The 57,431-nt window shown below is 36.2% G+C and carries 67 protein-coding genes and 1 riboswitch (2 of these 68 only partly in view); of the genes, 53 read left to right on the top strand and 14 right to left on the bottom strand.

From position 1 onward, the window contains the following. The 41 genes from IPI15_RS12620 to IPI15_RS12420 form a co-directional block, all read left to right on the top strand. Positions 1-3,200 carry the 3' end of an Ig-like domain-containing protein gene (locus tag IPI15_RS12620; RefSeq protein WP_287420532.1) on the top strand. It extends 5,230 nt beyond the left edge of the window, so 3,200 of the gene's 8,430 nt are visible here — the last part of the coding sequence; the start codon falls outside the window, past its left edge; its stop codon occupies positions 3,198-3,200. Positions 3,201-3,639: 439 nt separating this feature from the next. Then, positions 3,640-4,311, top strand: a complete 672-nt coding sequence (locus tag IPI15_RS12615) for a hypothetical protein (RefSeq protein WP_287403585.1) — start codon at positions 3,640-3,642, stop codon at positions 4,309-4,311. Positions 4,312-4,621: 310 nt separating this feature from the next. Continuing rightward, positions 4,622-5,155 carry a Riean_0653 family protein gene (locus IPI15_RS12610; RefSeq protein WP_287403587.1) on the top strand — a complete coding sequence of 178 codons (534 nt, stop codon included), beginning with the start codon at positions 4,622-4,624 and terminating at the stop codon, positions 5,153-5,155. A 523-nt stretch (positions 5,156-5,678) separates the two neighbouring features. Next, the gene (gene rpsJ / locus IPI15_RS12605; protein WP_287403588.1) at positions 5,679-5,987 is read left to right on the top strand and encodes a 30S ribosomal protein S10; all 309 of its coding nucleotides are present in this window, start codon (positions 5,679-5,681) and stop codon (positions 5,985-5,987) included. 77 nt (positions 5,988-6,064) lie between these two features. Next, positions 6,065-6,694 (top strand): 50S ribosomal protein L3, encoded by a 630-nt coding sequence (rplC, locus tag IPI15_RS12600; RefSeq protein ID WP_287403589.1) that lies wholly within the window; start codon positions 6,065-6,067, stop codon positions 6,692-6,694. Then, positions 6,691-7,314 carry a 50S ribosomal protein L4 gene (rplD, locus tag IPI15_RS12595; RefSeq protein ID WP_287403591.1) on the top strand — a complete coding sequence of 208 codons (624 nt, stop codon included), beginning with the start codon at positions 6,691-6,693 and terminating at the stop codon, positions 7,312-7,314. Before rplC ends, rplD begins: the two co-directional genes overlap by 4 nt. A gap of 19 nt (positions 7,315-7,333) precedes the next feature. After that, positions 7,334-7,633: a 50S ribosomal protein L23 gene (gene rplW / locus IPI15_RS12590; protein ID WP_287403592.1), complete on the top strand. Its 300-nt coding sequence runs from the start codon at positions 7,334-7,336 to the stop codon at positions 7,631-7,633. Positions 7,634-7,672: 39 nt separating this feature from the next. Next, a complete protein-coding gene (gene rplB / locus IPI15_RS12585) occupies positions 7,673-8,500 on the top strand; it encodes a 50S ribosomal protein L2 (protein WP_287403594.1) in 828 nt (275 codons plus the stop codon). 26 nt (positions 8,501-8,526) lie between these two features. Continuing rightward, positions 8,527-8,793: a 30S ribosomal protein S19 gene (rpsS, locus tag IPI15_RS12580; protein WP_287403595.1), complete on the top strand. Its 267-nt coding sequence runs from the start codon at positions 8,527-8,529 to the stop codon at positions 8,791-8,793. A gap of 38 nt (positions 8,794-8,831) precedes the next feature. Then, positions 8,832-9,191, top strand: a complete 360-nt coding sequence (rplV, locus tag IPI15_RS12575) for a 50S ribosomal protein L22 (protein ID WP_287403597.1) — start codon at positions 8,832-8,834, stop codon at positions 9,189-9,191. A 30-nt stretch (positions 9,192-9,221) separates the two neighbouring features. Then, on the top strand, positions 9,222-10,010 hold the full coding sequence (rpsC, locus tag IPI15_RS12570) for a 30S ribosomal protein S3 (RefSeq protein WP_287403599.1): 789 nt from the start codon (positions 9,222-9,224) through the stop codon (positions 10,008-10,010). A gap of 95 nt (positions 10,011-10,105) precedes the next feature. Next, a complete protein-coding gene (gene rplP / locus IPI15_RS12565) occupies positions 10,106-10,528 on the top strand; it encodes a 50S ribosomal protein L16 (RefSeq protein WP_287403601.1) in 423 nt (140 codons plus the stop codon). 21 nt (positions 10,529-10,549) lie between these two features. Beyond that, positions 10,550-10,807: a 50S ribosomal protein L29 gene (gene rpmC, locus IPI15_RS12560; RefSeq protein WP_287403603.1), complete on the top strand. Its 258-nt coding sequence runs from the start codon at positions 10,550-10,552 to the stop codon at positions 10,805-10,807. A 42-nt stretch (positions 10,808-10,849) separates the two neighbouring features. Further along, positions 10,850-11,113, top strand: coding sequence for a 30S ribosomal protein S17 (gene rpsQ, locus IPI15_RS12555; RefSeq protein ID WP_287403605.1), 264 nt, complete (start codon positions 10,850-10,852; stop codon positions 11,111-11,113). 30 nt (positions 11,114-11,143) lie between these two features. Further along, positions 11,144-11,509 (top strand): 50S ribosomal protein L14, encoded by a 366-nt coding sequence (rplN, locus tag IPI15_RS12550; RefSeq protein WP_287403607.1) that lies wholly within the window; start codon positions 11,144-11,146, stop codon positions 11,507-11,509. A 10-nt stretch (positions 11,510-11,519) separates the two neighbouring features. Next, a complete protein-coding gene (rplX, locus tag IPI15_RS12545) occupies positions 11,520-11,870 on the top strand; it encodes a 50S ribosomal protein L24 (RefSeq protein ID WP_353738762.1) in 351 nt (116 codons plus the stop codon). Beyond that, a complete protein-coding gene (rplE, locus tag IPI15_RS12540) occupies positions 11,870-12,418 on the top strand; it encodes a 50S ribosomal protein L5 (RefSeq protein WP_287403609.1) in 549 nt (182 codons plus the stop codon). The genes rplX and rplE overlap by 1 nt, the downstream gene beginning before the upstream one ends. Before the next feature lie 24 nt (positions 12,419-12,442). Beyond that, on the top strand, positions 12,443-12,712 hold the full coding sequence (gene rpsN, locus IPI15_RS12535) for a 30S ribosomal protein S14 (RefSeq protein ID WP_287403611.1): 270 nt from the start codon (positions 12,443-12,445) through the stop codon (positions 12,710-12,712). 46 nt (positions 12,713-12,758) lie between these two features. Then, complete coding sequence (gene rpsH, locus IPI15_RS12530; protein ID WP_287403613.1) at positions 12,759-13,163, top strand: 30S ribosomal protein S8; 405 nt, start codon at positions 12,759-12,761, stop codon at positions 13,161-13,163. Positions 13,164-13,193: 30 nt separating this feature from the next. Beyond that, entirely contained in the window at positions 13,194-13,751 is a 558-nt protein-coding gene (gene rplF, locus IPI15_RS12525) for a 50S ribosomal protein L6 (RefSeq protein WP_287403616.1), read from the top strand. Between the two features lie 31 nt (positions 13,752-13,782). After that, the gene (rplR, locus tag IPI15_RS12520) at positions 13,783-14,136 is read left to right on the top strand and encodes a 50S ribosomal protein L18 (protein ID WP_287403618.1); all 354 of its coding nucleotides are present in this window, start codon (positions 13,783-13,785) and stop codon (positions 14,134-14,136) included. A gap of 20 nt (positions 14,137-14,156) precedes the next feature. Next, the gene (rpsE, locus tag IPI15_RS12515; RefSeq protein ID WP_287403621.1) at positions 14,157-14,687 is read left to right on the top strand and encodes a 30S ribosomal protein S5; all 531 of its coding nucleotides are present in this window, start codon (positions 14,157-14,159) and stop codon (positions 14,685-14,687) included. Between the two features lie 8 nt (positions 14,688-14,695). After that, positions 14,696-14,878 carry a 50S ribosomal protein L30 gene (gene rpmD, locus IPI15_RS12510; protein WP_287403623.1) on the top strand — a complete coding sequence of 61 codons (183 nt, stop codon included), beginning with the start codon at positions 14,696-14,698 and terminating at the stop codon, positions 14,876-14,878. 24 nt (positions 14,879-14,902) lie between these two features. Continuing rightward, complete coding sequence (gene rplO / locus IPI15_RS12505; protein WP_287403626.1) at positions 14,903-15,349, top strand: 50S ribosomal protein L15; 447 nt, start codon at positions 14,903-14,905, stop codon at positions 15,347-15,349. A 54-nt stretch (positions 15,350-15,403) separates the two neighbouring features. Continuing rightward, positions 15,404-16,771, top strand: coding sequence for a preprotein translocase subunit SecY (gene secY, locus IPI15_RS12500; RefSeq protein ID WP_287403629.1), 1,368 nt, complete (start codon positions 15,404-15,406; stop codon positions 16,769-16,771). Between the two features lie 79 nt (positions 16,772-16,850). Further along, positions 16,851-17,672, top strand: a complete 822-nt coding sequence (gene map, locus IPI15_RS12495; RefSeq protein ID WP_287420530.1) for a type I methionyl aminopeptidase — start codon at positions 16,851-16,853, stop codon at positions 17,670-17,672. 27 nt (positions 17,673-17,699) lie between these two features. Next, positions 17,700-17,918 (top strand): translation initiation factor IF-1, encoded by a 219-nt coding sequence (infA, locus tag IPI15_RS12490; protein WP_287403634.1) that lies wholly within the window; start codon positions 17,700-17,702, stop codon positions 17,916-17,918. Positions 17,919-17,935: 17 nt separating this feature from the next. Beyond that, positions 17,936-18,052 (top strand): 50S ribosomal protein L36, encoded by a 117-nt coding sequence (rpmJ, locus tag IPI15_RS12485; RefSeq protein ID WP_083852679.1) that lies wholly within the window; start codon positions 17,936-17,938, stop codon positions 18,050-18,052. 29 nt (positions 18,053-18,081) lie between these two features. Further along, on the top strand, positions 18,082-18,459 hold the full coding sequence (rpsM, locus tag IPI15_RS12480; protein ID WP_287403638.1) for a 30S ribosomal protein S13: 378 nt from the start codon (positions 18,082-18,084) through the stop codon (positions 18,457-18,459). Between the two features lie 34 nt (positions 18,460-18,493). Beyond that, positions 18,494-18,883 carry a 30S ribosomal protein S11 gene (rpsK, locus tag IPI15_RS12475; RefSeq protein ID WP_287403640.1) on the top strand — a complete coding sequence of 130 codons (390 nt, stop codon included), beginning with the start codon at positions 18,494-18,496 and terminating at the stop codon, positions 18,881-18,883. A gap of 33 nt (positions 18,884-18,916) precedes the next feature. After that, a complete protein-coding gene (gene rpsD / locus IPI15_RS12470) occupies positions 18,917-19,528 on the top strand; it encodes a 30S ribosomal protein S4 (protein WP_287403642.1) in 612 nt (203 codons plus the stop codon). A gap of 58 nt (positions 19,529-19,586) precedes the next feature. After that, a complete protein-coding gene (locus IPI15_RS12465; RefSeq protein ID WP_287403644.1) occupies positions 19,587-20,585 on the top strand; it encodes a DNA-directed RNA polymerase subunit alpha in 999 nt (332 codons plus the stop codon). 97 nt (positions 20,586-20,682) lie between these two features. Beyond that, positions 20,683-21,342: a 50S ribosomal protein L17 gene (gene rplQ / locus IPI15_RS12460; protein WP_287403647.1), complete on the top strand. Its 660-nt coding sequence runs from the start codon at positions 20,683-20,685 to the stop codon at positions 21,340-21,342. 191 nt (positions 21,343-21,533) lie between these two features. Next, positions 21,534-22,166: a response regulator gene (locus IPI15_RS12455; RefSeq protein ID WP_287403649.1), complete on the top strand. Its 633-nt coding sequence runs from the start codon at positions 21,534-21,536 to the stop codon at positions 22,164-22,166. A gap of 359 nt (positions 22,167-22,525) precedes the next feature. Then, positions 22,526-24,667: a prolyl oligopeptidase family serine peptidase gene (locus IPI15_RS12450; RefSeq protein WP_287403650.1), complete on the top strand. Its 2,142-nt coding sequence runs from the start codon at positions 22,526-22,528 to the stop codon at positions 24,665-24,667. An 80-nt stretch (positions 24,668-24,747) separates the two neighbouring features. Beyond that, positions 24,748-26,649, top strand: coding sequence for an ATP-binding protein (locus IPI15_RS12445; protein ID WP_287403651.1), 1,902 nt, complete (start codon positions 24,748-24,750; stop codon positions 26,647-26,649). Positions 26,650-27,354: 705 nt separating this feature from the next. Continuing rightward, the gene (locus tag IPI15_RS12440; RefSeq protein WP_287403653.1) at positions 27,355-28,020 is read left to right on the top strand and encodes a hypothetical protein; all 666 of its coding nucleotides are present in this window, start codon (positions 27,355-27,357) and stop codon (positions 28,018-28,020) included. Between the two features lie 138 nt (positions 28,021-28,158). After that, positions 28,159-28,443: a hypothetical protein gene (locus IPI15_RS12435; RefSeq protein WP_287420528.1), complete on the top strand. Its 285-nt coding sequence runs from the start codon at positions 28,159-28,161 to the stop codon at positions 28,441-28,443. Next, on the top strand, positions 28,404-28,739 hold the full coding sequence (locus IPI15_RS12430; protein WP_287403657.1) for a hypothetical protein: 336 nt from the start codon (positions 28,404-28,406) through the stop codon (positions 28,737-28,739). Before IPI15_RS12435 ends, IPI15_RS12430 begins: the two co-directional genes overlap by 40 nt. Positions 28,740-29,061: 322 nt before the next feature. Then, positions 29,062-29,679 (top strand): hypothetical protein, encoded by a 618-nt coding sequence (locus tag IPI15_RS12425; protein WP_287420526.1) that lies wholly within the window; start codon positions 29,062-29,064, stop codon positions 29,677-29,679. Positions 29,680-29,813: 134 nt separating this feature from the next. Further along, positions 29,814-30,635: a UDP-2,3-diacylglucosamine diphosphatase gene (locus IPI15_RS12420; protein ID WP_287403660.1), complete on the top strand. Its 822-nt coding sequence runs from the start codon at positions 29,814-29,816 to the stop codon at positions 30,633-30,635. 11 nt (positions 30,636-30,646) lie between these two features. Here the strand turns inward: IPI15_RS12420 and IPI15_RS12415 are convergent, their stop codons facing one another. Both IPI15_RS12415 and IPI15_RS12410 read right to left on the bottom strand, forming a co-directional pair. Beyond that, positions 30,647-31,579, bottom strand: coding sequence for a M14 family metallopeptidase (locus tag IPI15_RS12415; protein ID WP_287403662.1), 933 nt, complete (start codon positions 31,577-31,579; stop codon positions 30,647-30,649). A 45-nt stretch (positions 31,580-31,624) separates the two neighbouring features. After that, positions 31,625-32,275: a DNA-3-methyladenine glycosylase family protein gene (locus tag IPI15_RS12410; RefSeq protein ID WP_287403663.1), complete on the bottom strand. Its 651-nt coding sequence runs from the start codon at positions 32,273-32,275 to the stop codon at positions 31,625-31,627. A 238-nt stretch (positions 32,276-32,513) separates the two neighbouring features. On the opposite strand from IPI15_RS12410, the gene IPI15_RS12405 reads away from it, so the two are divergent. Continuing rightward, the gene (locus IPI15_RS12405) at positions 32,514-34,094 is read left to right on the top strand and encodes a S8/S53 family peptidase (protein ID WP_287420524.1); all 1,581 of its coding nucleotides are present in this window, start codon (positions 32,514-32,516) and stop codon (positions 34,092-34,094) included. Here the strand turns inward: IPI15_RS12405 and IPI15_RS12400 are convergent. Then, positions 34,091-34,744, bottom strand: a complete 654-nt coding sequence (locus IPI15_RS12400; RefSeq protein WP_287403667.1) for a polysaccharide deacetylase family protein — start codon at positions 34,742-34,744, stop codon at positions 34,091-34,093. The two genes, IPI15_RS12405 and IPI15_RS12400, sit on opposite strands and share 4 nt — an antisense overlap. A gap of 513 nt (positions 34,745-35,257) precedes the next feature. Between IPI15_RS12400 and IPI15_RS12395 the strand changes: the two genes are divergently transcribed. Both IPI15_RS12395 and IPI15_RS12390 read left to right on the top strand, forming a co-directional pair. Continuing rightward, entirely contained in the window at positions 35,258-35,668 is a 411-nt protein-coding gene (locus IPI15_RS12395; protein ID WP_287403669.1) for a DoxX family protein, read from the top strand. Positions 35,669-35,711: 43 nt separating this feature from the next. After that, entirely contained in the window at positions 35,712-36,608 is an 897-nt protein-coding gene (locus IPI15_RS12390; RefSeq protein WP_287403671.1) for a lytic transglycosylase domain-containing protein, read from the top strand. An 85-nt stretch (positions 36,609-36,693) separates the two neighbouring features. Here IPI15_RS12390 and IPI15_RS12385 read toward each other — a convergent pair whose 3' ends face one another. Then, entirely contained in the window at positions 36,694-37,674 is a 981-nt protein-coding gene (locus IPI15_RS12385; RefSeq protein WP_287420523.1) for a DUF8428 domain-containing protein, read from the bottom strand. 171 nt (positions 37,675-37,845) lie between these two features. On the opposite strand from IPI15_RS12385, the gene IPI15_RS12380 reads away from it, so the two are divergent. Beyond that, positions 37,846-38,580, top strand: a complete 735-nt coding sequence (locus tag IPI15_RS12380; protein WP_287420522.1) for a ribonuclease H-like domain-containing protein — start codon at positions 37,846-37,848, stop codon at positions 38,578-38,580. A gap of 309 nt (positions 38,581-38,889) precedes the next feature. Here the strand turns inward: IPI15_RS12380 and IPI15_RS12375 are convergent, their stop codons facing one another. Together IPI15_RS12375 and IPI15_RS12370 are read right to left on the bottom strand one after the other, a co-directional pair. Further along, positions 38,890-39,672 (bottom strand): MBL fold metallo-hydrolase, encoded by a 783-nt coding sequence (locus IPI15_RS12375; RefSeq protein ID WP_287403676.1) that lies wholly within the window; start codon positions 39,670-39,672, stop codon positions 38,890-38,892. Then, positions 39,673-39,918 carry a hypothetical protein gene (locus tag IPI15_RS12370; protein ID WP_287403678.1) on the bottom strand — a complete coding sequence of 82 codons (246 nt, stop codon included), beginning with the start codon at positions 39,916-39,918 and terminating at the stop codon, positions 39,673-39,675. Positions 39,919-40,318: 400 nt separating this feature from the next. On the opposite strand from IPI15_RS12370, the gene IPI15_RS12365 reads away from it, so the two are divergent. Continuing rightward, entirely contained in the window at positions 40,319-40,936 is a 618-nt protein-coding gene (locus tag IPI15_RS12365; protein WP_287403680.1) for an outer membrane beta-barrel protein, read from the top strand. A gap of 725 nt (positions 40,937-41,661) precedes the next feature. Then, positions 41,662-42,588 carry a Ppx/GppA phosphatase family protein gene (locus tag IPI15_RS12360; protein ID WP_287403682.1) on the top strand — a complete coding sequence of 309 codons (927 nt, stop codon included), beginning with the start codon at positions 41,662-41,664 and terminating at the stop codon, positions 42,586-42,588. On the opposite strand, the gene IPI15_RS12355 is transcribed toward IPI15_RS12360, so the two are convergent. Continuing rightward, positions 42,581-43,156, bottom strand: a complete 576-nt coding sequence (locus IPI15_RS12355; RefSeq protein WP_287403684.1) for a C40 family peptidase — start codon at positions 43,154-43,156, stop codon at positions 42,581-42,583. The two genes, IPI15_RS12360 and IPI15_RS12355, sit on opposite strands and share 8 nt — an antisense overlap. 98 nt (positions 43,157-43,254) lie before the next feature. Beyond that, positions 43,255-43,455: riboswitch (cobalamin riboswitch) on the top strand. 177 nt (positions 43,456-43,632) lie between these two features. Here IPI15_RS12355 and IPI15_RS12350 point away from each other — a divergent pair. Continuing rightward, positions 43,633-44,688 carry a YncE family protein gene (locus IPI15_RS12350; protein ID WP_287403685.1) on the top strand — a complete coding sequence of 352 codons (1,056 nt, stop codon included), beginning with the start codon at positions 43,633-43,635 and terminating at the stop codon, positions 44,686-44,688. 381 nt (positions 44,689-45,069) lie between these two features. On the opposite strand, the gene IPI15_RS12345 is transcribed toward IPI15_RS12350, so the two are convergent. From IPI15_RS12345 to IPI15_RS12335, 3 genes are all read right to left on the bottom strand, one after another. Next, positions 45,070-45,273: a helix-turn-helix transcriptional regulator gene (locus IPI15_RS12345; protein ID WP_287403687.1), complete on the bottom strand. Its 204-nt coding sequence runs from the start codon at positions 45,271-45,273 to the stop codon at positions 45,070-45,072. Next, on the bottom strand, positions 45,263-45,739 hold the full coding sequence (locus IPI15_RS12340; RefSeq protein WP_287403688.1) for a hypothetical protein: 477 nt from the start codon (positions 45,737-45,739) through the stop codon (positions 45,263-45,265). Before IPI15_RS12340 ends, IPI15_RS12345 begins: the two co-directional genes overlap by 11 nt. A gap of 428 nt (positions 45,740-46,167) precedes the next feature. Then, positions 46,168-46,698, bottom strand: coding sequence for a hypothetical protein (locus IPI15_RS12335; protein WP_287403690.1), 531 nt, complete (start codon positions 46,696-46,698; stop codon positions 46,168-46,170). 155 nt (positions 46,699-46,853) lie between these two features. Between IPI15_RS12335 and IPI15_RS12330 the strand changes: the two genes are divergently transcribed. Next, the gene (locus IPI15_RS12330) at positions 46,854-48,821 is read left to right on the top strand and encodes a CBS domain-containing protein (RefSeq protein WP_287403691.1); all 1,968 of its coding nucleotides are present in this window, start codon (positions 46,854-46,856) and stop codon (positions 48,819-48,821) included. Here IPI15_RS12330 and IPI15_RS12325 read toward each other — a convergent pair. Then, a complete protein-coding gene (locus IPI15_RS12325; protein WP_287403693.1) occupies positions 48,818-49,624 on the bottom strand; it encodes a UDP-2,3-diacylglucosamine diphosphatase in 807 nt (268 codons plus the stop codon). The two genes, IPI15_RS12330 and IPI15_RS12325, sit on opposite strands and share 4 nt — an antisense overlap. Continuing rightward, positions 49,617-51,686 carry a methylmalonyl-CoA mutase gene (gene scpA, locus IPI15_RS12320; protein ID WP_287420520.1) on the bottom strand — a complete coding sequence of 690 codons (2,070 nt, stop codon included), beginning with the start codon at positions 51,684-51,686 and terminating at the stop codon, positions 49,617-49,619. The genes IPI15_RS12325 and scpA overlap by 8 nt, the downstream gene beginning before the upstream one ends. Before the next feature lie 158 nt (positions 51,687-51,844). Between scpA and IPI15_RS12315 the strand changes: the two genes are divergently transcribed. Next, positions 51,845-52,846: a chorismate synthase gene (locus tag IPI15_RS12315; protein WP_287403696.1), complete on the top strand. Its 1,002-nt coding sequence runs from the start codon at positions 51,845-51,847 to the stop codon at positions 52,844-52,846. Positions 52,847-53,061: 215 nt separating this feature from the next. Here IPI15_RS12315 and IPI15_RS12310 read toward each other — a convergent pair whose 3' ends face one another. Both IPI15_RS12310 and IPI15_RS12305 read right to left on the bottom strand, forming a co-directional pair. After that, positions 53,062-53,628 (bottom strand): hypothetical protein, encoded by a 567-nt coding sequence (locus IPI15_RS12310; RefSeq protein WP_287403698.1) that lies wholly within the window; start codon positions 53,626-53,628, stop codon positions 53,062-53,064. Between the two features lie 249 nt (positions 53,629-53,877). Beyond that, positions 53,878-54,609, bottom strand: a complete 732-nt coding sequence (locus IPI15_RS12305; protein WP_287403700.1) for an esterase family protein — start codon at positions 54,607-54,609, stop codon at positions 53,878-53,880. A gap of 286 nt (positions 54,610-54,895) precedes the next feature. Here IPI15_RS12305 and IPI15_RS12300 point away from each other — a divergent pair, with 286 nt between their 5' ends. The 3 genes in view from IPI15_RS12300 to IPI15_RS12290 are tightly spaced (at most 40 nt apart) and all read left to right on the top strand, a layout consistent with a single transcriptional unit that may run on beyond the window. After that, a complete protein-coding gene (locus tag IPI15_RS12300) occupies positions 54,896-55,288 on the top strand; it encodes a hypothetical protein (RefSeq protein WP_287403702.1) in 393 nt (130 codons plus the stop codon). 20 nt (positions 55,289-55,308) lie between these two features. Beyond that, entirely contained in the window at positions 55,309-56,760 is a 1,452-nt protein-coding gene (locus tag IPI15_RS12295) for a GWxTD domain-containing protein (protein ID WP_287420519.1), read from the top strand. 40 nt (positions 56,761-56,800) lie between these two features. Then, a protein-coding gene (locus IPI15_RS12290) for a glutaminyl-peptide cyclotransferase (RefSeq protein WP_287420517.1) crosses the window boundary here: on the top strand, positions 56,801-57,431 show its 5' portion. It continues 191 nt past the right edge of the window; the window shows 631 of its 822 coding nt (coding positions 1-631); the start codon lies at positions 56,801-56,803; its stop codon lies beyond the right edge, outside the window.

Below are 57,431 nucleotides of genomic sequence, written 5' to 3'. Positions count from 1 at the left end.
GCGGAACTATTGAAAATCCTGCTAATCCAACTACACTTGTTACTGATCTTGGCATTGGCGAAAATACTTTTGTCTGGACTATTACACCAATAAATGGTTGTTCAGAGTCAAGTGATAGTGTTATCATTACCATTGGTCTTCCAGCACCTGAAATCACCTCCAATGCCCCACTTTGTGAAGGTTCAACATTAATCTTAGAAACAGTAAATCCATCTCCTTACACGTTATTCAGCTGGTTTGACCCAAATAATAACCTTGTTGGCACGACCTCTACTTTGGAAATTTCAAACGTCACATCTTCCATGTCAGGATTGTATACTCTTGCTTCTATAGATATATATGGATGTGAAAAATCTACCAGCATAGACATTGAAATACAAGTTGCTTATTTTGCAAATGCAGGAGATGACCAGTTGGTTTGCAATACTACAACCATTGTCCTAAGTGCTGAGATTCCTCCTAATGGAGTAGGGACCTGGACTTTAACGCAAGGCACCGGCACGATTATAGATGTAAATGATGCGAATTCAGTAGTCACGGGTCTAAGTCCTGGACAAAACTCATTCCTGTGGACGATTGATCCTGAAAATACTTGTACTTCAAGTAGTGATGAAGTGATAATAACCGTTGGACTACCGAACATTTCAATTGCTTCAAATGCACCAATATGTCAAGGGAATGAACTTGTGTTGACCGGGCAAGGCAATAATTTCTTATCATATATATGGAGTGGACCTTCAGGCTTTATTGGTGCCGGACAGCAAATAACGATCACTCAGACGCTTCCTGAGATCAGCGGTACTTATCAACTTACGGCAACTGACATTTACGGATGTAGCGCAGTGACTACAATTGAAGTAATAATTGAGCCAAATCCTATTGCCAATGCGGGCACTGATCAATTTGCCTGTTCGAGTACTGATATCACATTAAATGCTAATTTGCCTTCAGGCACCACCGGACAATGGAATATAATTCAAGGAAGCGGAATGATATCTGACATCTCAAATCCATCCAGTTTATTTACGAATCAGGCACCCTTCGATAATGTTATGCTTACGTGGACATTGACATCAGTAACAGGTTGTATTGGTATAGATACCATCTTGCTCAATTACACGGAGCAAAGTCCTCCGGCATTTGCGGGAGATGATTTTACTGCATGCCAGTCCGAGACTTTGCTTAGTTTAAATGCTGCCGCACCGGGCAATGGTGAGGGAACATGGAGCATTCTTGATGGATCTGCTGATTTTTCAGATGTAAATGATCCGAACACCACGATTACTAATTTTTCTCCAGGCATTTTCGGTACATTGGTTTTGAAATGGCAAATATCTGATCAATGCCACTCTGGTTTGCCTACTGCAGAAGACATTTTAACTATTAATATCAATCAAACTTCAGGCCCGGCTATTATCTTAACGGAAGACGTGAACCTATGTCAAAATACTGAATTGGCTGTTGCCGCAGATAATAATTATATAGGTCAGGGCATGTGGTCAATAGTGAATGGCTCAGGAACGATAATTAACCCTCAATCACCGGCCACAATGATTATTGATCTTGGAGTTGGAGCGACTACAATAGTTCAATGGACGGTAACCAATGGTGTTTGTCCTGCTGTGTCCTCATTTATTGAAATACACGTAGATCCTATGCCCGATGCGGCAATTGCCGGTCCTGATCAACAGTTTTGTAATGAAACAAGTTTTGTGCTTAATGCATCTCCGGTGATAAATGGTCAGGGTTCATGGAACATTATCAATGGATCTGGAAATATCCAAAACTCAAATGACCCTGCATCTTTGATCAATGGTTTAGTCCCCGGCTCAGATGTTGATCTTATCTGGAAAGTAACTTCAGGAGTTTGTCCGGAAAGAGTAGATACCTTAAAGATCATAAATGATGCGTTACCCTCTGTTAGTATAGCAGGAGAAGACCATTTGCTGTGTAATGCAGATGTCATAAATATCTCTGCGAATGAGGCAATAACGGGAATCGGAATGTGGAATATCATAGAAGGCACTGCTTCCATTAATTCACCAAATGAGACAAATACTTTGCTGCAATTAGGGACTCAAGACAGTTTGACCAAGGTAGCATGGACCATTTCCAATGGAGTTTGTCCGGCATCTTCTGACACTTTGCAAATAATAAATTATCAACTTCCCAATGAGGCAATTGTAAGTGATGATATTATGGCATGTTTAGATTCATTGGAATTATTCGCACAACCAATAACAATAGGGTCCGGCATTTGGCAAATAGAGCAGGGTAGCGGCCAGATTGCAGATGTCAATGCCAGTCAAACAACCATATCAGGTCTGCCAAATAATGAATCTGTCATTCTTACCTGGACAGTTTCTAATGGAGTTTGCCCTGAAAATAGAGATACATTGATCATTACGACTGCTCAAAACTTTTTGGTAGCCAATGCCGGGGTAGATTTATCTCCATGCAGTGCAGAAAGTATTTTGTTAAATGCGGAAGCTGCTCCTGGAGATGCTTTCGGCTTTTGGACGATCATCTCCGGACCTGGAGTGCTTAGGGATGCAGAAATAGCCTCCTCCTGGATCGATGATCTCATCTCAGGACAACAAACTACTGTAGTATGGACTTTGAGCGAAGGTACCTGTCCGGAATTGGTTGATACGATGCACATTAATAATTTGAATGGCGCAGACATCAGTGCTAATTTTCTTATAAATAAATCCGCCTGTCTTGGAGAAAGCCTTGCTATAATTGATGTCAGTAACTTACCTAAAACCACAGACATCATCTACAACTGGACCAGCAATGGAGCAATCGTCTCACATGATCGGGATCCTATATTATCATTCGTCGAATCCGGGTTTAAGGATATTCAGTTGGAAATTCGTTTGGGCGATTGCACGAGCATTTCTCCGGTAAAAGAGGTGTATATATTTGATTGTTTGAGTGGAGCGCAGGATTCTACGGTGATATTTAATAATGTCTCTGCATTCCCAAATCCCACCACCGGAAAAGTTCGCATCGAAATAGAACAAACAGATCAGCAATCATTATTACTATTATATAATGCCTCCGGAAAGTTGATCTTTGAGGAAAAAGTCGTAGGAAATAGGATCTCGAAAGACCTTTATCTAAACGAACCGGGCCTTTATTTTATAAAAATCATCAATCCCAAATTCGAAAAAAACATAAAAATCTTGAAGCTGTAATTCTTGTTTTCGAAAGTAATTCTTACCAAGGAACCACAGGAGAACCATTTAAAACCAAGTATAGTCGTAACTACCTCTATTGAGCTAGAGTTTATACACATCTTTTTTGTATATTTGAAAGTAAACTTTGGTGACACACCGACGTAGTTTAAACTACGCCGAGCCTCACGATCATAACTTTGATTTTAAATTATTGTACATCATTCGCTATGAAGTGCTGAGCGTAGGTTAACCTACGTTTGGGTGCGTGCAAAATTTATTTTGCTTATATTTATCTAATAATCAATTAATTATATTATTATTTTAAAAATGACCCTTTTTGGAAAAATACATATTTATAAACCCTATCCTCATGAGGGGCGGCCAAACGACGGTTTGTTAAACATTAATAATTATTTTTGTAACTTTACAATATCTCCAACCCAAATATCACAACATTATGAACTCAAATATCATTTTCTCAAAGTTGTTCTTCTTTTTCTTCCTTTCACTTGTTGCCACCATATCATATCCAACATACAGTCAAAATACTTACGTATCAGACCACCCCATAAAAGCAATATATGGAATCGGTGGTTATCCCTATGCATTTCACGAAGAGTTTTTACCCATATATGGCGGTGCGGGAGTTGTTTTTAAATCCAATTTTGGATTTGAGTTAATATATACGAGTCAATATTTTGAGGCAAATAATCTTCCTAATGATTATGAAGGTGGGTTGTGTCTATTTAAGCCTTGTGTGCCTCGAATATTAAATAGTTGGTCCTTACCCATAACTAAAAGCTTTACTTCTCCAAATGATCTATGCAGATTAAAATTTGGGATTGGACCTGCTCTATTCATGTATCAGGAACCAAATTATACAAAGGCCACACCATCAGGAGGTATTTTTAATTTTTCTTCAAATTATGATATAAATTATAAAAAGAAGAATCTACCCGGTTTATATGGTCAGTTTAGAGCAGAATTCTTACCTGCATTATTCCTTGGATTAGGTTTGGGATTATCTGTTAAGATAAATTCTGAAATTACTTATTTAAGTTTCGATACTTCAATTATGCTTGGGTATTTACGTCCTTCTTTAAAAAAATTGCAGGCTAACGAGAAATAAAATTTCCCCGCTGACACCATAACGTCTTAAATCCCCACCAACTCATTTACCATATCCTTCCAATAAATTATCCACTAAATATAAATATATAGGTAACTATCTAGCTTGAACGTTGGCTCCAGTATCTGACTGGTGACCTTTAGAAGCCTCAACTCGGGGGATACACTTTGAAACAAACAAAAAAGAGGTTTATAAGCACTCGAACGCTTGAGGGACTAAAGGGGAGCCCTTTTTATTAAAACATTTATTTGACATACCAATGCAATTATCTTATCTTCACATCATTCATCACCCAAAATATCACACCATTATGAAACAAAATATCAATTTCTCAAAGTTATTATTCCTCCTCTTCCTTGCTTTTACTATTTCCTCTTGCCACAAAGATGAGCCAGAACCTGATTTAGTGCCAATTACAATGACTGGTGAAAATACAATGGGATTTTATGTAGATGGTGTACCTCATAATATTCGTGGTGTGAGTAATTGGAGTACGCATGGAGTTAGTGGAGGTATTACGCAAGAAGGTGTGGTAAGAATATCTGGTTGGGGAAAAGACCCTAAAATCTCTATAGCAATAAGATTTATAAGAGATGAGAGTCACAAATTAAAGGAATATAGTCTAAATGGATCGAGCTTTCAATCTAATTGGGTCGATGTCATTGATAATGCCCCATTGGGTGGAAATATTTATAATTGCGATAGCGCTCATACAGGTAAAATCAAATTAATTAATTTGGAAAAAAACCAGGCTGCCGGCACATTCGAATTTACCGCAATAAATGAAGAGTCTGGCAAGATAATTCATGTTACTGATGGCCGATTTGATATTAAATTCTTTTAAAAAACCAAAAACTCAAAATTATTAATCCCAGCTGGCGACATAACAACATCAATTCCTTTCAACCCATTCCCCAATTCCAATTATCCTCTAAATATAAATATAACCATAACCATCTCGTTTGCACGCTGGCGCCATTCTCTGACTGGTGACATTTCTAAGCCTCAATCTCATTCTCATTTCAAAACTGTACAGGTTCAGAATACCACCTGCTTAACATTGAGTTTTCTAACTAGAACCAATAGTAAAGAAAGCAACCTAAATTTCCGCTGACTAAAGGTTGCAACTTTTCCCCAATTGGAACAGAACCACTATTTAACAAGGTTAGCCCGAGTTTGCAACGTGTGTCGAAAAGAAATCAAATCATTATAAACTCCTGTAAGTAATGGGTTTACAGCTCCTATTCCTCCCCAAAAATATTTTTATAAAAAAAATTAAAATAAATTGCGAGAATCAAAATGTTTATTTACCTTTGCGCCACTTTAAGAGGGAAAGATATTTGATCCCTAATTAATTTAAACAGGATATGAATCAGAAAATTAGAATTAAACTTCGTTCGTACGACCACAATTTAGTGGATGTTTCAACGGAGAAAATAGTTAAGACAGTTCGCTCTAGCGGTGCTGTAGTAACGGGTCCGATTCCGCTGCCTACCGAGAAAAAAATGTTTACAGTGCTGCGCTCGCCGCACGTTAACAAGAAATCCCGGGAGCAGTTCTCAATGCGTACCCACAAAAGATTGATTGAAATATATACTCCTACGCAGAAGACAGTTGACGCTCTATCGAGATTAGAATTGCCAAGTGGGGTAGATATCCAGGTCAAACTGACTTAAGGTTTTTCATTTTTATTAAATAAATCGGTGGCACAAGCGGACTGAGGTCTATTGGTGTCTTATTAAATAATATTGTCGTGAACGGAATTATCGGAAAGAAATTGGGCATGACCAGTGTATATGACTCGAATGGTAACTATGTTGCCTGCACAGTCATCGAAGCTGGACCTTGTGTAGTTACACAAGTAAAAAATGTCGAAACAGACGGTTACACTTCTTTACAAATCGCTTTTGGCGATGTTAAAGCAAAGAATGTTTCAAAACAGTTGACTGGACACTTTGCTAAAGCTAGCACTGAACCACTAAAAACTGTCATAGAATTTAGAGATTCTGACTTGTCTAAAGCATTGGGTGATACCATTGAAATTGCAGACGTTATTAACGAAGGAGATAAAGTCGACATCGTTGGTGTAAGCAAAGGAAAAGGTTTTCAAGGTGTTGTGAAACGTCATGGCTTTGCAGGTGTAGGCCAGGCAACTCACGGTCAGCACAACAGATTGAGAGCTCCGGGTTCAGTGGGTGCTTCATCTTATCCTTCGAAAGTATTCAAAGGAATGAGAATGGGTGGTCACATGGGACACGTCAATATCAAAATGAGAAACCTTGAGGTTTTAAAAATATTTTCTGAACAGAATCTTGTTCTAGTGAAGGGTGCTATCCCTGGACACAAAGGATCTGTTGTCATCATTGAAAGCATTAAGAAATGAAACTTGATATATTAACTAAAGGAGGAGAATCTACCGGACGCTCATTTGAGTTTTCTGCAGATTTAATGGGCGAAAAGCCTAATGAACACACTGTGTATCTAGCAGTGAAAGCATATCTTGCCAACCAACGTCAAGGAACACATAAAGCTAAAGAAAGAGGTGAACTTAGCGGTTCTACTCGTAAGCTTGTGAAGCAAAAGGGAACAGGTGGTGCTCGTAAAGGTAGTATCAAGTCAGGTGTACTTAGAGGTGGTTACAGAATTTTTGGCCCAAGACCGAGAAACTATAGCCAAGATCTTAACAAGAAAGTGAGAAGAGTTGCTAAAAGATCTGTTCTACTTGATAAGTTGATGAGAAACAAAGTAGTTATCGTTGAAGATTTCTCTTTTGAAACACCAAAAACAACTGAATTGGTTACCATCCTTGGTGCATTAGGTGCTCAAAGAAAACCATTGGTAGTTACTGGTGAATTGAATAAAAATGTCTATTTGTCAGGAAGAAACATACCTAAAGCAGGTGTTACTTACACAGATGAATTGAACGTGTATGAATTGCTTAATTCTGATTCAATAATCTTGTTCGAAGGCGCAATGGAAAAGTTGATTAAATCTATCGCTTAATTAATAATAAAGTAGAATCATGATACATAATATATTAGTAAAACCGGTGATCAGCGAAAAAGCAAATGAGCTTTCAGCACTCGGTAAATATACTTTCGTAGTTGCTAAAAAAGCAAACAAGATCGAAATAGGAAAAGCAATAGAGAAGATGTACAACGTGAATGTTGCAGCTGTCAATACTTTTGTAATGCCTGTGAAAGTGGTTACCAGAAGTGGTCGTTCAGGTGTGATGAAAGGTGTTAAGCCTGCCTATAAGAAAGCGGTAGTAACGCTTGTATCAGGTGAGACTATTGATATATTCCAAAACAACGAGGATTAATCCTCACTTTTAGTAAAAAAAATTAAACTGTAAGCAGCTATGCCAGTTAAGAAGTATAATCCGATAACGCCGGGAACCAGATACAGAGTAGGTAATGCCTTTACTGAGGTAACTACTGATACTCCTGAGAAGTCTTTGATGTCAGAGATCAAACGTACCGGTGGTAGAAACCACGATGGTAAGATGACTGTGCGTCAAAGAGGTGGTGGACATAAGAGAAAATACCGTATCATCGACTTCAAAAGGAACAAAGATGGCATACCTGCCAAAGTTGCTTCTATTGAATATGATCCGAACAGATCAGCGTTTATCGCATTGTTGAATTATGCTGACGGAGAGAAAAGATACATGATCGCAGCGAAAGGGCTTCAAGTTGGAGCTACAGTTCAAAGTGGTACAGGATCTCCAATCGAGCCGGGAAATACTTTGGTATTAAAAGACATTCCTCTAGGTTCTGAGATCTATGCCATTGAAATGCAACCTAATAAAGGTGCTGCAATTGCTAGAAGTGCCGGTACTTATGCTGTACTTGTAGGAAAAGAAGAAAAATATGCTGCCATTAAATTGCCTTCAGGCGAAGTAAGAAGGATCTTAATGACATGCAAAGCTACCATTGGTATAGCATCAAACCCTGACCATTCATTATTAGTACTTGGTAAAGCAGGTCGTTCAGTATGGCTAGGTCGCAGACCAAGAGTAAGAGGTGTAGCGATGAACCCGGTAGATCACCCGATGGGTGGTGGTGAAGGTAGAGCATCTGGAGGACATCCGATCTCAAGAACCGGAATCATGGCTAAAGGTCAGAAAACAAGAAATGTGAATAAGAAAAGTTCTGCTTTGATTATCTCAAGACGTAAATCTAAATAATAACCGAAATCTGAAATAGTAGCATTATGGCTAGATCATTAAAGAAAGGTCCATATATTCATTACAGCTTACTTGCTAAAATAGCAAAAGCTAAAGAATCGACTAAAAAAACAGTAATTAAAACTTGGTCTCGTGCATCGATGATCATCCCGGACATGGTTGGGGAGACTATCGCAGTGCATAATGGTAAAACATTCGTACCGGTATTTGTGACTGAAAACATGGTAGGACACAAGTTGGGAGAATTCTCTCCAACACGTAACTTCAGAGGTCACGGGGGTAAAAAGAAATAATCGTTAATAGAAACCAGGCTTTTCTAAAATAAATTGAAATGGAAGCATTAGCTAAATTTAAGAATATCAAAGGATCAGAACGTAAAATGCGTCTGGTAGTTGATACCATCAGAGGCAAAAATGTAGGAGCAGCTTTGACTATCCTAAAGTTTACTCAAAAACATGCTGCACATCCGGTATACAAAACACTTTTGTCTGCAGTTTCTAACTGGGAACAATTATCAGGTGTAGAATCTGGAGCTGATAGTCATGGTTTGTTTGTCAAAACAGCTTTTGTTGACGGTGCAGGTATGTTGAAAAGATTTCAACCAGCTCCACACGGTAGAGCACACAGGATCAGAAAGCGTTCTTGCCACCTGACCATTGTGGTTGATAACAAACTACCTTTAGAAAATTAATACCTTTATTTAAAATAAATAACCTTATTCATGGGTCAAAAGACAAGTCCAGTAGGTAATAGATTAGGAATCATCCGCGGATGGGATTCTAACTGGTTCGGCGGAAAAGATATGGCTGCCAAAGTTGTAGAAGATGAGCAGATCAGAACTTATATGAGAGCTCGTATTCCAAAAGGAGGCATAGCTAAAATCGGTATCGAAAGAACTCTTAAAAGAATCACTGTTACTATTCACACTTCACGTCCCGGTATTATCATTGGTAAAGGTGGACAGGAAGTTGATCGTATCAGAGAGGAATTGAAAAAACTTACCAGCAAGGACGTTCAAATTAATATCCACGAGATCCGCAAACCTGAATTGGATGCAGCTATCGTTGGAGAAACAATTGCTAAACAAATTGAATCCCGTATCAACTACAGAAGAGCTACTAAAATGGCTATCCAATCTACGATGCGTGCAGGTGCTGAAGGTATTAAAGTGCGCTTGTCAGGAAGATTGAATGGTGCTGAGATGGCTAGATCAGAAGAATATAAAGAAGGAAGAACTCCATTACATACTTTCCGTGCAGATATCGATTATATTGTATCTACAGCACAAACAGTTTACGGATTAATAGGTATTAAGGTTTGGATCTGTAAAGGTGAAGTATTCGGTAAGAGAGAAATCATGCCACTTCAATCAGAAGAGAAAAAAGCAAATCAAGGTGGTATGGGCGACCGTAGAAATGATAGAGGTGGAGATAGAAGAAATGACCGTGGTGGTGAAAGAGGTGGAGATAGAAAGCCAGGTGGAAACAGAAATTTTAAATCTAAAAGGTAGTAGATAATAAAGATATTATATGTATCTTTGCACCTCCTTAGAGAAAAGCAGATACAAATAGCTTTTAATCAGCGAATTATAAAGAAAGACGTACCATGTTACAACCAAAAAGAACAAAATTCAGAAAGCAGCATAAAATGAACCCTAAGGGTTGTGCTCATAAAGGTAGTACCATATCTTTCGGTTCTGTGGCTCTTAAGTCCATAACCGGTGGAAGATTGACAGCTCGTCAAATAGAATCTGCAAGGATTGCAATGACGCGTTACATGAAAAGAGAAGGAAAAGTGTGGATCAGAATTTTCCCTGATAAACCGATTACTAAAAAGCCTCTTGAAGTACGTATGGGTAAGGGTAAAGGTCCTGTAGATCACTACGTAGCAGTTATTAAACCGGGTAGAATCTTGTTCGAAATGGACGGAGTATCAGTGGAAATAGCAAAAGAGGCCTTCAGATTGGCAGCACAAAAGCTTCCAGTTATGACAAAAACAATTTTGAGAACAGATATCAGACTAGATTAATTTTTAAACCATATTAGAATCATGGCAAACAAACATTATAAAGAAGTGCAGATCTTGGCAGACAGCGAATTGGTTGAAAAATTAGCTGAAACTCAATTAGACTTGACTAAAACCAGATTTGATCAAACAATTTCAGGTAATGTCACTCCTAAAGAGATCAGAGATGCGAAGAAAAATATCGCAAGGATCAATACAGAGATCAGAAGCAGAGAAGTAGCTCAGATGACTGAAGGCGAATTAGCTAAGAGATCAAAGATCAGATACAGAAGAAGCAAATAATCGAATCTCCGTCATAAATAAAATTTAAAGTATCCAGGCAATATGGAACAATTAGTTAGACAGTTCAGAAAGGAAAGAGTTGGTAAAGTTACCAGCAACAAAATGGAAAAATCCATTTCGGTCATGGTGGAGCGCAAGATCAAGCATCCACTATATGGAAAGTATGTGAAGAAATCCAATTCCTTTATGGCTCACGATGAGAAAAACGAATGTCAAATTGGTGACATAGTTAAAATAATGGAAACGAGACCGTTATCTAAGAATAAGAGATGGCGTTTAATCGAAATCCTAGAAAAAGCGAAGTAATTAAATAATCAGGTATAATCCTTATTTGTAATGATACAGACAGAGTCCAGACTAAGAGTAGCAGACAATAGTGGAGCCAAAGAGGTTCTATGCATACATGTCCTTGGTGGTTCAACCAGACGTTACGCGTCGATCGGCGATAGAATAGTTGTTTCAGTGAAACAAGCTTCTCCCGGAGGTATTAAAAAAGGTACTGTTTCAAAAGCAGTTATCGTAAGAACTAAAAAAGAAATTAGACGTAACGACGGATCTTATATCCGTTTTGACGACAATGCTGTTGTTCTGTTGAACAATCAGGATGAGCCGAGAGGTACACGTATTTTTGGCCCTGTTGCCAGAGAATTGCGCGAAAAGGATTACATGAGAATTGTTTCATTAGCTCCTGAGGTGCTTTAAAAAATAAGTCATGAGTAGTAAAAAGACAAACTCCAAACAAAAGCGTTTCGCTCCGAAACTGCATATCAAAAAAGGTGATGAAGTAATGATCATAGCCGGAAGTGAAAAAGGAAATAAAGGTATAGTTTCTGCTATCCTTGTTGGGCAGAATAGAGCAGTGGTTGAAGGTCGTAATATGGCTAAGAAACACGTAAAACCTCAACAGGATCAGCCAGGCGGTATCCAGGATATGGAACTACCAATTCATCTTTCTAACCTTATGTTAGTAGATAAAAAGGGTGTTGCTTCCAGAACAGGTAGAAAAGATGACAACGGTAAGTTGACAAGATATTTTAAAAAATCAGGTGAAATAGTTAAGTAATGAGTTACGTTCCTAGATACAAATCAAAATACAGAGATGAGATCATTCCTAAACTAATGGAAGATTTTAAATACTCATCTATCATGCAGGTACCTCGTCTTGAGAAGATCTGTATCAACCAAGGTTTGGGAGATGCAGTTTCAGACAAGAAAGTAATTGATAATGCTTTGGTAGATTTAACTACAATTGCTGGTCAGAAAGCCGTAATTACTAAGGCGAAGACTTCTATATCTAACTTTAAGTTAAGAGAAGAAATGCCGATTGGTATTCGAGTTACTCTACGTAACGAACGTATGTATGAATTCCTTGACAGATTTATCTCTGTTTCTCTTCCTCGTGTTAGAGATTTTAAAGGTATCAATGACAAAAGTTTTGACGGAAGGGGTAATTACTCAATGGGTATTACAGAACAAATCATCTTTCCTGAGATCGACATCGATAAAATTGCAAAGGTATTGGGTATGAACATCACTTTTGTAACCACAGCTAAAACTGATGCTGAAGCTCATGCTTTACTCTCAGCTTTAGGATTACCTTTCAAAAAATAATAAACAGCTTAATAAAATAACCAAATGGCAAAGAAATCAATAATCGCGCGCGAATTAAAAAGAGAGCGTATGGTTGCTAAATATGCTGAGAAAAGAAAACAACTTAAGGAAGCGGGAAATTATGAGGAGTTGGATAAAATGCCAAGAAACTCAGCTAAAATCCGACTTCACAATCGTTGCAAGTTGACAGGTCGACCTAAAGGTTACATGAGAGATTTCGGTCTTTGCAGAGTAATGTTTAGAAAAATGGCACTTGAAGGCAAAATACCTGGGATCACTAAGTCATCTTGGTAGAATAATTAGATTAATAAATTTTATTTAGAAATAAATTTTAAGAAAAATGGCTCTAAACGATCCAATCGCAGATTACCTTACTAGAATCCGTAATGCTCAGCAAGCCGGTCATAGAATAGTAGAAATTCCTTCTTCAAATATGAAAAAAGGTATTACTGAAATTCTTTATGATAATGGATATATCTTGAAGTATATGTTTGATGATGCAGCTGGAAAGCAAGGTGTCATCAAGATAGCTCTAAAATATAACGAGAGTACTAAGAAGCCGGTAATACAGCAGTTAAAAAGAGTAAGTCGTCCAGGTTTACGTCAATATTTTCACTGTGTTGATCTACCAAGAGTTATTAATGGTTTGGGAATAGCAATAGTTTCTACATCTCACGGTCTTCTAACTGATAAGCAGGCAAGATCACAGAATGTAGGTGGTGAAGTAGTATGCTTCATTAGTTAATATTAATTAGAAAGAGAGAAATATTTAAATATGTCAAGAATTGGTAAATCCCCAATTACATTACCAAGTGGGGTTGAATTTAGCGTAGATAAGTCAAATGTTGTTACTGTAAAGGGACCTAAAGGTGCTCTTAAACAAAAGTTTGATGCCGATATGATTCTTAAGTTAGAAGATGGTGTTATTACTGTTGAAAGACCAACTGAATCAAAGCGTCACCGATCACTTCATGGATTAACGCGTGCGTTAGTCAATGGAATGGTAGAGGGCGTGTCTACAGGTTTTACTAAAACAATGGAGTTAGTAGGTGTAGGTTTTAGAGCAACTAACACTGGTCAGCTTCTTGAATTGGCATTAGGTTTCTCGCATCCGATCATGTTTTCAATTCCAAAGGAAGTGACACTTGAGACAAAGGCTGAGAAAGGTCAACCACCTACTATTATATTAACTAGTTTTGATAAGCAATTGATCGGTCAGGTAGCTGCTAAGATCCGTGGATTCAAAAAGCCTGAACCTTACAAAGGAAAAGGTATCCGTTTCGCTGGCGAACAAGTGAGAAGAAAAGCCGGTAAAACTGCTGGTAAGAAATAATATCCTTATAACATTCTATTTAGAATTTGAAATGAAAAAGACAAAAGAGGAATCAAGAGCAAGGATCCATTACAGGATTAAAAAAAAGGTTAAAGGCACATCAGACAGACCTAGATTGGCTGTCTTCAGAAGCAATAAATCGATTTATGCTCAGTTGATAGATGACCTTAGTGGTAATGTTCTTACTGCTGCGTCTTCAGGTTTGTTAACTTCGAAAGAAGGTATCAACAAAGTTGATCAGGCTAAAGAAGTTGGCAAGTTGATTGCTGAAAGAGCTAAAGCAAATAATATTGAAAGCATCGTTTTTGACAGAAGTGGTTATTTATATCACGGAAGAATTAAAGCATTGGCTGAAGGAGCCCGTGAAGCAGGTTTGAAATTTTAAATTTTATAGTAAACTAAACAATGGCTAAACAACCACAAAATAAAATGCGTCCGGCTGACGCTGAATTGAAAGATAAATTAGTAGCTGTCAATCGTGTTGCTAAGGTAACAAAAGGTGGACGTACCTTTAGTTTTGCAGCAATAGTAGTTGTCGGTGACGGTCAGGGTTCTGTAGGACAGGGCCTGGGTAAAGCTAGAGACGTTGCTGATGCTATAGCGAAAGCGATCGATGATGCTAAGAAAAACCTCATAAAAGTTCCAATTCATAAAGGAACGATTCCTCATCCACAATTGGGTAAGTATGGTGCAGGTAAAGTTTTCATAAAGCCAGCTGCTGATGGTACGGGTGTTATTGCTGGTGGAGCCATGAGAGCAGTGTTGGAGATAGCCGGTGTTCATAATGTACTTGCTAAATCTCAAGGTTCTTCCAACCCACACAACGTTGTGAAAGCAACATTGGATGCACTAATGAAATTAAGAGATCCATACACAGTGGCTCAGCAAAGAGGAATCTCTTTGAAGGAACTGTTTACTGGAGAAATTGAAAAATAATATAAGCCATGGCACAATTAAAAATTACACAGGTTAAAAGTACTATTGATAGATCTAAACGTCAGAAAGGTACTATGGAGGCTTTGGGTATCAAAAAAGTATACCGTTCAGTAGTACATGAAGATTCACCGTCTTTAAGAGGTATGATAAGAGCAGTTAATCATTTGATCACTGTTGAAGAAGTTAAATAATCTTTATATTAATAAGATATTCTCATGGAATTAAATAATCTTAGACCTGCCAAAGGTTCAAATAAATCAAGCAAAAGGATCGCGAGAGGTCAGGGAAGCGGACGAGGTGGAACATCTACAAGAGGTCATAAAGGGGACAAGGCGCGCTCAGGTTTCAAAGCTAAAAGAGCTCATGAAGGAGGACAAATGCCTATACAAATGCGTTTGCCTAAATTCGGTTTCAAAAATGTAAACAGAGTAGAGTATGTTGCAATCAACTTGAATACTCTTGACGCTTTGGCAGAAATACACAATGTAACTGAGATCAATTTCGAATTCCTTACTTCTAAGAAAGTAATTAAGAAATCAGAGAAATTTAAAATCCTTGGTACAGGTGATTTAAATAAAGTACTTACTGTAAGTGCTCACGCTGCATCTAAAATTGCTCAAGAAAAGATCGTTGGGCTGGGTGGAACATTTACAACTATTTAATGTTTACCATTTTTTTTAACACTTTTGTAGAGAACACAAACATATAGTAAGAGGATGAAAAGATTTATCGATACTTTAAAAAATATATGGGCCATAAAGGAACTTAGGAATCGTTTACTTTATACACTTATTTTATTGGTTGTATTTCGTCTCGGTTCTTATATAGTGTTGCCTGGTGTTATGTCTGATGTTTTATCTAACGTTGCTAAGGGACGTAGTGCTAATGACTTACTTGGTTTGATTAATATCTTTACAGGGGGTGCCTTTAATCAGGCTTCTATTTTAGCTTTAGGTATTATGCCTTACATTACAGCATCCATTATTATACAAGTATTGGGATTTGCAGTTCCTTATTTCCAGCGATTACAACAAAAGGAAGGAGAGTCAGGTAGAAAAAAATTAAATCAGATAACACGTGTACTTACTGTTGCTATTACATTGGTACAAGGCGGTGCATATCTCACATACCTTAAAGGCGTAGGAGCGATATCTCCAAATATAGCTCAGAGTATTTTCTGGGGATCGAATATACTTATTCTTACTACAGGTACTGTTTTCGCAATGTGGTTGGGTGAGAAAATTACAGATAAAGGGATTGGAAATGGTGTTTCATTATTGATCATGGTGGGTATATTATCAAGATTGCCACAGGCTTTCATCTTTGAATTTGATGCTCAAATGGCTTCAAGCGGTTTGATTATTTTTATTCTTGAGTTAGCTGCATTATTTCTTATCATCATGTTTACAATTTTAATTGTTCAAGGTGTACGTAAGATTCCGCTTCAGTTTCCCAAAAAGGCGATTGGTGGGGGAAGTCTTGCAGCAGGTAACAGAGAATACATTCCACTTAAGGTGAATGGTGCCGGTGTAATGCCTATCATTTTTGCTCAGGCATTAATGTTTTTGCCGGCTATACTTGCTCAGTATTTTACTGGTGCTGATGCTGGTGGAGCTTCATCAAGTTCATTTGTACGTTCTTTGAATGACCATTTTTCATTCACCTACAATATGATTTATTTTGTGTTGATAATTGTATTTACATATGTGTACACGGCTCTATTGATTAATCCGCAGCAATATGCTGAATATCTTAAAAGATCTAATGCATATATTCCTGGAGTAAAGCCTGGTAAAGATACGGAGGATTATATTGATGCTATTACTTCTAAAATCACATTCCCAGGTTCTGTGATTCTTGGTATTGTAGCTATACTTCCGGCTATAGCAGTCGTATTTGGTGTTAATCCATCTTTTGCTCTTTTCTTTGGAGGAACGTCTCTATTGATCATGGTGGCAGTAATATTGGATACACTATCTCAAATAGAAAGTCATCTGTTGATGAGAAAATATGATGGACTTGTTCAATCAGGTAAGATACAAGGTCGAGCCAGTGCTGGTGGTATACAAATAGGATCATATTAATGTTTAATATTACTTTCGAAGTATTTAGAGAGTTGAATATTTTTGATTCATTAATTATAAACATAAAGTTCTGATGAGCATGTTTAATTCTAAAGTTAAACCTAAGAGTTCTGAAGAAATTGAAAGAATAAGAGAGAGCTGCATAATTGTCGTAAAGGCATTAGCTCATGTGGCTTCTATCATACGCCCGGGTGTCTCAGGTTTATATTTAGATAAAGAAGCAGAGACTTTGATTAATGATTTGGGAGCAAAACCAGCTTTCAAAGGTTATAATGGGTTTCCAGCTTCATTATGCATATCTGTCAATGCTGCTGTAGTTCACGGAATTCCTAATAAGGAAGAATTTAAAATAGGTGATGTTGTATCTGTTGATTGTGGATCAGTTATGAACGGTTACTTTGGTGATTCGGCATATACTTTTGCGCTTGGCGAGATAGGAGAGGGTGTAAAGAAGTTATTAACTGTGACTAATGAGTCATTGTATAGAGGAGTTGAAAGTGCTAAGACAGGAGGAAGAATAGGTGATATAGCCTTTGCTGTTCAGGATTATTGTGAATTCACTCACAAATTTGGTATAGTAAGAGAACTTGTTGGTCATGGTATAGGAAAAAAATTGCACGAACCACCTGATGTTCCTAATTTCGGAAAAAGAGGCAATGGGCTTAGATTAGAAGAAGGTTGGACCATCGCGATTGAGCCAATGGTTAATCTTGGAAGCAAAGATGTCTATCAAGCCAAGGATAATTGGACTATATTGACCAGGGATGGAAAACCATCAGCACACTATGAACATACAGTGGTAGTGCGGAATGCAGGAGGAGAAATCCTGACTGATCATACGCCAATTGAAACAGAAATAAAAAATAATGCGAATATTGTAAATATTTCAAGAAATATTTAGATATTTGCACTCCGAAAAAAAGGACTTATGTCAAAACAAGATATTATCAAGCAAGACGGCATCATCGAAGAGGCTTTATCCAATGCGATGTTTCGTGTTAGGCTTGAGAATGATCATCAAATTTTGGCAACGATTTCCGGAAAAATGCGTATGCACTATATAAGGATATTACCTGGAGATAAGGTATCAGTGGAGATGTCTCCGTACGATCTTTCAAGAGGAAGAATCATTTATAGATATAAATAAATATAAAACAATTACTGATGAAAGTAAGAGCATCAATTAAAAAACGTTCTGTCGATTGCAAAATTGTAAGAAGAAATGGGAAACTTTATGTTATAAACAAAAAGAACCCAAAGTTTAAACAAAGACAAGGATAAAATTTTACAACTAATAATATTATAGTTCTATGGCTCGTATAGCAGGAGTTGACCTACCAAGAAACAAAAGAGGCGTTATTGCCTTGACTTATATCTTCGGAATAGGTAGATCATTAGCGACTAAAGTTTTAGCTGATGCTGAAGTTAGTGAAGATACTAAAGTGATTGACTGGACCGATGAAAACATCAAGACTATCTCTAGGATTGTCAATGATGAACATAAGACCGAAGGTCAATTAAGATCTGAAATTCAATTAAACATCAAGCGATTGATGGATATTGCTTGTTACAGAGGTCTTAGACATCGTAAGGGTCTTCCATTAAGAGGTCAGCATACTAAAAACAACTCGCGTACCAGAAAAGGTAAACGTAAAACTGTTGCTAACAAGAAGAAAGCAACTAAATAATTAATTAACATCTATATTTTATAGCTTCATTATTATGGCTAAAGCGCAAAAGAAAGTTAAGAAAAGAAAAGTTAAAGTCGAATCCGATGGATTGGCTTATGTTCAAGCTAGTTTCAACAACTTGATCATTTCATTGACCAATAGACAAGGAGAGGTTATTTCTTGGGCATCAGCTGGTAAAGCCGGTTTTAGAGGTTCTAAGAAAAATACTCCTTATGCTGCTCAGGTTGCTGCCACTGATTGTGGTAAAGTAGCTTATGATGCAGGTCTTCGAAGTGTTGAAGTATATGTGAAAGGTCCAGGCGCAGGTAGAGAATCTGCAATTAGAGCTATAGATGGTTCAGGTATTAAGGTGACTAAGATTTTTGATGTTACTCCAATGCCTCATAATGGATGTCGCCCTCCTAAGAAAAGAAGAGTTTAATCACTACAATTTATTTAAAAGTTTAATTAGAATATGGCTAGATATACAGGACCTGCAACTAAGAAAGCGAGAGCATTTGGTGAAGCAATATACGGACCGGATAAATCTTTTGATAAGAAAAAATATGCACCGGGTCAGCATGGACCTTCTCGTAAGAGAAAGCAAAAGTCTGACTATGCTTTGCAATTAATGGAAAAACAAAAGGCTAAATACACTTATGGTGTTTTAGAACGTCAGTTTAGAAATACTTTTGATAAAGCATCAAGAAAATCTGGTGTAACTGGTACTATTCTTTTACAATTCCTTGAGGCTCGCCTTGATAATGTTGTATTTAGAATGGGAATAGCTACTACTAGAAGAGGAGCACGTCAGTTGGTTTCTCACAGACACATTATCGTTAATGGTGTTGTAACTAATATTCCTTCATACGCAGTGAAGCCTGGTGATGTTATTGAAGTTCGTGGAAAATCACGTTCTATGGACGTTATCGTAAGTAATGTTAAGTCTAAGCACGACAATCGAAAGCATAGCTGGATTGAATGGAATGCAGAAAGAATGGAAGGTAAATTCCTAGCATACCCTGAAAGAGATTCAATTCCTGAGAATATCAACGAGCAGTTGATCGTAGAACTATACTCTAAGTAAGATCTTAATTACTGAATTCTCTCAGACCCATATATTTTTATAACCAGAATTATTTCAAATGAGCATACTAAATTTTCAAAAGCCTGATAAGATTATTCTTCAAAAAGCGACAGATTTCGATGGCCTTTTTGAATTTAAACCGCTCGAACCAGGCTTTGGCCAGACAGTTGGTAACTCACTTAGAAGAGTTCTTTTAAACTCTTTAGAAGGTTATGCTATTTCTGCGATTAGAATCGGTGGCGTCGATCATGAATTCTCTACCATTCCTGGTGTTGTAGAAGATGTGATTGAAATCATTTTGAATCTTAAGCAGGTACGTCTTAAGCTTCAATTAAAAGATGAGGATATCACAAGCGAAAAAATCTATCTTACTTTAAGAGGTAAAGAAGAATTTAGATCTGGTGATATTGAGCAGTTTACCAATGTTTTCAAGGTAATGAACCCTGATTTGCTTATTTGCAGAATGGAGCCAAGTGTTACTTTGGAAGTTGAGTTGACCATTACCAAAGGTCGTGGTTATGTAGCTGCTGATGAACAGCCTGATAGAGAAAATATTATTGGAGTTATTCCAATTGATTCTATCTATACTCCTGTTAAGAATGTTGCATACCAAGTTTCAAATACAAGGGTAGGACAAAGAACAGATTACGAAAAACTTACCATTGAAGTTAAGACTGATGGTACTATCCATCCGGAAGATGCAGTAAAAGAAGCTTCACGTATCCTTATTCAGCACCTTATGTTGATCACTGATGAGAATATCTCATTCGATGATGCTACTAAAGGTGAGGAAAATGTGGTTGATGAGCACATCTTGCATATGCGTAAGTTGCTTAAGACTACTTTGGAAGACCTTGATTTATCTGTAAGAGCTTATAACTGTTTGAAAGCTGCTAAGATCAATTCTTTAGGTGAAATGGTTCAATACGAAACTCACGAACTTCTTAAGTTCCGTAATTTCGGTAAGAAATCATTAGTAGAAATTGAAGAATTGCTTTCTACAAAAGGTCTTCACTTCGGAATGGATCTTTCCAAGTATAAATTAGACGAAGAATAATAGCAGATTATTTCTGCTTATTTAATAATCAAATATTGCAAATTACAGACACATTAAGTTGGGGTCAGTGTTGCGAAGTAAATAATAATTATAACAAATGAGACACGGTAATAAGATTAATGCCTTAGGTAGAACGAGATCACACAGAGATGCAATGCTTAAGAACATGGCATGTTCGTTGATTGAACACAAAAGAATCAATACAACTATTGCTAAAGCAAAAGTTTTAAGAGGATTTTTAGAACCTATATTAACTAAAACTAAGAATAATAGTACGCACTCTAGAAGGGTAGTATTTAGTTATCTTCAGAATAAAATTGCCGTAGATACTTTGTTTACTGAAATCAGAGATAAAATCATCAACAGACCGGGTGGCTATCTTCGTATCATCAAAATGGGTGTACGTAAGCATGACAATACTGAAATGGCGATGATTGAATTCGTTGATTACAACACTATTTACAATCCAAACGAATCTTTGGATGGTAAGGCTAAAGTTAAAACTAGAAGAAGCCGTAAAAAGTCAGGTGTAACGCCTTCTGCTCCTGCAGCTGAAATGGTTGAAACAGTTGAAGAAACTTCAATTGTAGAGGACGTAGTTGAGCAAACTGCTCCGGAAGTTGTTGAAGAAGCACCAATGGTTGCAGAAACTCCTGCAGTGGAAGAGTCTCCGGTAGTTGAAGAAGAAGTTATTGCTGAAGCACCTGTTGAAGATGCTCCTGCGACTGAATCGACTGAAGAAGAAGAGAAAGCTTAGTTTAGCTTAGAAATATCTAAAGCGGTCTGGACATTGTTCAGACCGCTTTTTTTTTGCACTGAAAGGACTGAGTTTCCCGTTTTAAAGATTTTAGTAAAATAAGCAAAACGCGGGATTGCTGTTACCAACATATTTGTGTGGTTTATTTATTATTTTTAAAACTGTTATTTTGTTTTATAAATATCTTGAATATGATACGTGTATTACTTTTTGAAGATAATTCTGATTTTGCGGATAGCGTCACAGAACTAATTGCCAATACAGAAGGTATTACGCTCGTTGGAGTTTGTGAGAATGCTAAAAATGTCGTCAGGAATATTGCGTTTTATAAACCTGATATAGTTTTAATGGATATTGATATGCCGGTAGAAAATGGGCTACAGGGTTTAAGAAATATAAGGGCTGCCGGAAATGAGGTTAATGTGCTGATGCTCACAGTATTTGATGATAATGAGCGGGTATTCCAAGCTGTTTGTTATGGAGCAAGTGGTTATATTCTGAAAAGTACCCGACCTGAAAAAATAATTGAAGCGATATTCGATGTGCATAATGGAGGCGCCCCTATGACACCTTCGATTGCAAAACAAGTATTGAAACTTTTTTCTCAACCCTTCCAGCAATCATCTGATATACAAACTCTTACTCCCAGGGAACATGATGTTTTATCATTGCTGGTAAGAGGTTTTAGCTATAAAATGGCTGCAAGTGAAATGCAGATAAGTATCGAAACTTTTAGATTCCACATAAAAAACATTTATGCAAAACTTCATGTAAATTCAAAGAGCGAAGCAGTTGCGAAGGCTATTTTGAATAAGTGGTCTTAATATTTGCATGAACATAAATACCATTTGATTTCAACTTGACTTTGACACTTATGCCTAATTTTTTTGGGTTGATTTTTTGTGCTTAATATTTGAATAAAGTCCTAAAATTCTTCTTGTTGTATAGCCTCAATAAATTGTATCAAATTCTATAACTCCCACCCATTTATGGGGTGGTCTGATAGATTGTTTATAGACAATTTTACATGATATTTAGAGTATTCTGGTTTATATTCTCTTTTATGATCTATTTAGAAAGGCCTTAGGATGGTCAATCTACTTTTTGAAATTGAAAAGATCTCTCCTATAGAGTCGTAAAAGAATTCTTAAGCCTCAGTATTAACCTTCAAAATCTTATTAAAATGAAAAAAAATTGCATTTTGTTACTGGCAGTTCTGTACAGTATTTTTTTACCGGCCCAAATAAAATACCCGCTTACCCGAACAGTTGATAGCAGTGATACATGGCACGGAATAACCATCAAAGATCCATATCGCTGGTTGGAAAATCTTAAAGATCCGGAGGTAGAAAAATGGTTTAAGGATCAGAGTTTGTTGACTGAGATTGAATTGTCAAAAATGCCTCTTGCAGATGAACTTTATAAAGAAATGGTGGCCTTGGATTCCGTTTCAGAAGATAAAATAAGTAAAATTCGGGAGGTGGGGAATACTTTATTCTATTTCAAAATCCTTCCGAGTGAATCTAAAGCACAATTGTATCGACGTGAAGGAGAGCATGGAAAAGAAATATTAGTTGCCTCTCCGAACCTATGGGGTAAGGATTTTGAACTTGTGGATTATGAAATAGATCCTTATAAAAAATACCTTGCAATAACGGCCGACGCCAAAGGAAACGAAAGGATTATTGTCAGATTTTATGAAATAGAGAAATCCAGGTATCTTAAGGACACAATTCCAGGGTATTTTAGTGGCTTTCATTACACCCCGGGAGAGGTGCTTTACGAGCTAAGACCTACATGGGACGTTCATATTTCAGTACCCGAAAAAGAAAAACAATTCAAAAAACATGTGCTAGGTACGCCGGTAGAAAAGGACAAGGTCTATCTTTCTTTTCAGACAAATCCTGAATTATACAATTTGGAAAATACCTCCCAATTATGGCCTTATTGGCCTGGCATCGATTTTGATTACGAAATTTTGGATATTGGAAGTGTGTCACCTTACAGAGAAATTATGGCACGTAAAATTAATACCACGGACAATTGGGAAAAGGTTGTAACCCTTGATTCCAAGGTGACAAATTATTATTGTAAAAAAGATAAAGCTTTCCTTCTCACAAATTCTTCCAGCCCAAATGGATCGCTGGTAATGGTGGATATGTCTTCCGAAAAATTGGATGAGGTCCTTAATGAAATTGTCCCTGCTACAGATCTGCCACTAAAAATTGCAGCTAAAACCAAAAATTTTCTTGTATTGGAATATGAAGAAAACGGAGTTAAGATATACCATAAAATCGTAAACTTAAATACCGGTGAAGTTTCCCCATTTCCATACCCTGAAAATACCAATCTTACTTATGTTTCCCCATTCAGCGAGGACAATGATAAAATTCATATCATTCGCAGTGGATGGACCACTGCTTCAACTTATTCATATGCCGATCTTGCCCAACCTTCATTACCTGAAAAAAAACTTGGTTTCAGAAAAGAATTCAATTATCCATTTGCTGAAAATATCACATCAAAAGAAGTATTTGTGAAAGGTCATGATGGGGTGGAAATTCCTGTATCCATAGTTTATAGAAAGGATTTGGAACTTAATAGTAAAAATACAGTACTTGTTTATGGCTATGGTGCTTATGGTTATTCAACTTCAGCTTTTTACAGCCCAATTCTTTTAAATTTGGTAGAAAAGGGAGCAGTATTTGTGGTTGCGCATGTAAGGGGAGGGGGTGAAAAAGGTGAAGACTGGCACATGGCAGGTTTTAAGCAGACCAAACCAAATACATGGAAAGATCTGAACAGCACAGCTCAATGGCTCATTGACAATGAATATACCAGCCCGGCTCATCTTGCTTGCATGGGAGGTAGTGCCGGAGGCATATTAATAGGTAGGGCAATTACAGAACGCCCGGATCTATGGGCATGTGCCAATCCTACAGTTGGCTGCTTAACAATGGTAAGACAGGAGTTTACACCGAATGGCCCAATAAATACCCCTGAATTTGGTTCCGTAAAAAACATTAATGAATTTTTTGCACTAATGGAAATGGATGCCCTTTTACATGTCCAAGAAGGAGTAAAATACCCGGCCATGTTAATCAATACTGGTTGGAATGACCCTAGAGTTATTAGCTGGCAACCGGCAAAATTTGCAGCAGCAGTCCAAAAGGCAAATGCAAGTGAAAAACCTGTACTTTTGCAGGTAGATTACGAAACTGGTCATGGTGGCAGTGCAGATAAATTTGACAATTTTAGAAAAATAGCTAAGAGCATGGCATTTATTTTATATCATGCTGGTTATCAAAAGCAAATAAAACTTTGATGGTCAATTAGTAGCATAAAAATATGTGAGGATTTATTATTAAATTGCTACAAACTATAAAACAATGTGATTTTTAATTAATGTCAAAAGAAATACCTTCCTTTTTAAAATACCCGCTACTATGGATTTTCATGGTAGCGGTATTATTATTTCATGTAACATCCTGTCATGAAAAGAACGGAAGTAGTGCCGCTATGACGGCTGAGTATAAAAATGATACATCCCGAATAAACGAATACCTGACAATATCTAAATCCAGTTACAAAACCTCAGTTGATACAGCCATTTTTTATGGTGAAAAAGCTTATGCTTTGAGCAAAAAAATTGGAGATGAATTATTTAAATATAAAAGCACTTCCTGGCTAATGGAATGTTATTCTCAAAAAGGTTTTTTGGATAAAAGCCTTGAAATGGCAATTTATTGCTTAAATCATAGCCAGGAGACAAAAAATAAGGAATATGAATTGGAGGCCACAATTGAATTATCTAAATTGTATGCTAAACAGTTTAAAAATTTTGAAAAAAGTCTTGAATATGCTAATAATGCATTAGACTTATCTAAAAGAGCCGGAGACTTGCACATGCAGACCGAAGCACTCGAATGTCTTGCCGCAGTTTATTCTGATATTGATGATACCAAATCCTTGAATTATAACTTAGAGGCTTATAAGGTTGCTCTGCAATCAAAGGATGATGATTTGATAATAACGATGTTGTCTATTCTGGCAGAGGCATATTTGAATACCGGTGATCATAAAAATTCAATTCGTTACTACCGGCTGTGCCTTGATAGATTGAATAAGCCGGAAATGAACAAAATGGTCTCTTATGCCAAGCATAATTTGGGCAATGTTTATGCAGATCTAGGGACTTATGACACAGCTATGATCTTGTATAAATCAGCGTTGCAATTCGCAAAAAATCAGAAACAGGACGAAATAATAGGCCTTTGTTATTCATCTATTGCTAATACGTATATGAATCTTAAAGATCATCCAAATTCATTATTAGCAATAGATTCTGCTATATCAGTTGAAATTCCCAGAGGTTCCAGCTATCGATTGATGTATTTGTATCTCTCGAAGTCCTCATTTGCGAATAATCAAAAGGATTATAAACTGGCTTATGAAAGTCTCAGAAAGTATAAATCTTACAATGAAGAACTCAATAATGATGAAATTCAAAATAAGATCAATTTATTAGAATCTGCACAATTACAAAAGGCCAAGGAACAGGAATTAAAGATAGAAGCCTTACAAACAAAAAAATTCCGGATAACTACGATTGCATTAGTATTAAATTCCATTATACTGGCTATTTTTATATTCTACATTAAAAAACAGGCGAAGTTGAGGAGGGAGTTGGAGCAGGAACAATTGAGAAATAGGCTTTCCAGAGATCTTCATGATGATATAGGAAGCACTCTAAGCAGCATTAACATTCTCAGTAGAACAGCACAATTCAATTTAGATAAGACTGAGTCATCAAAAATTAAAACCGCCCTTGAAAAGATCAATGAAAGAAGTCAAAGACTGTTGACGAATATGAGTGATATTATATGGAATATAAAAACCGGGAATGATACGCTGGAAGATGTTATGAGCCGAATGCGAGAGTATGCTGTATCTATTTTCGAAGCCCAAAACATTGAATTTTCAATTCTCTTTCCGGAAAATACCATGAACTGCAAGCTTTCAATGACCGAAAAAAACAATCTTTACATGATCTTTAAGGAATCTGTTAATAATTTAGCTAAATATTCCGGTGCAACACATGCGAACATCCAACTTATAATTAGTACCAATCATCTTCAAATGTCAATAAGTGATAACGGTAGGGGCTTCGAAGAAAGCGAATTGTTTCATAGCGGGGGACTCTTGAATATGCGACAAAGAGCGGAAGAAATGAATGGCAGATTTAACATAATTTCAGGGCCGGGAAAGGGAACCTTTTTGGAGCTGAGTATGCCTTATAGCTGTTAACTCAGCCTGGCTTATTTTTATCAATGAAGCTATAAACATTCATCTTTAAAGAATATTGTGCCCTTATGTTTGCAATCCAATACTTAATAAATGTTGCAATTATAATAATCAAGTTTCGGTGGTCTCTTAACTAATTTTTATGTTTATTAAACTAAAAAATGAATGGTAGATGTTAGATGTCCTTGCATCAATACAGTTAAAATTAGGTTTTATATCATATTTATAGAAAAAATAAAGATCAATTAACTGAATACATCTGACTTCTAAAATCAGACATCTACCATCGTTTATAATTAACGAGACTCAAGTAATTATTTTTTAAAAATAAGTTTCGTGTAAAAAGAACCAATTTTCTGGTAATTCACTTTTTTATATTATTTTTTTACCCCCTATTTATGTGGTTTTGAAGTATAGATATCTGATATACTTTTGTTTCAGCTGAGTTGGTATAAATTTAATTCTCTACCAATGAATATTTAAATTAATTAATATAAATAAAATAGAAAAATGAAAAAAAGATTGCTCTTAATGCTTTTAATAATGCTTTTGATAGTTTTTCCATTTTTATGTGGAGTACTTCTAACTTCTTTTTCTCCTTACCAAGAGGGAAATACTGTCACAAAATATTTAATCACTTATTTGGTATTGATATCAATTGTGTCCATAATTTTGTTTTATATCACTTTTTATTTTAAAAAATCCTTTGTGCAACCTATAAAGCCTGCTCTAATACTATTTTTTATAGGTTTTATTATCCTTGGTATTGTCGGACTTAAATCCGCACCGGACCTAACAATAGCGATGTTGAAACATCCTGAGCGGGAACATTTCAGGTATATTTTGTTAATCATAGGCGCACTGCTCTATGGATTGTTTTCCTTTGATGTCTTAAGAAATAACTTTCTAAATATTAATGGCAAGCTAAAGTGGGGTATAACAGCTATAGTTCTTATCACATTTTTTGAAATGATAATGGAGTTTCGTCATCATTATTTTTATGCTGAAAATTTGCAAAAATGGATTAATTCCGGAAACAATAGTCATGATTTTAGTGATTACTATGATAACTGGATAATATGCACTTTGGGCGCGATAGGGCGACTTTTAATTTATATCCTTATTATTTGGATATCCATAAGGTTGTATAGGCTAAAAAGGACAATTATTTGGAATCCAATACTAACTACGTTTTTGGCTGTTTTTGGCGTGATATCTTCAATTGTAATGATATTTTTCTTTGCTTTCGATATAGCGGCACCACCTCAGTTTGGGTTTTTAATGATATTTTTTATTCCGGGTATTCCATTTTTACTTTTGTATTGGCTGGGCGTAGGTTTATTGACAAAACGCCCTGAATCAATAAATACATAATGACTTAAAATTTCCAATAAAATTACAAAGTTAAGTAGCAGTCAACTAAATGGAAATAACTCTGATACTAAAAAAATTGAAAGTTTAAAAGTTGAATGCCCGAATCTTAATAGATACTCGATTGCTCTTCTTACTAACTTGCAAGAAATTTTCTTAGGCAATAGACCAGCACCTCCAAGCTGGGTAAAAATGGAGCAGGATTTGTGGATTGCTTATATAAAAGAGAAAGGAGATTCATTTATTTCAAATAATGTAGTTGTAGATCACCTACATGCTATTGGTTTGCACAAAAGGCTGGGAATAAATTCACTTGTGGAAGGAGGATTATTTATGGTGTGGCCAAAATCATCAACAGACCGGGAGGTTACCTTCGTATCATCAAAATGGGTGTACGTAAGCATGACAACACGGAGATGGCGATGATTGAATTTGTTGATTACAACACTATTTACAATCCAAACGAATCTTTGGATGGTAAGGCTAAAGTTAAAACTAGAAGAAGCCGTAAGAAAGCTGGTGTTACGCCATCTGCACCTGCTGCTGAAGTAGTTGAAACAGTTGAAGAAACACCAGTAATAGAGGATGTCGTTGAGCAATCTGCTCCTGAAGTAGTTGAAGAAACTCCAGTAGTTGAAGAAGTTGTTGCTGAAGTAGAAACTCCAGAAGCAAAAGATGAAACTCCGGCAGTAGAAGAATCTGAAGAAGAAGCGAAAGCTTAATTTCCTTTTAAAATATAAAAAAGCGGTTTGGACATTGTTCAGACCGTTTTTTTTATGTCCGGTAGTTTCATATTTTCTTTAATTGAATACATCAGTAACGTTTAATATTTGTAATGACATTTTCTTATTAAAGATCTTTTATGAATATTTTCTCTTTATATTCTTTGGTTTTAGAAGAAGAATATTTTATTCGCTTATAAAAAATATAAAATTTAATAGTTATACATTACATTATATTGTAATGTATTATTATATTTACCACATATTGCCAGTATACCCATCCCAATCCATGTGATTTTTTTATTTTTTTAAAGCTAACACAATGCTATCTATTAATTATTGGGGTAGAAAAGCCTGCATTTTTATATGCTCCTTATTTTTCTTTTTATTTATGTCATGCTCTATTAAAGCTCAGAATGAAAGTGGGGTTATACTCAAAGCCGGAGTTCACTCAACGGTATTCAGAAAAGATAATTGCGAACTCATTAAAAATGGAAGCGCAGGTTATACAATTGGATTTGATGGCCTGTTTTATAATGGAAAAATATTGATTCAGCCCGGTATTCATTTGATGACATTTCCTAAGCAATATACTCCCGTTAAAGAGGCTTTTCATGACGTATTCAGCAGACCTGATACTTCTTTTCATTATGGTTTTAAAATGCCGGTAAGATTGGGCGCCAATTTAATTGATCTTGGGGTTTTTAGACTAAAAGCTGCTATTGGTTTATATGGTTTTTATAGTCATGACGGGATTTACTTGGATTCTGAAGGGACTCAGAATGTCTATTATGTCTCTGGGGGATGGACCGCAAACGTGGGTGTTATTATCAAATTCCTTACCATTGAATTGGATTATGACAGGACTTTCGGTAAAGCTGATGATAGCGGCCCCTTATATATGAGATCTTTGTCATTAACTGCGGGATTGTTGTTTTAAGGTTAAAGTCCTATAAGTTATTATAAATCAATATATTATAATTAATAAAATGTTTACCTACATTTAATATTGTATTTACATTTAATCTTGACCTTTGCATAAAGTGAATTACATTTTATTCTAAAGTCTTGATAATGAAACGATCCATCGAAATAGCTGTTATCTCTGATGTCCATCTAGGTACTTATGGTTGCCATGCTGAACAATTACTCCAGTATTTAAGGCACATCCAACCCAAAATATTAGTGATCAACGGTGACTTTATTGATACATGGCAATTTAGAAAGAAATATTTTCCCATAGAACACATGGAAGTGATTAATCAGGTCATGAAAATGTCTGTACTTGGTACAAAAGTTTATTATATAACCGGAAATCATGATGATGTCCTAAGAAGGTTTTCGGATTCGGTAGCCGGTAATATTTACCTTATGGATAAGTTAGTACTTAACATAGCGGGAAAAAATTATTGGATATTTCATGGTGATATTTTTGATTTTTCCATTATTGAAACACCATGGCTTGCTAAAATGGAAGGCAAGGGCTATGATCTGCTCATTAGGATCAATAGGTTGATTAATAATTGGAGAAAGTTTTTTGGCAAAGGAGAGTGGTCATTCGCTTCTGAAGTAAAGAATGGCTTCAAACGTGCCTTGAAATTTATCAGCGATTTTGAGAAAAAAGCTATTGAGATTGCAGCAGAGAAAGGATATGACGGTGTAATCTGTGGTCACATCCACATCCCGGTTATCCGAAATGAAAAAGTAGGGGAGAAGACTATCGTTTATATGAATTCTGGTGATTGGATTGAAAATTTAACTTCATTAGAATTTAACTTCGGTCACTTGAGGTTGCTTAAGTATGATGTAAATGATTATTTGATAATTAATAAAAGATTAAAGGTTCCTAGAAAGGATATCAATAAAATAAAAGTTGACCACCATGTCTATGTGTAAATGATTGATACTTAAAAAACAGTATCCTCTACAATAAAAAATCCATCTTCTCCCTGATCTTGATATAAAGGCATTAAAATATATCCTGCGTAAGGACTTTTAATTGGACCATCCTGATTATCAGCAAGATATTCACCTTTTTTTATTCTTTGAAAATTGGTAAATCCTGGTTTCATTATGAATTCTTCATCAGGCAATATACCATACCGATACAGAAGTCTGGTTAATCTGGGCAATGTTTCAGAATAGTTTTCCAAGATTTGTATATGTCTGTTTTCGATGTGCTTCTCATCTACACAACCTGCGAATCTCAAGCAATTCGTGATGGCTGCTATCGCTCTATTAACTGACTTTGGATCTTCATGCTGTCCCGCTTCAAAACAAATGCTGGTGATCTCACCGGGAAAATTTCCAGAAGTAAAATAATGCAAGGTAGTGCCCTTCAACCCTTCTAGAAAACCTAGAACAACAGGAGCTTTAATTCCTAAAGCAAATTTAATGGCCAATGGATGTTCGGGTACTATCGTATATATTCCACCACTGGCTGAAGTGGTATGTAAATCCAATATTACTGTCCTCACAGGTTTGTATTCTTGGATTTCGTTGGTAATCAATACCTCCAGGTCATACATTTCTAAATCTTCGGCTTCCAGATTTTCTCTGTTCTGTCTGGCCAACCATTGAATCCTTTCCGGTTCCCAAAGTCTGTTGAGGTCTTTTTTTATGAATCGCTTATTAAGTTTTGAAGCCTCTAAATGTCCTACAACACCTATAAAACGGCCATTAAAAACAAAATCTTCATTCGTAATTGGCTCGACTTCCAGCATTTTGAGCATTAAGTCTATGGCTTTCAGTCCAGCCTTCTCATTGCCATGCATCGCACCAAAACAAATAACCAGTGGTCCTTTCCGCCCTTCATCATATCTTCCAATTACTCTTTCCATCTTTTTAATTTCAGTATAGTATTCCAATATATAATCGATAAAGCATCACATTCCTTTTACCGCCAGTACTTTGGCTAGGTTAGGAAAACCACTATCTTTCCATTTCCACAGCAATAATGATGCCGCACTTCTGTAAGGACGCCATTTTTCAGCAATTATGGTCATTTTTTTTGGAAGATCTTTATCAGTGGCATCTAATTGATACATTTTAGCAAAACCTTGTTGGACCCCGAGATCCTTGATTGGCCAAATATCTGTTTTGTGTAAATTGAATATCTGTAACATTTGCACTGTCCATTCCCCAACCCCTTTAATAGCAGTAAGTGTCTTGAGAAGCTCGTCATCACTTAAGTTGACCAAGTTTTCATTGCTATGATTCATTTCATGAAAATGCTCAGCTATGTTGATCACATATTGAGCCTTTGCATATGAAAAACCTATGGATCTAAGTACCTCTTTATCCATCTCTTTAACAATGATGGCGTGAGGAAATTTGTCCTCAAATAGATCCAGGAATCTTAACCAAATTACTTTAGCCACCTTGGTGGACAACTGTTGAGATGCAACAGATGACATTAGACCCACATAAGGAAGGGGAGGAGCTTCAAATGTAAACTCCGGCAATTCATCAATTATGAAGTCAAATCTTTTATCAGCTCTTCTTAAATAATTAAAGGCTTCCGGTAAATAATTCATTTCCAAATCTATGGATAATAACTTTAATTTCAACTATCTTTGAAATAATTCCTAACTAATTAATATTGTTTGCATGCGGTTTTTTACTATTCTTTTACTTTTAATTTTGTCTTCTTGTAGCATTTTTGCACAAATTAAATTAACCCCAAAATTAATAGAAGAGTCAGCTAGGCTAGGAAATGTCTCTTGTATTATTGTGTTTGAACCTTTGTTGTTAAAAAGTTTAATTCCAGCCCATTTGACAAAGCTGGAAAAAGGAAGATTGGCATTTAACCAGTTAAATGATCACATGAATTCACTCAGTACGTCTGTTACAAATGTTTTAAAGCAGAACAATATCAAATATAGAGTCAATATTTCATCCTCAAGTATTTCTGTAAATAATGTGGATATCGCAACCCTCAATATGTTAGCTTCAGACCCTTTTGTTAAAGGGATATTATATAATTACGCTTTTAATAATTTGAAAGAATTGCCATTATCTGACCAATTGGAAGTAAGAAATACTTATACTTGGGGAGTAGCAAAAGTGGAAGCTGACAAACTACATGAATTAGGATATACCGGTGTGGGAGCTGTGTTGGGTGGAAACGATACAGGATTTGACTGGACACATCCGGCTATCCGGGCTAAATATAGAGGATGGAATGGTGGGATTGCTGATCATAACTATAACTGGCATGATGCCATACATGAAAATAGCCCTTTAAGCAACCCAAATACTCAAAACCCTTGTGGCTTGAATATCAAATTTCCATGCGATGATAATAGTCATGGCACGCATACTATGGGCACTATGGTTGGAGTTCAGGGAGATACACTTACCATAGGTATGGCACCCGGCGCGAAATGGATCGCTACAAGGGATATGGAAAGAGGCAATGGTTCTTTACAAACATACATAGAAGCACTTGACTGGTTTATAGCACCCACTGATACGAATGATTTGAACCCTAATCCTGATATGTCACCGGATGTGATCAATAACAGTTGGTATTGTTCTGAAGAGGAAGGTTGTAACGTGGATAATTGGACATTGATGCAAATTACTGTTTCGAATCTCAAGGCAGCAGGTGTTGTCGTAGTAGCTTCTGCAGGGAATTCCGGACCTAATTGTGAGACCATCGCATTCGTTCCTGGTATGCTGGATGAGGCATTCTCAATTGGCGCCACAGATTTTCAAGATACCATCGCAGGCTTTAGCAGCAGAGGAGCAGTTTCGGCTGATGGCTCATTCAGATTGAAACCGGATGTTTCTGCTCCCGGAGTTAATGTTTTATCTTCTGTGCCGAATAATGGCTATAATTACTATTCAGGAACATCCATGGCGGGTCCGCATGTAGCAGGTCTTGTAGCTTTGATGGTTGGCGCTAATCCATTATTGGCAGGTCAGGTAGATACTATTCAGGAAATAATAAAAAGAACAGCCGAACCGATTCCTTCAGGACAATCATGTTCAGGATTTGACGGTGGGACAATACCAAATGCGGTCTATGGGTATGGAAGGATAAATGCTTTAAAGGCTGTAAATGAGGCTCTTAAGTTTACTTTATCACGAAATTCTTTAAATAATGATCTAAGCTTTTCTTTATATCCGAATCCAGCTATTGGTGACATCACTATTTCTATAAAAGGAAAAGATGAGATCCAGGCAGTTGTAATGGTGGATATTACCGGTAAAATTCTACTTAATAAGAAAGTAGAAGGTAGAGAGTATATGACCAGATTAAATCTGGATGGATTTTCCTCAGGATCCTACTTTGTTAAAGTCGTTACAAAGAATCAAAGCGGAATAGCTAAATTGATAATAACAAATTAAGCCGTCTGAGCGACAAGAGAATGTCGCAGAATTCTTTGCTCTTCAATCGCATCAAAGGAATATCCTTTTTCTGCAAAATATTCCAATACTCTGGGTAAAGTATACTCCAGGTGATCCAATGCTTTAAGGCTATCATGGAAAACCACTATTGAGCCATCGGCTGCATTATTGACTACATTTTTATAGACTTGTTCATTCGTAAGATTAGGGTCAAAGTCTCCGCTAAGCACATCCCACATCACAACTTGGTAGTGCTTGTGTAAAAATTGTGCTTGTTTAGGTTTCAATTTACCGTATGGTGGTCTGAATAGGATACTATGGCTGAGTTGGGCTGCTGCTTTCACATTTAAAAAATACTCCAGATTATCAGTTTCCCAGCCATTAAGGTGGTTGAATGTGTGGCTTCCTACAGTATGGCCTTTTTCAACTACTGATTTGAAGACTTCAGGATTTTTACGGATGTTGTCGCCAACGCAAAAGAAAGTTGCTTTAGCATTATATTGATCCAATTGATCTAAGACCCAAGGAGTAACCTCCGGGATTGGACCGTCATCAAAGGTCAGAAAGATCTTTTTTTCTTCTGATTCAATATTCCACAATACATTGGGAAATAAGCATTTTACGAAGGTAGGAGTACGAACTAAATACATAAATTAAAATAAATTGTTGGGACAAATTGTTTTCCAAAGTTCCACTATATGGAGATCTGGATTTTAACTAAAACTTAACGATAAAAGATTGCTCTATTTAGTTAATAATCAGTTAAACTATTAACATCAAATATCGTGCCAAATTAATAATATTTTTTGAATCGGTAAAAATTATTATTAATAATCTTATATATATCAACGAATTATAGTACTAAAAAATTTTAAATATGGGACATCTTTTTTCAATTTAGGTTAAAAAGTCAATTTTTGACATATTTTGTACTTAAATCAAATTAGTCTCAATTTTTAGACGAGATTTTTGACCGTTACGTTGGGCGCTTGCTCAATTAAATTAAAATATTGTATTTTTGAATCCCATGGGATTTCATTAAAAAGCTATTTGGATGACCAAATTCTTTTGCAAAGTGTGGATAAATTCGATTAAATTGAGACCTTTTAACAGCATTGGAATGATTAGATTCTATAGTTAAAAGGATAAATTAAAAATTATTAATGAAGGATTTTTTAGATTTAGTAGGGAGGATTCTAATCTCAACGATTTTCTTGTACGAGGCATACGATACTATTTACTATTTTCATATGACTAAAGCAACCATGACCAATTATGGCCTTCTGTGGAGACAGGACTTGTTGTTAACAGGTGCCATCATCCTGCTGGTACTTGGTGGAATAATGGTTTTGATTGGGTATAGATCTTCGTTTGGCTCTTTACTCCTATTGCTTTATTATATTCCTGTCACATTCATTATCCATTCATTTTGGAATGATCCCGAAAAAGTCCAACGTATTCAAGCTATCATGTTTATGAAGAATCTTGCTATTATGGGCGGATTACTAATGATTATAGTAAATGGATCCGGAAAATATAGTATTAAAAGATTGCTCGCTACTATCAAAGTATGATATTGCAATCATTTTATTCGTTTAAATAATAAAATAATAAAGAATGGAGAATACATCAAATTATAAAAAGTATGTATTTATTGTACTTGTGTTATCGTTGGTGTCCTTTGGATCTATAAATTTGCATAAGGCATTTCAGCAGGAACCTTTGCCTCAGATGATCAAATCACCTTCAATAAACAGGCCTTTTGATTTTGCCGGGGAAGCAATACCGATGTCCAATCAGGATGTGCTAGATAGGTTGGACAGAGAATTAATCATGAATACTTATTTACATGGTTCAACTCTTCTTAATCTCAAAATGGCATCACGTTATTTTCCAATGATCGAGCCAATTTTGAAAGAAAATGGTATTCCTGATGATTTTAAATATCTCGTTCCCGTAGAAAGTAACTTTACAAATGCGACATCGCCCTCAGGTGCAAAAGGATTCTGGCAATTTATGGCGCCTACAGCCAAAGAACTGGGATTGAGGATCAATGACAAAGTAGATGAGCGATATAATGTGGAATTAGCTACTAAAGCCGCATGTGTATTTATAAATGATCTATACCGTAGATTTGGTAACTGGACCCTTACTGCTGCAGCTTACAATGGAGGTGCAGGAAGAATAAGCAAAGAACTAAAGGCACAAAAAGTTTCAAATTTCTATGATCTTTATCTAAATGCTGAAACATCAAAGTACGTTTTTCGAATTCTGGCTATTAAAGAAGTAATGAGCGATCCTGAATCTTTTGGTTACGACATCGAGCAGGTCAACATGTATAAACCAATCCAGGTGTCTAAAAGATTGACGATTGATACTTCAATTACAAGTCTTACTAATTTTGCTATAAGCAACGGTACTACTTATAAGATGCTTCGGTATATGAATCCATGGATTACAGACCGAGATCTACCGGTAGCCGCAGGTAAAAGTTACGAGATCTTAATACCGTAATTGAAAATAGAAGTCTAAGAATTGAATTTTAAATAAAAAAGCCCGCATCTTTAAAAATGCGGGCTTTTTCTTTTTTATAAGGCTTTTACTTTAGCGTAAATGTACTTTTACCGGCTAGATAACCCTTGTTGTAAACATGGATTTCATATGATCCTTTTACAAAATCGTAGGTTGGTTGCCAATTGGTGCAGCTTACTGCTTGTGTATTCTCATAAGTAAATTCTTTAGCAAGAGAATAGGAGATTTCCGCTCCATCTTCAGAAGCTGAAATGATACCTGAGCCCGCAGCTGGAATGTTTATTGTTTCGCCAGTAGGGTTGATAAGTCTTATATAGAACTTCTCTCTTCCTGCTTCCACTAAATCATTTTGAGCAGTTTTGAAACAGATTTTTAATCCGTCTATATTTTTTGCGAACCTTTTAGATACTTCTTTTCCTTTTGATGAAAGTTTGTAACCTTCTACCAGGATATCAGAGATTTTGATGACAGATGCTTTATCCACCTTTTTGGCCAGCTTCATCTTTTCGTTTTCCAATCCGCTTTTTGTTGCCTCTAAAGAAACGTTTCTTGAAGCTAGTTCATCATTTGAAGTTCGTTCTTGATTGACTTGGTTAGTAAGCAATTCTTTTTCACTATTCAATTGTTGATTGCTGGTAGACAGCTGGTCATTTTCAGCTCTTAAGGCATCAATCTGCCTTTTAAAATCTTCTGATTCGGTCTTCATTGTTGCTATGCGGGCCTTGATAGCCTTGTAGTCCTTACTTGTCGCAAGAAGATTTACGATGTTATCTCTTTGCTTTTTGAGTTCTACCTTCTGGCTGTCGATTCTCGCATTTAAGTCTTCTCTGTCTCCTTTCATTTCTTCAAGGTCTGCAAGCGCATCGTAATAAGTTTTTTCGACATCTGCTTTTCCCTTTTCGATCTCCATGATCTGGGCATCCTGTGTGGCTATGACACTAGAACTTTGACTTTTTTGATAAAGTAAATAACCACTTAGGGCCAACAATAATCCTATGATAGTAATACTCACTATTTTGTAGGTATTATTTCCTTTTTGCTCATCCATATGTATAATTAAGTTTTAATTTTTAAAAAATTCATCGGATATTAGAAAATTTCAACATGTAAAGGTAAATCAAATTCCTTATATAAAAATAATAGTAAACTACTAATGGTTTAATTGTAAAAATAGTACTTTTAATAGTTTTTACCCATTATTAACTTAAATCATTTTATCATGTCAACTTCTAATATTCTTTTTTTAGACATTGAAACAGTATCGAATGTTTCAGCTTTCGGACAACTTACGGAGCCGATGAAAAAATTCTGGAAGAGGAAATCAACCTCCTGGATCAAACATAACGAAGAAACTACTGATGAACATTATGCGGAGCTTTATAAAGAAAAGGCCGGCATTTTTGCTGAATATGGAAAAATAGTTTGCATTTCCATTGGATTTAACAACATTGACAATGCGACCGGAACCTCAAGCTTCAGAATAAAGTCATTTTATGGAGACGATGAAAAAGTACTGCTCAATGATTTTCTGGCATTGATATCCAAATCATTCAATGATAGCACTAAGCACCATTTCTGTGGTCATAATATCAAAGAATTCGATATCCCGTATATCTGTCGTCGTGCAGTCATCCACCAGATCGAATTACCAAATACTTTTCAGCTTTCAGGAAAAAAGCCTTGGGAGGTAAAACATTTGATCGACACCCTGGAAGAATGGAAGTATGGTGACTACAAGCACTTTGTCTCTTTGGCCTTACTTGCGGAATTGCTAGATGTACCCACACCCAAGGATGATATCGATGGCAGCATGGTTGGCCATGTGTATTGGGAAGAAAAGGATATAGAAAGAATAAGGACTTATTGTCAGAAAGATGTAGTGACAGTCGCCAGAATTTATAGTAAAATGTCATTAGGTAAATTTATAATTTCGGAAGAAGTAGTAATTGTTTGACTTTTTAATTAACTCAAGATTCGGCGTTAAAAATAAGCATTAAGAGTATTGGTACTACTCAAAATAAGGTAGAAATTAGAAATTAGAAATTAGAAATTAGAAATTAGAAGCTTGGCCGACTAAAAGAGCGACGGCGGGGAAACTTCGATGATTGAGTCCCGCAGATAAAATCATCTAAATAAATATATGAAATATAGTAACCATACTAAATAATTGATTTACAGCAATTTAGTTGCTTATATTCACAAATTATTTTATATTTATATTGTTGATAACCAATGCAATGAGCGACCCCGAAACTTTACTTAATTAATATTCAAATTCGAGCTTAAGTCCATCATAAGCAAGATGCACGCCTGTTGGGAGTGTCTTGGATACTTCTGAATGCAACCCCATTTGATGACTGATATGAGTGAGATATACATTTTTAAAATTATTGACGCTGATCAGCTCTAAGGCTTCTTTTAGATTGAGATGGGAATGATGTTCCTTGTGGTGTAATGCGTTAATTATTATTGTCTTAGTGTCACTGATTGCCTCAATAGTTTCTGCAGTTAAATATTTTGCATCAGTGATATACACAAAATCTCCAAATTTGAATCCGAGTATGGGTAATGAACCATGTATGATGCGTAATGGCAACACCTCGATATCACTGATAAGGATGGGGGAGAAGGGATTGATCGGGATAAGGTCTATCAATGGAAGACCTGAATATGCAATTGGTTCGAATATGTAACTATAGCGCTTGCGGATCTCTCCCAGCACTCTTTCTTCTGCATAGATCGGCATTACCATTTTCTTTAGGTAGTTGAAAGGGCGGACATCATCCAGTCCGTTGACATGATCCATGTGTTCATGCGTGATCAAGATTGCGTTTAAGCTATTTATTTTGTACGTCAGGCACTGAGAACGAAAGTCGGGTCCAATATCAATTATGAAAGTACCGGCTTCAGTACTGACAGATATGGAGGATCTCAGGCGTTTATCTTTTGAATTGGAAGATTTGCATACAGTACAGGTACAAGTAATCACAGGAACACCTTGTGAAGTCCCTGTGCCAAGCACTGTAACTATTCCTTTCTTATTCAATTATTCTTCCTCTGATGTTACTGTTTGATTTGTCTTTTCTACTTCAAATGAAATACTTTTTATTATTTCATTCAATATAAGAATTTTAACCTTATCCGACAGAAATTTATTGACTACAATTACCTTTCTGTTATGCACAATGCAGTGACCGGACTGAAAGTTACCCTTTTCATAAATTATTCTGTAGCCAAGTCTATGGATTTCCTGACTTAACGATTTTAAGCTAAGTTTTTCTTTAGCAGACATTTGATATAAAAGTATTATTAAAAACTAAGTAAGCGCTAAGATAGTAGTTTAAGGGTTTAGTTGGATAAAGGAAAAAATAATAGATGTGTAAACTCGATGTATTTGATGCCTAGAAATAGATGCGTCTAAAGTTCTTTTACTCCCAGATGCCTGTCCGTTGACTGAAGACAACAGCAAATTATTGACGCAAATCAAAAATATAATTCCAATAATGGAGAAGACTCTGCCGTTGGGTTTGGTCAAAGTATTTTGAAGGACTTCTCCGCCCGCTTCAATTATGATTAATTTTAAAAATTTTGAGTCATTTTTGTTTCTTTTGCATTAAAGTCATTACTTCATAATGTATAATGAGTCAAATTATACGTTAATAAGATGTAATTTTACTATCTAATTAATTTCTATGAGAATACTAATAACAGCAATCTTATTTATATTATGCAGTTCAGCATACTTAAAAGGACAAAGCAACTTTACAGGTGGATTTATTGCTGGTGGAAGTTTGTCTCAACTGACCGGAGATGAGGCTTATGGATTTAATAAAATGTCTCTGCTGGCTGGTGTCAAAGCGGGTTATAAATTTAAAAGTCGGTTGAATCTTGAAGTAGAATTTCTCTACAATACAAAGGGGAGTTCGAGGTCTCGAAAATTCAAGGATGTAACACCATTTTGGACGATTGAACTTAATTATATTGAAATACCAATATTGGCAGGTTATAAAGACTGGCTCGATGAGGAAGGGTACTATCATATTGTATTTTATGGGGGCTTTTCATATGGTAACCTTATAAATAGTAAGGTAACTAATCTTAAGTATGCACCGAAGCTGGAAAATAATTTAAATAAAAATGACTTTAGCTTTATCTTAGGTGCAACTTATTTGATTAATAAGAACTTTGGAATAACGGGAAGATATAACAGATCGATGTTAAAAGCTTGGGAAAAGGATTTTGTGGATGACAATTTTTCAAACTACATGCGTAGTTACCAGATCAGTTTGGCGGCTCAATATATGTTTTGATATCAGATATCAGAAGTCAGAAGTTAGAAGTCAGAAATCAGAAGTTAGAAATCAGAAATCAGAAGTCAGAAGTCAGAAGTCAGAATTCAGAAACTAGAAACTAGATTCTAGACGCTAGACAATAGAGGTAGAAACTTTTGGTGACATCAGGGGGATTTCTAAGGTAAAATGTGGTATTTAAAATGTCGATTAGCATAATATCCCCTTCTGCAAGAGGGGGGCAAGGGGGAGTCTTTGAAGTGGTTGCATTTTATTTAAGAAAAATTATTGATTAACTATATTTTGCAATTAGTAATATAGAAGAAGTCAGAAATTAGTTAACCTGGAATTCTTTGCTTTCAAAATCAAAATAGATAACTTGATGAAAATGGAACAGAAATGACACTAATTTCTACGAATAAATTCGTGTTAGATGCAAAGCATCATTCGAGCAATTATCTTCGATGCTGCTTCGCGGTAGTGGCTAATAATTCTTTTTTGGGCGAATGCTCAAAAGAGAGTATAAAGTTTAAATCTAAACAACTTATGTCAAATACTTGAACTTTAAAAATTTAGTTTTAGTTATTAAGAAGAATGGAACCATCAATCTAAATATTGATAAATATATAAAAACCTAAATCTCTGATATTCAATAAATTTGTAAATGTATATTATAAAATAATAGATATTTATATCATTATTTGATAATCTTATAATCAATTCGGAAACTATAGTCAATATAAAATATGATAGCCGTAATCGACATTGGTACCAACACATTTCATCTACTGATTGCCAAGATCGTAGATGAAGAGAATTACCAAATCGTTTTTAGGGAAAGCATTTTTGTTAGGATCGCAAAGGACGGCATAGACCCGATTAGCCCCAAATCACTTGAAAGAGCTATAAATACGCTAAGTCACTTTGTTAAGACCATGGAATCCTATGAGATAACCCATCTCAGAGTTGTAGGTACTGAAGCTTTGAGAAGTGCAAGTAATGGCCATGAACTTATTGAGCTCGCTAAAAATCAACTAGGACTTTCCATCGAAATAATTACTGGTGAAGAAGAGGCGCGTTTGATTTTTGAAGGTACAGCTCATGCTATTCCTGCATATAAAAGTCCATATCTCATTATGGACATCGGAGGTGGAAGTGTAGAATTTATCTTAGCGAATTCAGGAAAGATTATTTGGTGGGGAAGTTACAAAATAGGTGTTCAATATTTGTTTTTACAATACCATAAAGATCCTTTTCCTGTTGAGAGTGTCGATGCACTAAAGATGGAGCTGAATACGATTTTGGCTGATCTTAAGCAACAAATTGAAAAGCACAAACCAACAAGACTTGTGGGTTCTTCAGGCTCCTTTGAGACATTGGCATCATTGGCAGAGCTATCAAATGACGAAAATTATGTTGTAATACCAACGAATCATTTTGATGAAATTTTCAAAAATATTGTATCGAGTTCACATAATGATAGACTTGAAAATCCAAGCATTCCTGATGATAGGGCTGAATTAATTGTGATTGGCTTCCTTCTTGTAGAGCACATTCTTTCTTTGTTTAATGCTGAAGAGATCATAGTTTCTGCATATGCCTTGAGGGAAGGATTGTTGTACTCCAATGAAAAATATGGAAGGATCAATACAGCTCATTCTAAGCTTACATGATTCTGCCTGAACCTGAATAATATTTCTCGTAATATGGCTCAGACAAAGACGATATCAAAACCCCCTTTTTTAATGTGGCATGAGCGAAATATCCATTTGATAAATAAACGCCTACATGTGAAACTCTGGTGCTCCCAATCTTGAAAAATACAAGGTCTCCCTCGTGAAGTTGTGATTTATTGATTTCTTTTGCCTTGTTGGCCATGTCTGCTGATGATCCTACTATTTCTTTATGATATACACTGCGCAGGACAACTGATGTAAATCCAGAACAATCAATGCCTGATTTATCCTTTCCTCCCATTCTGTGAGGAACTCCAAGCCATTCGTTTACCACAGAGCTTAGCTTTTTATTATCAGTGATGCCATCAGCCTTAAGGTATCCATCAGCATTTCGCGATCCGACCTCTGATCTCTCATAATTCTTCGGAGTTGAATTTGGTGTAGGTTTTTTATAAGTATTTGATTTATTACCCGGTTTATGATAGGCAGTCTTCTTTGGTGCACTGCAACTTGTAAGAAATAGGCCTACAGCAATCAACATTATATATATATTCTTTCCACTCATAGATATCATATTAAACGCAAATATAATATGTTATTGTCTTATAGGTAATTAATTATATGTTAAAAGCATTATTAGTTGAAAAATAGTGGTTTTTCTTTAGTTTTGCAATTCAATATGGTTTTTGACAGAAATCAATTTCTGAATAAAATTAATAGGGAACCGGGTGATAATCCCGGGCAGTTCCCGCTGCTGTAATTTTCGTTAGTATTCTGACATCTCAATGCCACTGTTTTGATAAATGGGAAGGCCGTCAGAATTAAGAAATAAGCCAGAAGACCTGCCATGTTGAATGATTTTCGATCTTTCGGTGAAAAGGATTGGGATGGAGCATTTTCAATTTACATTGTTTGATACATGGCCTTGCCATATGAATCATTTAAGTAATCTGTGATTTGTGAAGCCTCAGTTTATACACCATAATTGTATAAAATTATTAATCAAGCGCGCTCTTTTATGAGCCGGCTAAAACTTTACAAATGAATAAATTATTCTATCTTTTAGTTTTTACATTATTTCTTACCAGTTGTAATTCGGATGATCCTATCACTGTAAAAGGCAATTATGATAAAGGTGTATTCGTCGTGAATGAAGGCAACTTCGGTTCAGGAACAGGGACGCTTACTTTTGCCGGTGATGATGATATTATTACTCAACAAGTATTTGAAAAGGAAAATAGTGGAGCAGTTGTCGGTAATGTGGCTCAATCCATGATCTTCTTCAATGACAAATATTACATCGTCGTCAATAATGCCAATAAGATCATCGTCACTGATATCAATCTTAAAGTTATAGGAGAAATAACTGGTTTGTTTTTTCCAAGATTCATGGTAGCTAAAGGAGACAAGGGATATGTGAGCCAATGGGGTGAAAATAACTTTGAGGGAAGTGTTGCTGTCATAGATCTTAATACCCTGACCATAATCAAGAACATACCGACCGGGAATGGTCCTGAGAACTTATTATTGGATGGAAATACTTTGATAGTGCCAAATGGTGGATCATACAATGCGACTACTTTTGAAAATCAACCAGACTCTACAGTTGCCATTGTTGACCTGAATACAGAAAGTGTGATTACAAAAATTCAAGTGAAATACAATCCGAATAGTGTGGTTAAAGTCGCAAATGGATATGCTGTAAGCTGTGCTGAGAAAAGTTATGCATCAGGTGATGGTAATCTGTACTTTTTAAATAAATCAAATAATACCGCAATTCCTATTAGTGGTGCAAAAGTAGAAGCAGCAACCAATTATGCAAAGTTGCGCAGGATTAGTGACAACCAGGTACTTGTTGTTTATAACAGCTTTGATGCTCAAATAATAAATTTGGACAACGTAAGCTCAGGTGTCATATCCAGAACCAGCCTAGGAGTGGCATATAGCGTAGGTTATGATGATAACCGGTCTCAAATATATGTCGCTGATGCTAAAAATTTTAGTCAATCCGGAGAAGTACGCGTTTACTCAAAAACGGGCCAATCTATAAAAAATTTCAATGCAGGTATTATACCTTCGGGATTCTGTTTCAGGTAGGATTTAGTATTAGAGTTAACCAGGTAACCAGTTAATCTATTGATAGTTAATTAGTTGATAGTTAATAATTGTAATAGTTTATAAATATAGCAGGATGATATTTTCTCAGTAGGGACATGGCTTGCCCTTGTCCGTGAAGTATGTAATAAGTATGACAGAAAACCAGTATGTAGATATTCTAGTTTAAAAGTTGATGATTAAAATATTAAAATGAAAACTGTAGGGACAGGTCGCGACATGTCCCTACAGTTTTCATTTTAATATTCATCAATTAAATATTTTCAGACATAAAATATTATGATTATGCAGGTGTTCATGATGATTTTTGAGCTTATTTTAGTGTAAATTAATCTAATTACCCATTACCCATTACCCATCTTCTCACTCATCCGTTTCTTCCAACTCAAAAATGGCACTTACTTCCACTCCAAATATTCTGGCTAATTTTAAAGCGAGTAATGTGGAGGGAACATATTTTCCGAGTTCCATTGCATTGATAGTCTGCCTGCTTACATTGATCATTTTGGCAAGATCTGCCTGAGTGAGGTTCTTCTTCGCTCTTTCAACTTTTATACTATTCTTCATCCATTGTATTTTTATTCATTTTCCAAACCTGCCAGTTAAACCGCAGAATAAAAAATATTAAAAGGGTAAACATATTAAATACCATCACCCATAAAAATGCAAGATCATATACAAAAATGAGTGATATGAATAATATTGCATAGTTGAAATAAGTGGCCCATACCAAAGACTCCAATCTGATTTTGGCAATAAATTCATCTTCCTTTTTCTCTTTTGAAAATGCCACCATCAGCGCGCTTGCAATTAGCAAACAACCAATTATCTCATTATAAATGTTATTATTCTCGATGGAGAAATATGAAAGAGGTGTGTTAAATTCATCTCTTATTATGGACAGAACCCTAACATTTAATAGTTCCGGCTCATAGCCATATATTAACATTAACAAACCAAGAATGCTCACTGGGATCAGAATAACTAAACCGAGGAATTTAAATTTTGAAGGGAATAAATAATTACTTTTCATTTTGCATGTTTTTAATTTAAACGCAAATGTAAAACAAATATTACTAAACGTAAAAAATACCTTACATTTAGTAAAAAATAAATTACTTGTTGTTGGTTTTTTAATGGGTTTGAAATTTAGAAAGTGAGGGGAGATAGGGTGATAATGTGCAATGCATTGCACATGCACATAATTAAATTGTGGTTTTAGAGAGGGTTGGATTGTTATACGAAACGGAATTATATAATTGACCAATTTTTTGCCGTATAATACCGAGCTGAAAGTCGTTTGATCAAATTTATTTGGTCAATTACGAATTTCCATTCGGTATTATATGAATGCCGCAACCACAATCGATACTGGTCAGAATAAAGGGGAAGGCCTTGCCCTTCTAATAATAAATGATTCGGCATATCTTTCTATTCTACTCTAATACTATTTTACTCTCTTCAATAATTTCCCCGAAAATCCATTTGAATATGGAGGTCTAATTGCTGAGGTGTAGTTATTTTGAATAAAAATTTTACTTCAGCGTTTACCAGTCCATCCTTTAGAAAGGGAAGGGCTTCAAAACTAGTTGGAATTAATGCCAATTCTCCATCAACACTTTTTGGTATATATTCGATGTAAAATGCTTCTGCTTTATCATCGATGTTGGCATTGGTATAGATCTTAACTGATACTTTTTCTATAAAATCGAAATCAATATTTCCAAAGCGGGAAGTAATCAAAGCTTTTTCCGGGACCAAACTTACTTTAGCACCATCAGGAACGTCTTCTTGTGCAATTAGATTAGCATAAAATGTTGGCATTTCAGACAATACAAAATAATGTGCATCAAGAATATCAAGTCCGGCTGGTACACTAAAGTCCCTTTCCAGGCGAATACCGAATTTCTTTACAAAGCTATCCTTTCGGCAGCCCAAGGAGCTTACGACACAAAATCCACAAAACAAAAGAAGACATAAATTCGCTTTCATATTTTAACTAACGTATTTAAACAGGCAGGTATTGATAATTTTATTATTATTTTTTTACAAACATTTTTGGTGCAATTAAAATAATAGTTGTCACTTTCAAAAAATTGTACAATATTTGGAAACTATTATGAATAAAGATAGAATAACAATAAGAAATGGGAGAGCAAAACGTAAATAAATTAAATTCAAAAGAGGAGCTGCAATTGTTTGTCAAGCACCTGCTAAATGATGTAAAAGCACTGGAAACAATGCTTGCAGATGATTGGTTTGAGACAGATATCATGCGCATCGGCGCTGAGCAGGAAATGTTCATGGTCGACGATAAATATTTTAAGCCCGCATTGATAGCAGTTGAAGTTTTGGAAGAAATGAAGGAATTCGATTGGGTGGGCACTGAGTTAGCAAAGTTTAACCTCGAAACTAACCTGTCTCCTAGAGAGTTTGTAGGCGATTGCTTCAGTCTAATGGAGAAAGAAAATAATGATCAACTTGGAGTTATAAAGGAGCACTTAAAAAAATACGGCGCCAAGATAGTTTTGACTGGTATCCTTCCAACGTTGAATAAATTTGACCTTAAGCTAACGAATCTCACACCAAAAGACAGATATTATGCTTTGATGGAGGCATTCAATGATATGTTGATTGCTTCTGCATATGAATTACGTCTTCAAGGTATAGATGAATTACTAGTCAAACATGATTCTCCATTACTGGAAGCATGTAACACCAGTTTTCAGGTGCACATGCAGACTACTCCGAAGAACTTTGTAAAACATTATAACATAGCTCAGACTCTTGCTGCGCCTATCATTGCTCTTGGTGCAAATTCACCAATAGTCTTCGGAAGGAGATTATGGCATGAATCTCGTATCGCTCTTTTCCAACAAGCGCTTGATACCAGAACTTCAACAGAGCATATGAGGGATAGAAGTCCAAGAGTAAGTTTCGGTAAAGGATGGCTGCGCAAGTCAATTCTTGAGATCTATAAAGAAGACATAAGCCGTTTCCGTGTGATCATGACCGGTGATAAATATGACGATTCTATGGCAATGGTAGCCAGGGGAGAGGTTCCAAAATTACAGGCATTACAGATCCACAATTCTACTGTATATCGCTGGAACAGGCCTTGCTATGGTATTAGTGATAATGGAAAACCGCACCTAAGGATCGAAAATAGAGTAATCCCTTCAGGCCCAACAGTACTTGACGAAATAGCAAACGCTGCTTTGTGGCTTGGTTGCATGGCAGGCTTGGATGACACACAAAAGGATATTACAAAAAATATTTCTTTTGAAGATGTACGTGATAATTTTGGCAAGGCAGCACAATTTGGTATCGATACCAAATTTACCTGGTTAAAAGATAAGAAGATTACTCCTACTGAACTTGCATTGCAGGAGCTTATTCCTTTGGCTGAACATGGTTTGAAATTAAAGGGTGTTAACCAGGATGATATCACAAGATATATGGATGTGATCAAAGGACGTGCAGAAAAACACATGACCGGAGCACGCTGGCAATTGAGGGCATTCACTTCATTTATCAAGCATGTCACACGAGATGAAGCAATGGTTGTATTAACTCAGTCAATCATTAAAAATCAAGAGCAAGAAATTCCGATTCATAAATGGAAGGCTCCAAGATTGCAGGACCTGGAAGAATATCGCCCTGGTGCATTAAAGGTGGAAGAGTTCATGGAAACTGACCTTTTCACTGTACAGAAGGATGATATAGTAGAATTGGTAGCTGAAATGATGGACTGGAGGAAAATTCGCTATATGCCTGTCGAGGACAAAAAAGGCAATATCGTTGGCTTAGTAACAAGCAGATTGCTTCTAAGGCATTTCAGTAACCGCAAGATCACAAATAATAATGATATAGTTACGGTAGGTGATGTTATGATTACTGAGCCGGAAGTTATAAGCCCAGACGCTACTATTGCAGAGGCTTTGGAATTAATGAGAACGAAAAAGATCGGTTGCCTTCCTGTAGTATACAAACACGAACTAGTAGGAGTTATAACCGAGATGGATTTCCTTCGAATCAGCAGCAGGTTAATAGACCGTATCGAGTATATCGAAGAAGAATTGGATGAAGTGACTGGAGGAGATCAGCCTGGCTAAAAGTTGATCTTGTTTTTATCCCAGCTATTGACGTCGTTTGTGACGACCATGGAAGATGGATTTTCGAAAAATTGAACATTGATCGATCCATTTTCCATGGTTGCATATGATTGAAATGCAAGCCAGTCTCCCGTATTAATGTATTTACTCTTTCCATTGTTAAGCGTGAACTCTATCGGAAGATGGCGATGTCCGAAGATGTAATAGTCAATTGTAGGGTCTATGACAGACTCTGATTCGCAATGTTGAAGGAGATATTCTTTTTCTGGACCTAAGAATTTGTAGATATCATTGTGTGAGTTTCTGCTACCCGTACTCCATGCATTGGCAATACTCATGCCTATAGAAGGGTGCAGCCAGTGGAAGAGATGAATGCAGATAGGATTATTAAATATCTTTTTAATAATCTTATAAGTGAAGTCGCCAGGTCCAAGACCATCACCATGACCGATGATCAGTTTTTTTCCTTGTCTTTCAAATAGGGTAGGCTGTCTGTATATTGGAATCCCAAATTCTAGTGTAAAATATTTGAATATCCACATATCATGGTTGCCTGTAAACATGTGGATAGGCTTTCCTGTATCCGCCAATTCAGCTAAAGCACCAAGAAAACGTGTAAACCCTTTTGGAATTACAGATTTATATTCATACCAAAAGTCAAAAGTATCTCCGAGTAGGAAGACCTCATCGGCCTCCATGGCTACTTCATCAATCCATTTTACTATTGCCTTTTCTCTATCTGCACTTGATAAAAGCCCTTTTTGACCTAAATGAAAATCTGATGCAAAAACTATTTTACTCATGATGCAGCGTTTTCAATAGAATTTCTATTAGTTCGATTGCTGCTTCAGGAATAACAGTTCCCGGGCCAAATACCGAAACGACACCTGCATCAAATAAAAATTGGTAATCATTTGGTGGGATTACACCACCTGCCACCACAAGAATATCGCCACGGCCCAGCTTTCTAAGTTCCTCAATGACTGCAGGAACAAGGGTTTTGTGACCTGCAGCGAGTGATGATATACCTACGATGTGCACATCATTTTCTGCAGCCTGCATCGCAACTTCTTCCGGGGTTTGGAATAATGGCCCAATATCCACATCGAAGCCTAGATCAGCGAATCCTGTAGCTATCACTTTTGCACCTCTGTCGTGGCCATCTTGTCCTAATTTTGCAACTAAGATTCTTGGACGCCGACCTTCTATTTCTGCAAATTTATCGGACAATTCTTTCGCTTTCAGAAAAGCATTATTATTACCAATGTTTCTCATATACACTCCTGAAATCATTTTAGTTTCTGCCTTATGTCTGCCGAAGGTTGTTTCCAAGGCAGCGCTTATCTCACCCAGTGTGGCTCTGCATCTTGCAGCTTCAACGCTTGCTTCAAGTAAGTTGCCACTTGTCTTTGCTGCTTCTATCAACTTATCGATTGATCGCTGATAAGCTGCTTTATCTCTCCCTTCACGAATCTTATTGATGGATAGAATCTGCATATTTCGGACGGATGTATTGTCGATTTCCAGTAGTTCTAGATTTGTTTCGGAATCATTTTTATAGAAATTTAATCCGATAATTTTCTCATGTCCGCTATCAATAAAAGCTTGTTTCTTGGCAGCAGCTTCTTCGATGCGCATTTTTGGCAGCCCTTTTTCAATGGCAGCCACCATTCCACCAGCTTCTTCCGTTTCTTCTATATATTTTAAAGCTTGATCAGCTATGTCTGAGGTCATGCGTTCGATCATTTCTGAACCGCCCAGAAGGTCTATCACCTTTGTTAAATCGGTTTCTTTTTGCAGATAAAGCTGGGTATCGCTGGCTATTTTGGCACTATAATCTGTAGGCAATGCCAGTGCTTCATCCAGGGCATTCGTATGTAGTGACTGTGTGCCACCAAGCGCAGCTGCCATAGCTTCTATAGCAGTTCTAGAAATATTATTGAATGGATCCTGAGCCAATAGACTCCAACCGGATGTCTGACAATGCGCGCGCAACATTAACGACTTTTCGCTCTTGGGATTGAATTTACTGACCATATTCGACCAAAGCATTCTACCAGCCCTCATCTTTGCTATTTCCTCATAAAAATTCATTCCAATACCCCAGAAAAAGGATAATCTTGGCGCAAACTGATCAATATTTAGACCTGCTCCAACTCCCGCTTTTAAATATTCATATCCATTGGCTAGTGTATATGCCAGTTCGAGAGCAGCAGATGCCCCTGCCTCCTGCATATGATATCCACTGATACTAATGGAGTTGAATTTGGGCATATGAGCAGCCGTATATTTAAAAATATCTGAGATGATGCGCATTGATGGTCTTGGAGGATAGATATAAGTATTTCTTACTAAAAATTCCTTGAGAATATCGTTCTGGATCGTTCCTGATAAGAATTCCGGACTAACTCCTTGTTCTTCTGCAGCTACAATATAGAATGCAAGTATTGGCAGCACAGCACCATTCATAGTCATGGATACCGACATCTTATCCAATGGTATATCTTGAAATAATACCTTCATATCTTCCACTGAATCAATCGCTACGCCTGCTTTTCCTACATCGCCTGTTACTCTTGGATGATCAGAATCATATCCTCTATGGGTGGCGAGGTCGAAGGCAACACTTAGTCCCATTTGCCCTGCGGCAAGATTTCTTTTGTAAAAGGCGTTGCTTTCTGTTGCAGAAGAGAATCCGGCATATTGCCTTATTGTCCAGGGTCTTTTAGCATACATTGATGCATAAGGGCCTCTTAAAAAGGGAGGGAGGCCAGCATGGAAAAGTTCACCATAATTCACTGATTCAGAATCTTTTGATCCGTCTATTATTCTGCCGACATATGGATCGAATGCTTTCAGAGGCATTACAATTTGTTTAAGTTTAATGATGAGCAAATATAGATAAATAAGTCAAGAGCTGTCATGGTGTGTAATTCAAATAAATGTGCTTTGGATAATAGTTTTATTTTCCAAGTCAATATTACGAGCATAAAATTTTCAGATTCTTTATGCATCTTTGTCATATGAACCATTTCGGCAGGATCTTTAGCGTATCAATCTATGGCGAGTCCCATGGAAAAGAAGTTGGCATAATCATAGATGGAGTGCCGTCCGGCATACCTATTGACGAGAATTTGTTAATTCCAGATCTAGAGCGCAGAAAACCAGGCAAGAAGGGAACCACCCCGCGCGTGGAAAGTGACTATCCCATTCTTAGTAGTGGTTTGTTTAATGGAATGAGCACAGGAGCACCCATTTTGATACGATTTGAAAATAATAATACCAGAAGTGAAGCCTATACAAGTCAAAGAGATATACCACGTCCCGGGCATGCTGACTTTACCGGACATGTTAAGTTTGGGGGATTTGAAGATTATAGGGGAGGAGGGCATTTTTCGGGAAGACTTACGACTTGTTTGGTAGCAGCAGGAGTGATAGCCAAGATCGTGTTAAGTCATGTGTTAAACACTGATATATCCATCAATGCAGAGATTTTAGAAATTGGAGGAGAAAAAGATTTGGAAGCAGGTCTTGAAAAGGCAATTCAAGCTAAAGATAGTATCGGTGGGATAGTTGAATGCAGGATTAAAGGTCTGCCTGTAGGCCTTGGTGAGCCTTTTTTTGATTCAGTAGAATCTGTTCTTGCGCATGCTGTTTTTTCTATACCTGCCATCAAAGGAATAGAGTTTGGCAAAGGTTTTGCGGCAGCCAAAATGTTTGGAATTGAGCATAATGACGCTATCCTTGACAATTCCGGTAAGACCTTGACCAACAATGCAGGTGGAATAGTGGGAGGCATTTCAAATGGAAATGATTTAGAATTCCGGGTAGTAGTCAAGCCTACTTCTTCAACACCAAAAATTCAAAAGTCTTATAATTGGGATAGTGATGAAGTGGAAGAGTTTTCCATCAAAGGCAGGCATGATCTTTGCATTGCGCTGCGCGTACCTGTGGTGCTTGAAGCTGCGGCTGCAATAGCACTGGCGGATTTAGCTCTGATCCGAATGGCTTACCATGTAAGGTAAAAACATTATTGTTGGCAAATTAATCTTGCCTTTTTGGATAGGTTATTATTATTTACGCCATCCGATGCATCCTTACCTTCATATTTCTTTTATTATATATAGATCTAGACTCAAATCATGAGTCGTCGGATGTTTTCGTATGCTTTTATGCTTGAGTAATAGGATCTATCAGATGTCTTGAAGCTATCAGATGATGTTAAGTTGCATTTCGTTGGTTACTTAAATGGCTTTACGTGGGATTTAATATCAAGGATATTTACTTTTTTTATTACTTCACCAATATAACTTACTGACAAAACTTTATTGCTAACGATCCATCTTACACCGCTATTGCTGTGCGTTATAAGACCATCTTTATCAGGTTTAAATAGGGATACAAGTTTGTCATTACTCAATGAATAAGCCAAAATAGTAAATTTGACCTGACAAATTTTTCCATCTGTTCCCATCCATGAATAAATACAGACTTTTTCCACTGCTTTATTTTGATTAAAAATATTTACAGCAGATGTTGGTTTGCATGTTGTGGTTATTGATTGCATAGTCAATAATTCACAAGGATCATAACCTTTCTCACTTATTTCAAAACTGGTATATTCTGTGTAAGAATCTTTAGTATTTCTAAAAGTGTCGGCTGCTACTTCCTTGATCATATCCTTGGGTTCAGTTTTGCCGTTAATACCCATATCTTTTCCTGCATTATTATTGCTGCAAGAAGAAAAGAATATCATCAAGGTCAATGTGCTTATAATTGATCCAAAAAGTAGTTTTTGATGCAACATATATTTTTTTTTAAAATCATTTAAATTGGTCGGTCACTTTTGAGGATTCTATATACACTTGATAACTCATAGGGGAAAATAAGTTGTTGTAAGTGTGCTACAAAATATATCCTTTCTGATATTTGACAACTTAAGATATTTTACTACCTCTTATTACAATTTTGTACATGTTTGGAGTACAAGGGACCTTCATTCACCTATAATATTGTTCATGCTGCCTTCTGATAAGTTCAGGAAGGCAGCATTTTTTTAATATTTAGTATCTATGATGTAAGGTAGCATAGCTCTCCATGTAGGCCAGTCATGAGGCATGTCGAATCCCCAGACATCAAGATCTACGGCAATTCCTTTTTCTTCGAGCATGGCAGCAAATTTTCTGGAAGCATCCGGAGTCTCATAGTTACCACTTCCTGTATATATATGGATATGGGGATTGTTGCGAAGCCTGGAGAGATAAGCTTCATTTTCAAGACCCGGCATATAGGACATTGGAGAATTGAAATAAACATCATCATCATAATACCCATCAGTGTAAGTGGTAAGGTCGTAGTCTCCGCTCATAGCGATCACTCCTGAGATCAGATCAGGTCTTTTGAAGAAAAGATTTGCACTATGTAATGCACCAAGTGAAGCTCCTGTGATGGTTATTTTTGAATCTTCTGAAGTTTGACTTTTAATAAAAGGTACAACTTCATTATAAACATATTCATTGAATTGATTATGCCTGATCGATTTATGTCTTGGGTGCATTTTACTGTTCAACCAGCTTTCAGAATTAATGCTATTTATAGAAAATGCTTTGATTTTACCACTTTCAATATATGGCTTTATAGCGTCTATCAATAAAAATCGCTCGTATTCCAGATAGTCTGCTGCCGCAGTAGGCAACATTAATAAAGGGATTCCAAAATGACCGTAAACAGCTATTTCCATTGTTTTATTCAAAGCCGGACTATGCCATGCATGCAATTCTCTATTCATGTTATTTAGTTTTTGTCAATAATAATTTTTCCAAAGATAAAAGAAGTAGTTATACTTTATAGACAGGTAGAAAATTATTTTGAATTCTATGTTTTGACTTTATTTTGCATAGCGGCCATTTATCAAAAAAAGCTGAAATATATCCTCGACTATAAGTTCAAAATGTGTATATAATGCATGGATTATTAGTATGTTGTGTTATCAATTCTAATGTCAGGAGCATTACATCCAAGAGCACTTATCAAATTTACTGTATATTTGCATTCTATTTTAAATGAAAATATACATGAAAAATATTTCAGCATTTTTTATTCTTTTCATTATACTATTTTGGAGTTGCAAGAAAAATGAACAATCGAATCTTGTAGTAAAGATGGAAAGTATCAATGGTCTATGGGTGTTGGAAGCAGCTAGTAGAAATGGATTGGAAACTAATACATTGCAAGGATTATTTTATGACATTAATGATTCTTCAATAATTTCTAACATTACAGGAGACACATTGACAGCTTCATACGTTCTTAAAGAAGGAAGCATACTGCATATGATGAGAGATACAATAATGTATGATATTATTAGTTTGGATGATTCTACTTTGGAAATCAATAGCGTGATCAGGGATATGCCTTTCCAATTCAAATTTAAGAGACAAACAGATATAATTCAAGATACTCTTTGATAATTTCTAAAATATTACGGATGAAACGGCAATTATTTTTACTAAGTTTTCTATTTATGGCCTTTCAAATGAGGGCACTTGACCTGAGTATCCTTATCACTCAGTTTTATGCTGATCATTCACCATATATAGAAGTTTACCTGCATACAGTTGCCTCAACGGTTTCACCTTTGAAATCTGATGGTGATCAAAATATTGCTGAGCGTCAGGTAAAGGTAAGGGTCTTATTTAAACAAGCAGGAAAGGTTATTCGTTTTGACAATTTTATAATAGAAAGTGGAAGGCAGACAGCGCTTAAGGATTTTGTCGCTTTGAAAAGGTATGGCTTAAAGCCCGGAAAATATATTATGGATTTTGATTGTAGTGATATTGCCGATCCGACCAATGTGTATCGTGATTCTGTTGAATTGGATATTACTGCTGAATTAAAAAAACCAACTTTGTCCAATATTCAATTAGTGGCGGATACCATTAGGAGTGAAGACCGAAGCCTTGCAAAAAATGGGTATTTTTATGAATTGATACCCTTTGGTTATGTTAATTCTAGATTGAACAGAATTGGCGTGTATTTTGAATCTTACAATACCAACAAATTGGAAGCTGATAAATCTGCTTATTCCATCAAAATTAGTAAAAAAGATGGGTCAGGAAATTACAGCCTCATAGCCAGAAATAACTTCCGTAGGAGCAATAATGAACAAGATGCTATCACCACCTGGTTTGATGCCACCTATTACGAATCAGGAACTTATATGATGCAGATATATCTGATGGATGGGGTCAAAAACATTATAGATAGCTCACAAACTTATTTTACCAAAAGTAATCCGGTCAGAGATGAAGCATTATTGTCTAAGAAGTTGATTGATGAGGTGGAGAATTCATTTGCTGGAAAATTAACAGAAGATCAACTCAATTATGCTCTTAGAGCTATAGCAATGTTAGTAAAACAATCAGATGTAGAATTGTTAAACAGGATTTTAAAGGACCCAAATACTACAGCCAAAACAAATTTTTTATTCCAGTTTTATAAAGAAAAGTCACCTGTTCATCCAGATGAATATTATGTACAATATATGGAAGTTGCCAAAGCTGTAGATAAAAACTATAAATCTGGGCTTGGATATGGCTTTGAAACCGACAGAGGACTTATATTTATGAAATATGGTAAACCAAGTGATATGGTCAATATTCAAGATGACCCATCTTCAGCACCTTATGAAGTCTGGTTATACTACGATATACCAAAGCTTAATCAATCCAATGTCAAATTTCTATTTTACAACCCATTTTTGGATGGAGTTGATTACCGATTGTTGCAGTCCAATGCAAGAGGGGAAGTCAGAAATCCTAATTGGAAGAAAGAACTGTATAAGGTAGCTAATAGAGCACCCGAAAATACAGCTCCTGACAATTTTGAGATACCCGGAGGATTTAATAGACATGCTTCAGAGTGGTTAGAGGACCTTTGATTTGAAAACTTAGCTTACATTTGCAGCTTAATAGTTTCAAATGATGAAAAATAGTTGGCTTCTTGTCGGATTGCTTTGTATTTCAATACTTTCTTGTAAACCTGAACCTAAACCGGAAGAAAAGCCGGTAGATGTGCCACCGACTACTCCTGTAATTAATTTCAATGTAAGTGGTATAATTCCACATAGCACTACCTATTTTACAGAAGGATTTTTGGTATATAATGGAACCTTCCTTGAAAGTACTGGTTCGCCGGAAGAGATCAAAATAGCTGAATCCTTGATCGCAACTGTGGATATGAGCTCAGGTAAAACAGAGGAAAAGATTAGGCTTGATAAAACAAAATATTTTGGTGAAGGAATAGTCGTTATCAATGATAAGTTATATCAATTGACCTACCAGAATCGAATAGGCTTCATTTACAATGCTAAAACTTTCAAAAAGGAAGGGGAATTTGCTTTCAATAGTAAAGAAGGCTGGGGTATGACTACTGATGGAAAGCATGCTATCATGAGCGATGGCACTAGCAAGCTGACTTATTTACTTCCGCCCGATATGAAAGCAGTCAAATCCATAGATGTCACTGAAAATGGCTACGGACTCGGTAACCTCAATGAATTGGAATGGATAAAGGGTTATATCTATGCAAACATCTGGCAGAGTAATCTAA

The sequence above is a fragment of the Candidatus Brachybacter algidus genome (genome assembly GCF_016707225.1).
Classification (GTDB): domain Bacteria; phylum Bacteroidota; class Bacteroidia; order Chitinophagales; family Saprospiraceae; genus Parvibacillus; species Parvibacillus algidus.
Note: the sequence above shows the minus strand (reverse complement) of the source record. Positions and strands in the feature narration are given on the sequence as shown.

Bases quoted from the DNA above. Each gene is read 5' to 3' on its own strand.
- rpsS (WP_287403595.1), top strand. From the start codon at position 8,527: ATGGCTAGATCATTAAAGAAAGGTCCATATATTCATTACAGCTTACTT.
- rpsC (WP_287403599.1), top strand. From the start codon at position 9,222: ATGGGTCAAAAGACAAGTCCAGTAGGTAATAGATTAGGAATCATCCGC.
- rplN (WP_287403607.1), top strand. From the start codon at position 11,144: ATGATACAGACAGAGTCCAGACTAAGAGTAGCAGACAATAGTGGAGCC.
- IPI15_RS12340 (WP_287403688.1), bottom strand. From the start codon at position 45,739: ATGAAAAGTAATTATTTATTCCCTTCAAAATTTAAATTCCTCGGTTTA.
- rplB (WP_287403594.1), top strand. From the start codon at position 7,673: ATGCCAGTTAAGAAGTATAATCCGATAACGCCGGGAACCAGATACAGA.
- IPI15_RS12315 (WP_287403696.1), top strand. From the start codon at position 51,845: ATGAACCATTTCGGCAGGATCTTTAGCGTATCAATCTATGGCGAGTCC.
- IPI15_RS12295 (WP_287420519.1), top strand. From the start codon at position 55,309: ATGAAACGGCAATTATTTTTACTAAGTTTTCTATTTATGGCCTTTCAA.
- IPI15_RS12450 (WP_287403650.1), top strand. From the start codon at position 22,526: ATGAAAAAAAATTGCATTTTGTTACTGGCAGTTCTGTACAGTATTTTT.
- rpsD (WP_287403642.1), top strand. From the start codon at position 18,917: ATGGCTAGATATACAGGACCTGCAACTAAGAAAGCGAGAGCATTTGGT.
- IPI15_RS12330 (WP_287403691.1), top strand. From the start codon at position 46,854: ATGGGAGAGCAAAACGTAAATAAATTAAATTCAAAAGAGGAGCTGCAA.
- IPI15_RS12395 (WP_287403669.1), top strand. From the start codon at position 35,258: ATGAAGGATTTTTTAGATTTAGTAGGGAGGATTCTAATCTCAACGATT.
- rplQ (WP_287403647.1), top strand. From the start codon at position 20,683: ATGAGACACGGTAATAAGATTAATGCCTTAGGTAGAACGAGATCACAC.
- IPI15_RS12425 (WP_287420526.1), top strand. From the start codon at position 29,062: ATGCTATCTATTAATTATTGGGGTAGAAAAGCCTGCATTTTTATATGC.
- IPI15_RS12615 (WP_287403585.1), top strand. From the start codon at position 3,640: ATGAACTCAAATATCATTTTCTCAAAGTTGTTCTTCTTTTTCTTCCTT.
- rpsK (WP_287403640.1), top strand. From the start codon at position 18,494: ATGGCTAAAGCGCAAAAGAAAGTTAAGAAAAGAAAAGTTAAAGTCGAA.
- IPI15_RS12415 (WP_287403662.1), bottom strand. From the start codon at position 31,579: ATGGAAAGAGTAATTGGAAGATATGATGAAGGGCGGAAAGGACCACTG.
- IPI15_RS12305 (WP_287403700.1), bottom strand. From the start codon at position 54,609: ATGAATAGAGAATTGCATGCATGGCATAGTCCGGCTTTGAATAAAACA.
- rplR (WP_287403618.1), top strand. From the start codon at position 13,783: ATGAAAAAGACAAAAGAGGAATCAAGAGCAAGGATCCATTACAGGATT.
- IPI15_RS12610 (WP_287403587.1), top strand. From the start codon at position 4,622: ATGAAACAAAATATCAATTTCTCAAAGTTATTATTCCTCCTCTTCCTT.
- rpmJ (WP_083852679.1), top strand. From the start codon at position 17,936: ATGAAAGTAAGAGCATCAATTAAAAAACGTTCTGTCGATTGCAAAATT.
- rpsM (WP_287403638.1), top strand. From the start codon at position 18,082: ATGGCTCGTATAGCAGGAGTTGACCTACCAAGAAACAAAAGAGGCGTT.
- rplW (WP_287403592.1), top strand. From the start codon at position 7,334: ATGATACATAATATATTAGTAAAACCGGTGATCAGCGAAAAAGCAAAT.
- IPI15_RS12355 (WP_287403684.1), bottom strand. From the start codon at position 43,156: ATGAGTGGAAAGAATATATATATAATGTTGATTGCTGTAGGCCTATTT.
- IPI15_RS12365 (WP_287403680.1), top strand. From the start codon at position 40,319: ATGAGAATACTAATAACAGCAATCTTATTTATATTATGCAGTTCAGCA.
- IPI15_RS12380 (WP_287420522.1), top strand. From the start codon at position 37,846: ATGTCAACTTCTAATATTCTTTTTTTAGACATTGAAACAGTATCGAAT.
- rpmD (WP_287403623.1), top strand. From the start codon at position 14,696: ATGGCACAATTAAAAATTACACAGGTTAAAAGTACTATTGATAGATCT.
- rplP (WP_287403601.1), top strand. From the start codon at position 10,106: ATGTTACAACCAAAAAGAACAAAATTCAGAAAGCAGCATAAAATGAAC.
- rpsH (WP_287403613.1), top strand. From the start codon at position 12,759: ATGGCTCTAAACGATCCAATCGCAGATTACCTTACTAGAATCCGTAAT.
- IPI15_RS12420 (WP_287403660.1), top strand. From the start codon at position 29,814: ATGAAACGATCCATCGAAATAGCTGTTATCTCTGATGTCCATCTAGGT.
- map (WP_287420530.1), top strand. From the start codon at position 16,851: ATGTTTAATTCTAAAGTTAAACCTAAGAGTTCTGAAGAAATTGAAAGA.
- IPI15_RS12335 (WP_287403690.1), bottom strand. From the start codon at position 46,698: ATGAAAGCGAATTTATGTCTTCTTTTGTTTTGTGGATTTTGTGTCGTA.
- IPI15_RS12430 (WP_287403657.1), top strand. From the start codon at position 28,404: ATGGGTGTACGTAAGCATGACAACACGGAGATGGCGATGATTGAATTT.
- IPI15_RS12300 (WP_287403702.1), top strand. From the start codon at position 54,896: ATGAAAAATATTTCAGCATTTTTTATTCTTTTCATTATACTATTTTGG.
- rplV (WP_287403597.1), top strand. From the start codon at position 8,832: ATGGAAGCATTAGCTAAATTTAAGAATATCAAAGGATCAGAACGTAAA.
- IPI15_RS12390 (WP_287403671.1), top strand. From the start codon at position 35,712: ATGGAGAATACATCAAATTATAAAAAGTATGTATTTATTGTACTTGTG.
- rplD (WP_287403591.1), top strand. From the start codon at position 6,691: ATGAAACTTGATATATTAACTAAAGGAGGAGAATCTACCGGACGCTCA.
- IPI15_RS12400 (WP_287403667.1), bottom strand. From the start codon at position 34,744: ATGTATTTAGTTCGTACTCCTACCTTCGTAAAATGCTTATTTCCCAAT.
- IPI15_RS12465 (WP_287403644.1), top strand. From the start codon at position 19,587: ATGAGCATACTAAATTTTCAAAAGCCTGATAAGATTATTCTTCAAAAA.
- IPI15_RS12325 (WP_287403693.1), bottom strand. From the start codon at position 49,624: ATGAGTAAAATAGTTTTTGCATCAGATTTTCATTTAGGTCAAAAAGGG.
- rpsN (WP_287403611.1), top strand. From the start codon at position 12,443: ATGGCAAAGAAATCAATAATCGCGCGCGAATTAAAAAGAGAGCGTATG.
- IPI15_RS12310 (WP_287403698.1), bottom strand. From the start codon at position 53,628: ATGTTGCATCAAAAACTACTTTTTGGATCAATTATAAGCACATTGACC.
- rpsQ (WP_287403605.1), top strand. From the start codon at position 10,850: ATGGAACAATTAGTTAGACAGTTCAGAAAGGAAAGAGTTGGTAAAGTT.
- scpA (WP_287420520.1), bottom strand. From the start codon at position 51,686: ATGCCTCTGAAAGCATTCGATCCATATGTCGGCAGAATAATAGACGGA.
- rplE (WP_287403609.1), top strand. From the start codon at position 11,870: ATGAGTTACGTTCCTAGATACAAATCAAAATACAGAGATGAGATCATT.
- IPI15_RS12455 (WP_287403649.1), top strand. From the start codon at position 21,534: ATGATACGTGTATTACTTTTTGAAGATAATTCTGATTTTGCGGATAGC.
- IPI15_RS12410 (WP_287403663.1), bottom strand. From the start codon at position 32,275: ATGAATTATTTACCGGAAGCCTTTAATTATTTAAGAAGAGCTGATAAA.
- IPI15_RS12360 (WP_287403682.1), top strand. From the start codon at position 41,662: ATGATAGCCGTAATCGACATTGGTACCAACACATTTCATCTACTGATT.
- rplX (WP_353738762.1), top strand. From the start codon at position 11,520: ATGAGTAGTAAAAAGACAAACTCCAAACAAAAGCGTTTCGCTCCGAAA.
- rplF (WP_287403616.1), top strand. From the start codon at position 13,194: ATGTCAAGAATTGGTAAATCCCCAATTACATTACCAAGTGGGGTTGAA.
- rpmC (WP_287403603.1), top strand. From the start codon at position 10,550: ATGGCAAACAAACATTATAAAGAAGTGCAGATCTTGGCAGACAGCGAA.
- infA (WP_287403634.1), top strand. From the start codon at position 17,700: ATGTCAAAACAAGATATTATCAAGCAAGACGGCATCATCGAAGAGGCT.
- IPI15_RS12345 (WP_287403687.1), bottom strand. From the start codon at position 45,273: ATGAAGAATAGTATAAAAGTTGAAAGAGCGAAGAAGAACCTCACTCAG.
- IPI15_RS12350 (WP_287403685.1), top strand. From the start codon at position 43,633: ATGAATAAATTATTCTATCTTTTAGTTTTTACATTATTTCTTACCAGT.
- secY (WP_287403629.1), top strand. From the start codon at position 15,404: ATGAAAAGATTTATCGATACTTTAAAAAATATATGGGCCATAAAGGAA.
- IPI15_RS12370 (WP_287403678.1), bottom strand. From the start codon at position 39,918: ATGTCTGCTAAAGAAAAACTTAGCTTAAAATCGTTAAGTCAGGAAATC.
- IPI15_RS12445 (WP_287403651.1), top strand. From the start codon at position 24,748: ATGTCAAAAGAAATACCTTCCTTTTTAAAATACCCGCTACTATGGATT.
- rpsE (WP_287403621.1), top strand. From the start codon at position 14,157: ATGGCTAAACAACCACAAAATAAAATGCGTCCGGCTGACGCTGAATTG.
- rpsJ (WP_287403588.1), top strand. From the start codon at position 5,679: ATGAATCAGAAAATTAGAATTAAACTTCGTTCGTACGACCACAATTTA.
- rplO (WP_287403626.1), top strand. From the start codon at position 14,903: ATGGAATTAAATAATCTTAGACCTGCCAAAGGTTCAAATAAATCAAGC.
- IPI15_RS12385 (WP_287420523.1), bottom strand. From the start codon at position 37,674: ATGGATGAGCAAAAAGGAAATAATACCTACAAAATAGTGAGTATTACT.